49 protein-coding genes (2 of these 49 only partly in view) are annotated in these 56841 nt (G+C 66.5%); 16 read left to right on the top strand and 33 right to left on the bottom strand.

Annotation, left to right across the window (positions count from 1 at the left end; all coding sequences use genetic code 11):
* On the top strand, positions 1 to 552 hold the 3' end of the coding sequence (locus DEQ67_RS19400) for a PAS domain S-box protein (protein ID WP_115861544.1). It extends 1254 nt beyond the left edge of the window; the window shows 552 of its 1806 coding nt (coding positions 1255-1806); its start codon lies beyond the left edge, outside the window; it ends in the stop codon at positions 550 to 552.
* A 104-nt stretch (positions 553 to 656) separates the two neighbouring features.
* Here the strand turns inward: DEQ67_RS19400 and DEQ67_RS19395 are convergent, their stop codons facing one another.
* The 3 genes from DEQ67_RS19395 to DEQ67_RS19385 form a co-directional block, all read right to left on the bottom strand.
* Complete coding sequence (locus tag DEQ67_RS19395) at positions 657 to 1691, bottom strand: HEAT repeat domain-containing protein (RefSeq protein WP_115861542.1); 1035 nt, start codon at positions 1689 to 1691, stop codon at positions 657 to 659.
* Between the two features lie 93 nt (positions 1692 to 1784).
* A complete protein-coding gene (locus DEQ67_RS19390) occupies positions 1785 to 3038 on the bottom strand; it encodes a PQQ-binding-like beta-propeller repeat protein (RefSeq protein WP_115861540.1) in 1254 nt (417 codons plus the stop codon).
* Entirely contained in the window at positions 3028 to 4218 is a 1191-nt protein-coding gene (locus DEQ67_RS19385) for a PQQ-binding-like beta-propeller repeat protein (protein WP_115861538.1), read from the bottom strand. The genes DEQ67_RS19390 and DEQ67_RS19385 overlap by 11 nt, the downstream gene beginning before the upstream one ends.
* Positions 4219 to 4345: 127 nt before the next feature.
* On the opposite strand from DEQ67_RS19385, the gene DEQ67_RS19380 reads away from it, so the two are divergent.
* Both DEQ67_RS19380 and DEQ67_RS19375 read left to right on the top strand, forming a co-directional pair.
* Positions 4346 to 5635: a PQQ-like beta-propeller repeat protein gene (locus tag DEQ67_RS19380; RefSeq protein ID WP_115891564.1), complete on the top strand. Its 1290-nt coding sequence runs from the start codon at positions 4346 to 4348 to the stop codon at positions 5633 to 5635.
* A complete protein-coding gene (locus DEQ67_RS19375; protein ID WP_115803538.1) occupies positions 5632 to 6855 on the top strand; it encodes a PQQ-binding-like beta-propeller repeat protein in 1224 nt (407 codons plus the stop codon). The genes DEQ67_RS19380 and DEQ67_RS19375 overlap by 4 nt, the downstream gene beginning before the upstream one ends.
* A gap of 62 nt (positions 6856 to 6917) precedes the next feature.
* Here DEQ67_RS19375 and DEQ67_RS19370 read toward each other — a convergent pair whose 3' ends face one another.
* Positions 6918 to 7676, bottom strand: coding sequence for a helix-turn-helix domain-containing protein (locus tag DEQ67_RS19370; protein WP_188149026.1), 759 nt, complete (start codon positions 7674 to 7676; stop codon positions 6918 to 6920).
* 60 nt (positions 7677 to 7736) lie between these two features.
* On the opposite strand from DEQ67_RS19370, the gene DEQ67_RS19365 reads away from it, so the two are divergent.
* The 4 genes from DEQ67_RS19365 to DEQ67_RS19350 all read left to right on the top strand — a co-directional run bounded on the left by DEQ67_RS19365 (position 7737) and on the right by DEQ67_RS19350 (position 12061).
* Entirely contained in the window at positions 7737 to 8555 is an 819-nt protein-coding gene (locus DEQ67_RS19365) for an alpha/beta fold hydrolase (protein WP_115861532.1), read from the top strand.
* Between the two features lie 154 nt (positions 8556 to 8709).
* Positions 8710 to 9576 carry a hypothetical protein gene (locus tag DEQ67_RS19360; RefSeq protein ID WP_170076662.1) on the top strand — a complete coding sequence of 289 codons (867 nt, stop codon included), beginning with the start codon at positions 8710 to 8712 and terminating at the stop codon, positions 9574 to 9576.
* An 86-nt stretch (positions 9577 to 9662) separates the two neighbouring features.
* Positions 9663 to 10439 carry an ABC transporter ATP-binding protein gene (locus DEQ67_RS19355; protein ID WP_004061613.1) on the top strand — a complete coding sequence of 259 codons (777 nt, stop codon included), beginning with the start codon at positions 9663 to 9665 and terminating at the stop codon, positions 10437 to 10439.
* Positions 10436 to 12061 (top strand): hypothetical protein, encoded by a 1626-nt coding sequence (locus DEQ67_RS19350; protein ID WP_115803540.1) that lies wholly within the window; start codon positions 10436 to 10438, stop codon positions 12059 to 12061. Before DEQ67_RS19355 ends, DEQ67_RS19350 begins: the two co-directional genes overlap by 4 nt.
* Positions 12062 to 12116: 55 nt before the next feature.
* On the opposite strand, the gene DEQ67_RS19345 is transcribed toward DEQ67_RS19350, so the two are convergent.
* The 4 genes from DEQ67_RS19345 to DEQ67_RS19330 form a co-directional block, all read right to left on the bottom strand.
* The gene (locus DEQ67_RS19345; RefSeq protein WP_115861528.1) at positions 12117 to 13346 is read right to left on the bottom strand and encodes a PQQ-binding-like beta-propeller repeat protein; all 1230 of its coding nucleotides are present in this window, start codon (positions 13344 to 13346) and stop codon (positions 12117 to 12119) included.
* A gap of 108 nt (positions 13347 to 13454) precedes the next feature.
* Positions 13455 to 14318, bottom strand: a complete 864-nt coding sequence (locus DEQ67_RS19340) for a DUF6293 family protein (RefSeq protein ID WP_115861526.1) — start codon at positions 14316 to 14318, stop codon at positions 13455 to 13457.
* Between the two features lie 600 nt (positions 14319 to 14918).
* Entirely contained in the window at positions 14919 to 15326 is a 408-nt protein-coding gene (locus DEQ67_RS19335) for a PPC domain-containing DNA-binding protein (RefSeq protein WP_115861524.1), read from the bottom strand.
* 572 nt (positions 15327 to 15898) lie between these two features.
* Positions 15899 to 16624 (bottom strand): SDR family NAD(P)-dependent oxidoreductase, encoded by a 726-nt coding sequence (locus DEQ67_RS19330; RefSeq protein WP_115861522.1) that lies wholly within the window; start codon positions 16622 to 16624, stop codon positions 15899 to 15901.
* A 120-nt stretch (positions 16625 to 16744) separates the two neighbouring features.
* Between DEQ67_RS19330 and DEQ67_RS19325 the strand changes: the two genes are divergently transcribed.
* Both DEQ67_RS19325 and DEQ67_RS19320 read left to right on the top strand, forming a co-directional pair.
* Entirely contained in the window at positions 16745 to 17698 is a 954-nt protein-coding gene (locus tag DEQ67_RS19325; RefSeq protein ID WP_115891565.1) for an LLM class flavin-dependent oxidoreductase, read from the top strand.
* Positions 17699 to 17781: 83 nt separating this feature from the next.
* Positions 17782 to 18606 carry a polysaccharide deacetylase family protein gene (locus DEQ67_RS19320; RefSeq protein ID WP_115861518.1) on the top strand — a complete coding sequence of 275 codons (825 nt, stop codon included), beginning with the start codon at positions 17782 to 17784 and terminating at the stop codon, positions 18604 to 18606.
* A gap of 27 nt (positions 18607 to 18633) precedes the next feature.
* On the opposite strand, the gene DEQ67_RS19315 is transcribed toward DEQ67_RS19320, so the two are convergent.
* The 4 genes from DEQ67_RS19315 to DEQ67_RS19300 form a co-directional block, all read right to left on the bottom strand.
* The gene (locus tag DEQ67_RS19315; protein WP_115861516.1) at positions 18634 to 21171 is read right to left on the bottom strand and encodes an ABC transporter ATP-binding protein; all 2538 of its coding nucleotides are present in this window, start codon (positions 21169 to 21171) and stop codon (positions 18634 to 18636) included.
* A 180-nt stretch (positions 21172 to 21351) separates the two neighbouring features.
* On the bottom strand, positions 21352 to 22332 hold the full coding sequence (locus tag DEQ67_RS19310; RefSeq protein ID WP_186372494.1) for an ABC transporter permease: 981 nt from the start codon (positions 22330 to 22332) through the stop codon (positions 21352 to 21354).
* Positions 22325 to 23332, bottom strand: coding sequence for an ABC transporter permease (locus DEQ67_RS19305; RefSeq protein WP_049896000.1), 1008 nt, complete (start codon positions 23330 to 23332; stop codon positions 22325 to 22327). Before DEQ67_RS19305 ends, DEQ67_RS19310 begins: the two co-directional genes overlap by 8 nt.
* A gap of 60 nt (positions 23333 to 23392) precedes the next feature.
* A complete protein-coding gene (locus DEQ67_RS19300) occupies positions 23393 to 24979 on the bottom strand; it encodes an ABC transporter substrate-binding protein (RefSeq protein ID WP_115803547.1) in 1587 nt (528 codons plus the stop codon).
* A 221-nt stretch (positions 24980 to 25200) separates the two neighbouring features.
* Here DEQ67_RS19300 and DEQ67_RS19295 point away from each other — a divergent pair, with 221 nt between their 5' ends.
* Positions 25201 to 25905, top strand: a complete 705-nt coding sequence (locus tag DEQ67_RS19295; protein ID WP_115861629.1) for a creatininase family protein — start codon at positions 25201 to 25203, stop codon at positions 25903 to 25905.
* Positions 25906 to 26005: 100 nt separating this feature from the next.
* Here the strand turns inward: DEQ67_RS19295 and DEQ67_RS19290 are convergent, their stop codons facing one another.
* The gene (locus DEQ67_RS19290; RefSeq protein WP_115861514.1) at positions 26006 to 27418 is read right to left on the bottom strand and encodes an amidohydrolase; all 1413 of its coding nucleotides are present in this window, start codon (positions 27416 to 27418) and stop codon (positions 26006 to 26008) included.
* 364 nt (positions 27419 to 27782) lie between these two features.
* Between DEQ67_RS19290 and DEQ67_RS19285 the strand changes: the two genes are divergently transcribed.
* Positions 27783 to 28547, top strand: coding sequence for an IclR family transcriptional regulator (locus tag DEQ67_RS19285; protein ID WP_004041037.1), 765 nt, complete (start codon positions 27783 to 27785; stop codon positions 28545 to 28547).
* Between the two features lie 133 nt (positions 28548 to 28680).
* Here the strand turns inward: DEQ67_RS19285 and DEQ67_RS19280 are convergent, their stop codons facing one another.
* The 13 genes from DEQ67_RS19280 to rhcC form a co-directional block, all read right to left on the bottom strand.
* Positions 28681 to 30630, bottom strand: a complete 1950-nt coding sequence (locus tag DEQ67_RS19280; protein ID WP_115861512.1) for an archaea-specific SMC-related protein — start codon at positions 30628 to 30630, stop codon at positions 28681 to 28683.
* Positions 30631 to 30709: 79 nt separating this feature from the next.
* Positions 30710 to 31333, bottom strand: coding sequence for a rod-determining factor RdfA (rdfA, locus tag DEQ67_RS19275; protein ID WP_004061642.1), 624 nt, complete (start codon positions 31331 to 31333; stop codon positions 30710 to 30712).
* 780 nt (positions 31334 to 32113) lie between these two features.
* Positions 32114 to 32911, bottom strand: a complete 798-nt coding sequence (gene rhcB / locus DEQ67_RS19270) for an L-rhamnose 1-dehydrogenase (protein ID WP_115861510.1) — start codon at positions 32909 to 32911, stop codon at positions 32114 to 32116.
* 51 nt (positions 32912 to 32962) lie between these two features.
* Positions 32963 to 33814 (bottom strand): 2,4-diketo-3-deoxy-L-rhamnonate hydrolase, encoded by an 852-nt coding sequence (gene rhcF / locus DEQ67_RS19265; RefSeq protein ID WP_115861508.1) that lies wholly within the window; start codon positions 33812 to 33814, stop codon positions 32963 to 32965.
* Positions 33815 to 33913: 99 nt separating this feature from the next.
* Entirely contained in the window at positions 33914 to 34672 is a 759-nt protein-coding gene (locus DEQ67_RS19260; RefSeq protein ID WP_008609140.1) for an IclR family transcriptional regulator, read from the bottom strand.
* A gap of 228 nt (positions 34673 to 34900) precedes the next feature.
* Positions 34901 to 35929, bottom strand: a complete 1029-nt coding sequence (locus tag DEQ67_RS19255; RefSeq protein WP_006599982.1) for a TIGR03560 family F420-dependent LLM class oxidoreductase — start codon at positions 35927 to 35929, stop codon at positions 34901 to 34903.
* A 2-nt stretch (positions 35930 to 35931) separates the two neighbouring features.
* Positions 35932 to 37137: an L-rhamnonate dehydratase gene (rhcD, locus tag DEQ67_RS19250; RefSeq protein WP_115803552.1), complete on the bottom strand. Its 1206-nt coding sequence runs from the start codon at positions 37135 to 37137 to the stop codon at positions 35932 to 35934.
* Between the two features lie 87 nt (positions 37138 to 37224).
* A complete protein-coding gene (rhcE, locus tag DEQ67_RS19245; RefSeq protein WP_004061652.1) occupies positions 37225 to 38259 on the bottom strand; it encodes a 2-keto-3-deoxy-L-rhamnonate dehydrogenase in 1035 nt (344 codons plus the stop codon).
* 169 nt (positions 38260 to 38428) lie between these two features.
* The gene (locus tag DEQ67_RS19240; RefSeq protein WP_006599984.1) at positions 38429 to 39610 is read right to left on the bottom strand and encodes an ABC transporter ATP-binding protein; all 1182 of its coding nucleotides are present in this window, start codon (positions 39608 to 39610) and stop codon (positions 38429 to 38431) included.
* A 96-nt stretch (positions 39611 to 39706) separates the two neighbouring features.
* Positions 39707 to 40678, bottom strand: a complete 972-nt coding sequence (locus tag DEQ67_RS19235) for a carbohydrate ABC transporter permease (RefSeq protein WP_004061658.1) — start codon at positions 40676 to 40678, stop codon at positions 39707 to 39709.
* A complete protein-coding gene (locus DEQ67_RS19230; RefSeq protein WP_006599986.1) occupies positions 40678 to 41604 on the bottom strand; it encodes a carbohydrate ABC transporter permease in 927 nt (308 codons plus the stop codon). Before DEQ67_RS19230 ends, DEQ67_RS19235 begins: the two co-directional genes overlap by 1 nt.
* Positions 41605 to 41662: 58 nt before the next feature.
* On the bottom strand, positions 41663 to 43048 hold the full coding sequence (locus tag DEQ67_RS19225) for an ABC transporter substrate-binding protein (RefSeq protein ID WP_004061661.1): 1386 nt from the start codon (positions 43046 to 43048) through the stop codon (positions 41663 to 41665).
* Between the two features lie 213 nt (positions 43049 to 43261).
* Complete coding sequence (gene rhcC, locus DEQ67_RS19220; RefSeq protein WP_115861504.1) at positions 43262 to 44131, bottom strand: L-rhamnono-1,4-lactonase; 870 nt, start codon at positions 44129 to 44131, stop codon at positions 43262 to 43264.
* 79 nt (positions 44132 to 44210) lie between these two features.
* Between rhcC and DEQ67_RS19215 the strand changes: the two genes are divergently transcribed.
* The gene (locus DEQ67_RS19215) at positions 44211 to 44513 is read left to right on the top strand and encodes an L-rhamnose mutarotase (RefSeq protein WP_004061665.1); all 303 of its coding nucleotides are present in this window, start codon (positions 44211 to 44213) and stop codon (positions 44511 to 44513) included.
* A 543-nt stretch (positions 44514 to 45056) separates the two neighbouring features.
* Here DEQ67_RS19215 and DEQ67_RS19210 read toward each other — a convergent pair.
* A complete protein-coding gene (locus tag DEQ67_RS19210) occupies positions 45057 to 46154 on the bottom strand; it encodes a Gfo/Idh/MocA family protein (protein ID WP_049896011.1) in 1098 nt (365 codons plus the stop codon).
* Between the two features lie 100 nt (positions 46155 to 46254).
* Positions 46255 to 47322, bottom strand: coding sequence for a glycoside hydrolase family 88/105 protein (locus DEQ67_RS19205; protein ID WP_115861502.1), 1068 nt, complete (start codon positions 47320 to 47322; stop codon positions 46255 to 46257).
* A gap of 187 nt (positions 47323 to 47509) precedes the next feature.
* Here DEQ67_RS19205 and DEQ67_RS19200 point away from each other — a divergent pair, with 187 nt between their 5' ends.
* Positions 47510 to 48283, top strand: coding sequence for an IclR family transcriptional regulator (locus DEQ67_RS19200; RefSeq protein WP_006599989.1), 774 nt, complete (start codon positions 47510 to 47512; stop codon positions 48281 to 48283).
* Positions 48284 to 48301: 18 nt separating this feature from the next.
* Here the strand turns inward: DEQ67_RS19200 and DEQ67_RS19195 are convergent, their stop codons facing one another.
* The 4 genes from DEQ67_RS19195 to DEQ67_RS19180 all read right to left on the bottom strand — a co-directional run bounded on the left by DEQ67_RS19195 (position 48302) and on the right by DEQ67_RS19180 (position 53517).
* A complete protein-coding gene (locus DEQ67_RS19195) occupies positions 48302 to 49753 on the bottom strand; it encodes an aldehyde dehydrogenase family protein (protein WP_115891566.1) in 1452 nt (483 codons plus the stop codon).
* A gap of 140 nt (positions 49754 to 49893) precedes the next feature.
* Entirely contained in the window at positions 49894 to 50802 is a 909-nt protein-coding gene (locus DEQ67_RS19190) for an AEC family transporter (RefSeq protein ID WP_115803559.1), read from the bottom strand.
* 98 nt (positions 50803 to 50900) lie between these two features.
* A complete protein-coding gene (locus DEQ67_RS19185) occupies positions 50901 to 51935 on the bottom strand; it encodes an SGNH/GDSL hydrolase family protein (RefSeq protein ID WP_115803560.1) in 1035 nt (344 codons plus the stop codon).
* 643 nt (positions 51936 to 52578) lie between these two features.
* Positions 52579 to 53517: a dihydrodipicolinate synthase family protein gene (locus tag DEQ67_RS19180; RefSeq protein WP_004041058.1), complete on the bottom strand. Its 939-nt coding sequence runs from the start codon at positions 53515 to 53517 to the stop codon at positions 52579 to 52581.
* 209 nt (positions 53518 to 53726) lie between these two features.
* Between DEQ67_RS19180 and DEQ67_RS19175 the strand changes: the two genes are divergently transcribed.
* Positions 53727 to 54566 carry an NAD-dependent epimerase/dehydratase family protein gene (locus tag DEQ67_RS19175; protein ID WP_006599993.1) on the top strand — a complete coding sequence of 280 codons (840 nt, stop codon included), beginning with the start codon at positions 53727 to 53729 and terminating at the stop codon, positions 54564 to 54566.
* Positions 54567 to 54647: 81 nt separating this feature from the next.
* Here the strand turns inward: DEQ67_RS19175 and DEQ67_RS19170 are convergent, their stop codons facing one another.
* Entirely contained in the window at positions 54648 to 55109 is a 462-nt protein-coding gene (locus tag DEQ67_RS19170) for a universal stress protein (protein WP_004061685.1), read from the bottom strand.
* Between the two features lie 108 nt (positions 55110 to 55217).
* On the opposite strand from DEQ67_RS19170, the gene DEQ67_RS19165 reads away from it, so the two are divergent.
* Together DEQ67_RS19165 and DEQ67_RS19160 are read left to right on the top strand one after the other, a co-directional pair.
* Entirely contained in the window at positions 55218 to 55439 is a 222-nt protein-coding gene (locus DEQ67_RS19165) for a hypothetical protein (protein ID WP_004061687.1), read from the top strand.
* Positions 55440 to 55610: 171 nt separating this feature from the next.
* On the top strand, positions 55611 to 56841 hold the 5' portion of the coding sequence (locus DEQ67_RS19160; protein ID WP_115861496.1) for an ABC transporter substrate-binding protein. The gene runs 569 nt beyond the window's last position; only the first 1231 of its 1800 coding nucleotides appear in the window; the start codon lies at positions 55611 to 55613; the stop codon falls past the right edge of the window.

The following is a 56841-nucleotide window of genomic DNA, read 5'->3' as shown; positions in this document are numbered from 1 at the left end:
AACGTGGAACTGGCTCGTGAAGACCACGAGAGCGAGCGTCTCGAAACCGCCGCTCGGGCGCTGGCCCGTATCGACGACCTCATCGACGACCTGCTCACGCTCGCCCGGAAAGGCGACAACGTCGGTGAACGAGAACCGGTGTCGCTGGGGACGCTCGTCACCGACTGCTGGGAGACCATCGAAACGGGTGACGCCGAACTCCAAACCGACCTGACGGCGACGGTCGTCGCCGACCGGAGTCGGCTCCAACAGCTCATCGAGAACCTCGTCAGAAACAGCATCGAACACGGTGGCGACGGCGTGGTGGTCACGGCCGGCGAACTCCCCGACGGGTTCTACGTCGAGGACGACGGGGTCGGAATCGCGGCCGACCGGCGCGACAGCGTCTTCCAAGCCGGACAGACGACGTCACGGACGGGCACCGGGTTCGGGCTCGCTATCGTGAAGCAGGTCGCGGAGGCCCACGGCTGGACGGTTAGCGTCACCGAGTCAGACGGTGGTGGTGCGCGGTTCGAGATTACGGGCGTCACGTTCGCTGCGGGCGACAGGTGAACGGCGGCGGCTGTCGTCCGAGGCGCGGGAGCGAACGCGGGAGCGAGTTTCGGTCGGCACGGCCGTGACGGACGACCGCTCGTCGGTCACGCCGGACGCGGAGTTCAGTACGGCGCGCCGCAGCTCGGACACATCGGCGGCGCGCCCTCGGGGAGGTCGATACCGCAGTGGGGACAGACACCCTCTGCGTCGGGCGACGTTATCTCGGTGACTGCGTCCGCGGTCGTGCGTCGAACGCCGGCGAGCGTGCCGACGTCCTCGACCGTCGACGCCGCAGCCGCGGTATCGCCCTCCATCGACGCCCGAAGAAACCCGACTCGTTCGGCGACGAACGCGGCCGCCTCGTCGGACTCCGCACCGAGCGCCGAGTCCGGAACCGCCACCGATTCACCGTGGTCACGGCGGTCGCCGCGCTCACCGGCCAACAGCCCGAGCGCCTCGGCGGCGCGGCCCCGGACGAAGGCGTTCTCGTCGACGAGCCGAGCAGAGAGCGCCCCGCGAACCGCCGCGAGCGAGTCGGGCGAATCGCAGCCGACGCCCGCAATCGCCGTACAGAGATGGTATCGGACGAGTTCGTCCCCGTCGTCGAGATGTTCGGCGAGCGCCGAGACGCGGTGGCGAAGCCGCCCGGGGTCGCCGAGCGCGACGCATTCGAGCGCCTTCGCCAGCTTCTGTTTCACCTCGGGTTCGTCGAACGAGAGGCCGACGCGGAGGTCCGCGAGCACCGCCGGCGAGGCGACCGCGTCGGGGTGGTCGAGCGCGACGTAGCCCAGCGCCTCGGCCGACCGCGCGCGGACGTAGTAGAACTCGTCTTCGTCGGCGAGGCGCTCGGCGAGCGCCGAAACCGCGGGCGCGACCGCGTCGGGGTCGGCCTCCGCGACCGCGACGAGCGCCTTCGCGGTCAGCAGTCGAACGGCGCGCTCGTCGTCGGTGAGAAACGGCGTGACGGCGGGGAGAAACGACTCGAACGCAGTCGGGCGGTCGTCCGCGAGACGTCGAAGCTCTCGGAGCGCCCGCTTTCGGTCTTCCGGCGACGCCGTCAGGAGTTCCCCGAGAGAGTCGCTCACCTCATCGTCAGTTCGGGTTTCGGCTGCTTCGACGAGGCGCTCCAGCGGAGACGCGCGGCGTGTGTCGTCCATCGGTTCGTGTCCCTCGTTGACGGGGTATCCCCTCGGCACAGCAATAAGTTGGTGGGGAGCGCGTCGTCGAATCGGAGACTCGGGGACGCGGAGTCAGTCCAGCGGGAACCGCGCGGCTTCGCCGTCGTCCACGTACGAGACAAACACCGACGCCGACTCGACGCGGAACGAGAGTCGACTGGCCGATTCCGGTTCGTACGACCACCGCGACGCGCCGGTGTCTCGGGCCAGCACCTCGAAGCCGCGGTCCCAGACGGCGACGACGCGAGAGTCAGTGACGCCGAGTGAGTCGACGGACGGGAGTCCGGTCACGGTCTGCCACCGCCGCATCCCGTCGAGGCCGAAGCAGTCGATTTGGCCGAGAACCCCGCCGTCGGGGTCGTCGACGCGGGTCCCGACGAACACCGCGTCGTCCGTGGCCTCGACCGCCCGAATCTGGTAGCCGGTGGGGTTCGCCCACCGTTTCTCGCCGGTCTCGCGGTCGAACGCGAGCAGTTCCTGCCGCCCGTCCCCCCGGCGGATGAGGTACGCCTGCGACCCGAGCACCATCGTCCATCCCACGTCGCCGATGGGGACGCGCCACCGAGCGCTCCCGTCTGACGGCTCGTAGGCTGCCAGCGTCCCGTCTCTCGCGGCGACGACGAGTCGAGAGTCCGCGACCACGTTGGAATACCACCGTCGGGGCTCAGTTCGCCACCGGACGCTCCCGTCCGCCGGCGAAAGCGAGACGACGCGCGAGTCGCTCCCGCCCACCGGCACGGGAACCACGAGCGAGTCGTCGGTGACGCCGTTGAGGGAGTGCGAGGAAACAGCCCGGTCGAAGCGTCGGTCACCGGTCTGGGGGTCGTAGCCCGTGAGCGTGTTCTCGGGGGGCGCGAAGTCGAGTTCAGCGACGAGCGAGTCGGTGCGGACGAGTCGCGCCCGGCGCGCCGTGCCCTCGTCGCGCCACAGTTCGTCGCCCGCCGCATCGACGGCGTAGAGGTCGCCGTCGGTGCTGTGGACGTGGTACGGACCGCCGGACGAAGGGGTGACAGGTCGCGTCTCTATCGGGCCGCCCGTTTCGAACCGGACGGCGGTCGACCCGTCTTCGCGCCGCAGGCCGTACAGCGCCTTGTCCTGCATCCCGACGAGAACCAGTTCGTCGGTGGTGGCGGGCGGACCGGCCATGTACGCACCGTCGATGTCGCGTCGCCAGACGGGCCGTCTCCCGCCGAGTCCGGGAATCGAACCGCAGCCGGCGACCGCGAGCGAACCGACGGCCGCGAGCCCGCCGAGCACCGCGCGGCGGGAGACGTGTCGGTTCCGATTCCCGGCCGAACCCGACCGTTCCGGCGGCTCACTCGGCATCGAGCACCTCCGGGGCGAGGCGAGCGAGTTGCCATTCCTGTCCGACGTAGACGCCACCGCCCGCGGCGACAGCCCAGTTCACTCTGCCGCCATCGGGAGTTCGCTCGAACAGCTGTTCGTCGACGAGCGTCCCGTCGGTCGCGTGGACGTACAGCGCGGTCGGGTCGAACGGGACGGTCCCGCTGTGCCCCCGGACGAGAATGTCCGACCCCACGACGGTCACCAGTCGGTCGTCGACGCGGGTCGGCCCACGGGTCACGGGGGCGGCGAGCTCGTCCCGCCACAGTCGGGTGCCGGACGCGGCGTCGAAGGCGTACAGGAAGTAGTCCGCGCCGCCGACGTACACGCGGCCGTCGGCGACGAGCGGCCGGGAGAACACGGTGTTTTGGAGCGGCGCGCGCCACCGAACCTCGCCGGTCGCCGCGTCGAGCGCCAGCAGTTCCTCGGTCGCGCTCCCGACGAAGACGGTGTCGCCGGCGACCGTCACCGACGACGGCGACGGACCCGCGTCGACGCGCCACGATTCGGAGCCGTCAGTCGCGAACCGGCGAAGCGTCCCGTCGAGGACGGGCGCGACGACGCCGGCTTGGGAGCCGTCTCCGGGGGGTACGGGAGCGGGCGCGCCGGCGAGCGACGCCGGCAGGTCGGCGCGGAAGCGTCGGTCGCCCTCCTCGCGGGACAGCCCGAGCAGTCGGTCCACAACGTCGTGTTCCACGCCCGAGATGGGGACGACGACGGTGTCGCCGGCGACGGCCGGCGGGTACTGAACGACGCCCGGGTCGGGTCTATCGACGCCCGTCAGTTCGGTGGACCACGCTCGCTCGCCCGCCTCGTAGTCGACCGCCGTGGCCCGCTCCGCCCTCGAAAACAGGTAGGCGTGGCGGTCGTCGAAGCCGAGGGGCGACCGGCGGCCTTTGCCACCGGTCACCGCCCAGCGCTCCTCGCCGGTCGCGGGGTCGAGAGCGGACACCATCGGGTCGTCACGAAACTGGCTCTCAGTCCCGACGAGCAGGGGGCCGGACGGCGGCCGAACGGCGCGGGTCGGAGTCCGCACGTCCACCGTCCACGCGGTCGGCATCGGAAGCGAGTCGTCGCGGCCCGTAAGACTCGTACAGCCGGCGAGACCGGCGGCGAGCGCTGGAATCGTCTTCAGCGCGTCGCGTCTCGAATAGGAGGGCATCGCGGGGACGTGTGTGCCGATTGATAATACTCCTGTTGGTTCCGACGGCGGCGCGACCAGCCGCGGTCGGCGGGTCTCCGAGCGGGGAGCCACGAAGGTTTTTATCCCGCGCCGAGACGGCGGGCGTATGCTCTCCAGACGAGAGGTACTGGCCGCGGGCGGAGCCGCGCTCGTGAGCGGGGTCGCTGGCTGCGGCGGTTCGTCGCCGGCCCCGGACGCGACGTTCGACGCGCCGACGACGGCGTGGCCGACCGCCGGCTACGACCCGCAGGCGACGGGTCGCGCCCCCGACGGCCCGACCGAAGGAACCGTCTCGTGGAGCGTCTCGCGGAGTTCCGCCGACCCACCGCTCTACGGCGCGCTGTCCCCGCCGGTCGTCGCTGACGGCACGGTCTACGTCACTGGGGTCGCCACCCACTATTACAGGCCGGACGACTTCGTGAGCCCGCTGGCCGCAATCGACGCCGCGTCCGGGTCGGTCCGGTGGGTCGAAGGCTTCGCGGACGGGCTCGGCGGCGGCCCCGCGGTCGTCGACGACGACTCAGGAACCGTCGTCATCGGCGGGTACGACGGCGCGCTCCACGCCGTCGGGAGCGACGGGGGGAGCGAATGGACCGCGGACCTCGGCGGCCGACTCGGTACGCCGACGGCGTACGGGGACCGGCTGTACGTCGAAAGCGGGAGCGGTCGCCTGCACGCCGTCGGAAGCGACGGGAGCCGGCTGTGGACCGCCGACCGACCGGGGCCGGCAGAGCGCCTCCTCGGTCCGGACAAACCGGTCGAAACCACGATGCCCGTCGCCGACGACCGCGGCGTCTACGCCGCCTTCACGCCGTTCGACCGGGGGCGCGAGGCGGTCGTCGTTCTCGGCTACGACCACGGCGGCGGGCGGCGCTGGCGGACGGTGCTCGACGGACGATACGGCCGGTCACCCAACGGCCTCGCCGTCACCGACGACGCGCTGTACGCGACCGTCGGCGGAACCGTCTACGCGCTGGACCCCGACACCGGCGAGCAGCGGTGGCAGTTCGTGACCGGCTCGGCGGCGGCAGGCCCGCCGACGGTCGACGACGAACGAGTCTACGTCGGCGCGAAGAACCTCTACGCGCTCTCGCGGAGCGAGGGCGTCGAACGGTGGCGCGTGGTGAACGAAGCGCCGCCGAGCTACGACCGCGACCCGACGGCGCTCCCGTATCTCGCTCGTCCACCCGTCGCCGACGGGCGAGTCTACATCCGAACCGGAGCGGTCTCCGCCGCCGACGGGACGCGGCAGTGGGGCGGCGACGCCGACGAGTGGCTTCAGAGCGGGAACTACTTCGCCGAGCCGTACTACGGCCGACCGGTGGCGTCGCCGGTCGTCACCGGGGACGCGATGTATCTGACCCACGCGCACCGCGGGGTGGTGAAGGTCGCATGACCGACGCGGGCAAGCGACCGACCCGACGACGGCTCTTGGCAAGTCTCGGGGCGACCGCCGCCATCGGCGCAACGGGCTGTCTCGGAACGCGGTCGGAGCACAACCCGACGAACGGAGAGTGCCCCGAGTACGACCCCGTCGAACCGGCGACGACGGACTGGCGCGGCGTGCTGGGTCCGGCGACGAACACCGGAGCCGTCGCGGCCGAGGCCGTCCCCGAGGGCGACCTCGCGATAGACTGGACGGTGCCCGTCGAGACCTACGTCGGCCACCACGTCCCGGTCGTCGCCGACGATACCGTCTACGTCCACGACATGGACGACGAACTCTCCGCGGTCGACGCCGAGACCGGCGAGCGGATGTGGACCAGACCGCTCACCGACCCCGAACCCGCGCCCGCAGTCGGCGGCGGGACGCTCGTCGTCGTGACTAACGCCGCGACCCACGCGTTCGACGCGGCGACGGGCGACCGGCGCTGGAAGCGAGAAGACCTCGACGGCGGCATCTTCGGCGCGAGCCCCATCGTCGCGGGCGACACCGTCTACGTCCAATCGGGCGTGGCGACCCACGCGGTGGCGCGTTCGACCGGCGAGACCCGCTGGCGGGCCGCGACCGGGTTCCCCTCCGACTCGACGCCCGCGGTCGACGGCGACACGGTCTACGCCGCCGGCGACGACACCTACGTCCGGGCGCTGGATACGGCCGACGGGACGGAGCGCTGGCGCGCGAAGACGAGCGCCCGAATCGACTGTAACGTCTCGGTCGTCGAGGGGACCGTCCTCGTCGGGACCGGGGCGGGAACGGTGCTCGGATTCGACGCCGAGACCGGCGAGGAGCGCTGGCGCTACCGGCTCGAACCGCGGCGGGCAGGGGGCGAACGCCGACCGAGGCAGCCCGAGACCATCGCGACCGACGGCAGTCGGGTGTACGTCGCGGCCGACGACCGACTGGTCACGCTCGCGCTGGCTGACGGGACCCGCTGTTGGGACAACCGGAGCTACGCCGGGAGCTACGCGAGCGGTATCGCCGTCGGTGCGGGAACGGTGTTCGTCCCGACGCGGGATGACAGCGGCGGCGCGATGACCGTCCTCGACGCCGCCACCGGGAATACGCGACAGGAATTGGCCGGAGACGAGCGCCAACGCTTCGACATCGGACCGAGCGTCGCCGGGGACGGCGTCTACTTCGCCGGCCGGAGCGCCGTCGTTCGGCTGAGTTAGGGCGTTCGTCGCCGGACGCGACTCGGCCGGTTGGGTGGTCGGGCGGTCCGTTCCGCGGTTCGTCAGTTCGGAAGCGGCGGCCACGTCGTCGCGACCGTCTCGGCGATGAGCCGGGTCTGCGCCCGCCGGAGTCGCTCGGAGGCCGAGGACGCGGTGATGCCGAGTTCGTCGGCGACCTCCCGCAGGGTGGCCCCGCGAGGGATGTCGAAGTAGCCCAGTTCGTACGCCGTCCGGAGCGCCTCGTTCTGTCGGTCGGTGAGTCCCTCGCCCGGCGGTTCGGGGTCGCCGTCGCGGGCGAGTCGTCGGAGTTCGAAACCGGCGTTCCGCCGCCAGAACGACGCGAATCGCCCGAATTCGTCGCGGTCTGCGAACCAACCGGTCTGCCGCCAGCCCGCCGGCCGGACCTCGATGCGCTCGATGATGGCGTCGGCGGTGGCGAGGGCCTCCAGTCCGGCGAGGTCGTCGAGGCTGTCTCCGAGCTGTTCTTCGAAGCTCCGCGCCGGAGCAGCCTGATACCGGCGCGTCTCGCCCGACTCACCGATTCGCGTCCAGTCGGCCACGTCGAAGGCGTCGTCCATGGCGCTTTCGAGCGCCCGCGCCTCTCCACCGGTGGCCGTCACGATGAACATCGGCCGCTCGCCGTGGTTGTACTGGAGTTCCAGCGCGAGCGTCGCCTCCGGAACCGCCGCCGCGACCCCGGTCAGCGGGAGCGCGTCGCAGTCGATGTCGAACTCGGCGATGAGCCCCATACGTCCGCTCTCTCGGCGGTCGGTCATGGGCGTGTCGAAGCGGCCGAGGCGGTCTCCGTCTTCGGCCCCCATGTAAACGGCCGCACGGCTGAGAGTGCGACTTAGCCGACGCCGGCGACAAGCGAGGGTGCGATGCAACCGATTCGATTCGAACCCGGAGCCGAACTGTCCGACGAACGATTCGGAGACGACACGCCGCTTCTGTGCTGTCACGGCGGGATGGCACCGCCGGCGTTCTGGGACCCGGTCGTCCCGCACCTCGGGGACTACGAGGTCGTCGTCCCGGAGCGCCCCGGGTTCGGCACCTGTCTGGACGACGCCGAGACGACGCCCGCCGAGGCGGTGCTGGAGCGCGAGGTCGAGTGCGTCCGCGAACTCGTCGACGAGATTCGCGCGGCGACCGGGCGCGACCCGGTGCTGTTCGGTCACTCCTACGGCGCGCTCACCGCCCTCGAAGCGGCGACCGACGCGCGGGTGGCCGCCGTCGCCGCCTACGAACCGGCGGTACTCCCGGAAGCGAACCGAACCGAGGCGAACCTCTCGGAGCGCATGGCCGCGCTCGTGGAGGCGGGACAGCGGCGCGAGGCGGTCAAACGCTACGTCGAGCAGGTGCTCAACCCCGACGGCATCGACGACCTCGACGCGTGGCTCGACGAATGGCCCGTCTGGCCCGACTGCGTCGCCCTCGCCGAGGAGGTCGTCCGGATGAACCGCGCGGTCGAGCAGTACCGGCTTCCGGCCCGCTTGGACGTGGACGCGCCCGCCGCGGTCTTGGCCGGCACCGACGGTCCCGACTTCCTCCGCGAGAGCGCCCGAAACGTCCACGACGCCCTTCCGACCAGTCGGTTCGTCGAGTTCGACGCGCTCGGCCACGGCGGCCCCGGCGACGACCCCGAGCGGGTCGCGGCCGCGGTCGACGCGTTCCTTCGTGACCGAGCCGGTCTCCCGTGAAAGCGCCGATTACACGGGTACACGCGTAATCGCGGTCTCGGCAACACGGGCCGCCTCCCGTTCGTCAACGACCGAGTTGTGGGTCGGAGACCGGGGACGGGAGGGACGACCTGTCAACCCAACATTCTTTGTGCGGTACCGCGACGTGGGCGGTATGGCAGCCCTCCAATCCATCGGCACAGCCGCCGGCTCTCTCAGACGGAACCCGATACTGTTCGTCGTCGCCATGGCGTTCAGCCTCGTCCAACTCCCGTCGCTGTTCGCACAGGCGGTCGGCCCGCTCGTCGGCGGCATCGTCTCGCTGGTCTTCAGCGGGGTCACGGTATTCGTCATCCCGTTTTTCCTCGGCGGGGTCCTCGGCATGGCCAACGAAGCTATCGACGGTCGCACCTCGCTCGGCACGCTCGTCAGCGAGGGGAAGTCGCACTACGTCTCGCTGCTCGTCGTCTACTTCAGCCTGCTCGTCGTCAACCTCGTGTTGTCGTTCGTCGGCGGCTTCGCCGCGGTGTTCGTCGGCCTCGCCGTCCTCGGGAGCGGAATCGAGTTGGGCACGGTCGGGCTCGCGATTCTGGCCATCGTCGTCCTCGCCGTCGTGCTCACCTACCTCGCCGTGGCGTTCGTCGTGCAGTTCTTCGGCCACGCCATCGTCATCGACGACCTCGGCGCGGTCGACGGCGTCAAGCGGAGCGTCGCCTGCGTCAGAAACAACCTCGTATCGGTCTTCGGCTACTCGGTCATCGTCGGCCTCGGCGGCCTCGTCGCCGGCGTGTTCGGCGGCGTGGCCTCGCTCCTCCTCACCCCGTCGCTCCGGCATCAGGGGACCGCGGTGGCCGGCGCGGGAAGCGGTGCGCCCGCCGCGTCGGCGTTTTCGAGCCTCCCGGCAATCGGCGTCGTCGGCATGGTCGCCGTCGCGGTCGGACTCGTGCTCGTCAGCGGCCTCATCGGCGGCTTCTTCGCCGCGTACTCGACCGCGTTCTACCGGTCGATTCGCCCGACGGACCCCGAGACGACGACTCCCTGAGACGGCGGGCGAATCGACGCGCTTCTGTTGCCCGTGTATCAATTCGCAACCATTACGCGTCCGGAGAGTGAATCGAGGGTCGTCCCATGCCCTCCACGAACGCGGACGCCGCGGTCGAAGCGACCGACCTCAGGAAGGCCTACGGCTCCGAGGTCGCGCTCGACGGCGTCTCGCTGTCGATTCCGAGCGGAACGGTGTACGGCTTTCTCGGGCCGAACGGCGCGGGGAAGACGACGACGATGCGCATCCTGACGGGGCTGTCACAGCCCACCTCGGGGTCGGTCCGTATCTGCGGCCTCGACGTGAGCGACCGCGGGAAACTCGCGCCGCACGTCGGCTACCTCCCGGAGACGCCGCCGCTGTACGACGAGTTCAGCGCCCGCGAGCAGCTCGACTACGTCGCTGACCTCCGCGACATCCCGTCGGAGACCGCCGAGGCGCGCATCGACGACCTGCTCGACCAGTTCGACCTCGTCGGCGACGCGAACAAGCGCATCGGCACGTACTCCAAGGGGATGAAACAGAAGACCGCGTTCATCCAGAGCGTGCTCCACGACCCGGACGTGCTGTTTCTCGACGAGCCGACCTCGGGACTCGACCCCCGCGCGGCGCGGCAGATTCGGACCTCCATCGGCGACGTGGCCGACTCGGGGGCGACCGTCTTCCTCTCGACGCACATCCTGCCCGTGGTCGAAGCCGTCGCCGACGAGGTCGGCGTCCTGTTCGACGGCCGCGTCGTCGCCGAGGGGACGCCCGACGAGGTGAAATCGCGCGCCCAGACGGGCGGCGAAGGCTCGCTCGAAGACGCGTTCCTCGCGGTCACGAGCGACGAACCGCAGCTGTCGGGTGCCACCGACGAATGAGCCTCCGACGAGACGTTCGCCGCGGCCTCCGAATCGGGCGCGCCGAGTTCGTTCGGAGTATCCGGGGGTACACCTCCGAGACGCGCCGAGTCGTCGGCCTCTTGTTGCTCCTGTTGTTCTTCGGGGGCAGCCTCCTGTTTTCGCTCCCGGCCGTCTACGTCGCCGGTCGGAGCGCGCAGTCCGTGACCGAGATTCCCCTCTTCGGCCTCGTCGCCACCGCGGTGCCCGTGGTGCTCACGCTCCTCGCGACGTTCCGAACGCTCGAACGAATCGGCCGCGTCGAACACGAGTCGCTCGTGCTGACCACGGTCCACCCGCGGGCCGTCGTCATCGGACTCATCACGGCCGAAATCGCCCGAATCGCCCTCTGGTTCGGACTCCCGATTGCGGTCGTCGCCGCGACGTTCACGGCCGGGCTCGGCGCGCCGTCGCTGCTGCTCACGACGACTGTCGTCGTCGTCCCGCTCGCGTGCTGTACGACCGTCTGGGGCTACGCCGCCGGCGTTGCCGTGCTCCGCGGCTTCAAGCGTCTGCCCGGCGTCCGGCGCGTTCTCAAAGTCGTCGGCTTCGTCGCGATGGCCGCGTTCGTCCTCGTCTCGCAGGCGTTCGGCCGGTTGCTGGGCGATGGGTCGCTTCCGGTTGACACGCTGGCGGCGACGCTGACGTTCGGTCCGCTCACCGACTACCTCGCGCTCGCATTCGTCGGCACCCCGCTCGCCCGACCGTTCTCGGCGGCCGCCGTCGCCACCTTCGCAGCCATCGCCGCGCTCACGCCTCTCGGCCTCGTCGTCGCCACCCGGCAGGCGAGCGCGCTCTGGTTCACCGACCGCGCGCCCGGGGGCGACCGAGGCTCGGCGGCGAGCGCGAAGGCTGACGGGTCTGCCGGCGGCTTCTCGACGCCGAAGCCGCTCGCTGGGACGAACGGCGGCAACGTCGCGTGGGGCCTGCTCGTCCGCGGCGTCCGCCACCCCCAGCAGTTCACGCACCTCGTCATGCTGGTGTTCTTCCTCGGCCCGCTCGGGACGACCATCGTCCAGTCCTCGGCCGACGGCCTCGGACCGATACTCGCCGCGAGCGGGGCCGGCCTCGGAACCTATCTCGCGGGCGCGACGTTCGGCCTCAACCCCGTCGGCGACGACCGCCCGCAGTTCCCGATGTTGCTGTTGACCGCCACCGCGCCGCGAACGCTGGTCCGCGGGCGCGTCCTCGCCGGTGTGCTTCTCGGCGCTCCGGTCGCGGCGGCGCTCCCGCTGGTGACCGTCGCCCTCGGTACGTCGCCGCTGTCCGCGGTCGGCTTCGCGCTCGTCGGCGTGTGCATGTGCCTCGCCGCCGCGACCTTCTCGGTCGGCATCGGCGCGGCCTACCCGATATACGAGGAACGCGAGTTCTGGGGCGCGACCACGGTCGTCCCCTCGACGCTCGTGCTGATGGCGTTCATGTTCGTCGTCGGCCCCGGAACCGTCATCGGCCTCGTCGCGACGTGGTTCGGCGTCACCGGGCACCTCGCTCCGACGCCGCTTCTCGCCGCCGGAGTCGGGCTGTACCTCCTGGTGACCGTCGGCGTCTCCTACGGCTCGTACCGCTACGCGATTCGACGATACCGGACGTACACGTTCGACTGACGGGAGGTGGCATCGTCGGTCGGCGCGAAACGCAATCGGCGGCGACGAGTGGGCGTCAGTCCGTCACGCGGAACACGCCGGGGTTCCGACCCATCCCGGCGAAGTAGAGTTCAGACCCGCGGACCGACAGGCCGCCCGACGGTCGGGCGTCGAGCGCCGTCGACCACAGGTTCTCACCGGACGCCGCCGAAACCGCGTAGAGACGGTCGTCGCTCCCCACGAAGCGGGTGTCGCCGGCGACGACCGGCGGTCGGGCGAACGTATCCGCATCGAGCGACAGCGTCCACTTCGTCGCGCCGTCGGCGGCGTCGAACGCGGCGAGGCTCCCCCGCGAGGTCTGGGCGTGGACCGTATCGCCCGCGACGGCGGTCCGCGGACTGCCGTTCTCCGGGAGCGGAATCGACGCCTGCCACTGCGTCGACCCGTCTTCGAGGGCGAGAGCGAACACGTTCCCGCGGTGGGCGTTGTAGTATAGGTGAGAGCCGCCCACCGCGAGCGGGACGCCGCTCTGCGGGAGGTCCTCGCGCCGCCATCGCTCCTCGCCGGTGGCGGCATCGAGCGCGGCGACGCCGGTCTGTTCGTGGTCAGCGCCGATTGGCGTGTAGACGACGCCGTCGCGGGCGACGAGTCCGGGATACGCCTCGCCGGCGTCGTAGCACCATTGCTCCGCCCCAGTCTCGGGGTCTCGCCCGAAGACGGGCGCGCTCCCGCCGTCGACGAGCGTCTCCGCGGCGAGCACCGGCGCGTTTTCGGGGGTCCCGTAGCCGCCCTCGGTCGTCCGCCAGCACCGCTCGCCGGTCCGGGCGTCGTAAGCCGCGACGAACTCGGCGGTCGAGACGAACATCGCGTCGCCGGCGAGCGTGGGCGTGGACTTGCCGTGCGCGTAGTCGATAGTCCACGCGTCGTCGGACTCGGCGGGGGCGGTTTCGGAATCGAGGTCGAGCGCGCGATAGACGCCGTCCTCGCCGTCGCCGTCGCTGTGGCCGAGCACGCCGCGCCCGTCGGCGAGGGCGACTGACGTGGCGAGCGCGGCGTCGCCCGACGCGATTCGTTCGACGCTCGCGTCAGCCGAGGGGCCGGAGTCGGTCGTGTAACCGGTGTTGGCGAAGTCGTGCTGGGCGGTCGGCCACGCGCCCGTCACGTCGCCGACGGGCGCGTCGCGCCGGTAGTCTCGCTCAAGGTCGAGGGCACCGAGCGCGCGGCCGACACAGCCAGAGAGCGACGCCAGAGCGGTCGCCCCGCCGGCCGCGAGAACGGCTCTGCGCGTGTGCATGTTGGAGGGCATACATATCTGGCTCGTGTCGCGACCGTACTAACAGTTCCCCTCGAAGCGGCGGGGGCGGCCGGGGCGGCCGGGGAGCGGCGGAGGCAGTAACCGCGAGGGCAACTCGCCCTACCGATTCGCCACGAGCGCGTCGACCGGGTTGTCGAGGGCGAAATCGACGCTCTCGGACGGGTCGTCGGTCCGCGCTTCGAGGTCCGAGACGACCGATTCGGCCCGGTGGCGGAACGCGCGGAGCGTCTGTCGCCCCTCCTCCGTGAGTTCGAGATAGCGGCGAGTACCGCGCTGGGTGACCGTGACGTAGCCCTGATGTTCGAGCGTCGCGGTGACGCGGTTGTCGAGGACGTTGTAGTCGCCGGTGACGGGGTCGTAGTCGTCGGCCTCGCCGTCGACGCGGCCGCGCATGAACTCGAGGCCGTAGCGAGCCGCCTCGGTGATGAGCGTCTTCTTTTTCGCGTGCTTGGCGTCGGTGTCGTGGGCCTCGATGATGGCGAGCGCGGCGACCTGGTCGGGAGACGGCGAGTCGATTTGGTAGGTCGTCAGGAGCGACGCCTGCGCGAAGCCCTCCGTGACCGGCGCGTCGAGGCCGTGCGGCCGGACCTCTGGGTCGACGACGTACGGTTCGGCGTCGGTGTGTTCGTCCATGCAGGCCATCGTCGCGCCGACGGCCGCGCGCTTGGTGCCGGCGGTGACGTTGACGCGGACGAAGTCGTCGGGGTGCCAGTCGGCGATGGTCGTAATCGCGCCCATCACCTCGTACATATCGAAGAGGTCCAAGTATTCGACGTCGGGCGGAGAACCGACTACGTCGGCGATGCGGTCGACGACCGCCTCGTGGTAGGTCGGGCGCTCGACCGCGGAGTCCTCGTGTTCGAGGAGGTAGACCTTGTCCGGTCGGTCGTCCTCGATGGGGCCGACGATGCGGTCGTGTTCGCGCCACAGGGGGACGATGTGAACGCGGAGGTGTCGTTTCATCTGTCACTCTCGGCCACGACCCCCCGGGTCGAAAGTCATTCGATTGGGTAATTCGCCCGGAGGCGAACGAGAGAACGCCCGTAACCCCGAACTTCCGGAGAATACACGCTATTCACGCTACTCACGTAAGTAACGGTAGTAACCGAGGAACCGCCAATATGGGATGTCGACTACGAATAGTTGCCGCCGGCCGCGCCCTCCAACGCACCGGCGGTTGCGACCCGCCGACGGCGGCGCGACCAGCGGTCCCCGGTCGCGTCTCCGCGGCGGAACCCGCGTCGGCGGACAACCCCCGGAACCCTCGTTCGGTGCGCTCGGGGCGTCGGCCAGTCCGCCGACACACGCCCTCGCCCTCCAGCCCCCCTCGCTTCGGCCCTCCACCACCGGCCGACGCCCCGACAGCGCCGTCTTTTCTTTCTCCGAACTGCCTCACGCCAGCCGACGGACGCGACGCTCTCGACTCACGGCAGGCGTGGGAAAAAGCGACCGAGCGTCCGCATCGCGACGCGCTCGGTCCGATTCAGTTCGATTCAGTTCGATTCAGTTCGATTCAGTTCGATTCAGTTCGATTCAGTCCGACTCGGCTCGGTCCGGGCCGGCTCAGACGTCGAACACGTCGAGGCCGGTCCGCTCGTCGAGGTGGTGGGTCAGCGGCGTCTCGCCGAGGTGGATGACCACCTCGAACGTCCCGGAGACGCGCGCGCCGGAACAGTGGCCGCCGAGCGTCTCGAAGTCGCGAGTGCCGACCTGAATGTGCGTGTGAATCTTGTCGGGGCCGATGTTGCCGAGGAAGCTCGTCACCTCGAACTGGCCCGTGAACTCCTCTTCGAGGTACTCCTGGTCGTCCACGTCGTAGTGGCCGAGCGTGACGGCGTCGACCGCGCCGATACCCGTGAGAAAGCCGTGTTCGATGTCGAGTTCGTCGCGCACCGCGGCCAGCGAGTCGAGGACCTGTTCGCCGGGGTCCAGCCTGACGACGACCGTGTCGCCTTCGTTGACATAGTCCATGGTTGTGCCCGAGCGTCCGGTACACCGGCGGTGACGTAATATGTTTTGAAAGACCCGACGGTGCGGGACGAACGCGGATGTTAAAAATATTGTTTTGTCGATAGTTTCTCAGTTCCCTAAAATATCGGATAAAAATACGAAATCGAGAACGACGACTCGACCGGTAGTGACACCGACCACGCGGCCGCGAACGGAGGCGGTTCAGGAGACAACGGCCGAACTTCAAGCGGTCAGTCGCACCGGCACGTACCGGAACGCACCGGCACGCACAGAGACACGCCGACGCGCGCCGACGCGAGCCGATTCGGTGACGCAGCTCGGTTCCGAGTTCGCCATCGAGTTGTGACGGCGCTACAAGTCGGGTGAAGGCGCTGTACTAGCCGTTTTCGTCATAGACGCGCTGGCTGGTCCGGAGACGGCCGAGTGAGCAGCGCCGAGACAGTGCTGGTCGGAGAATACGAGAGATTGGGCGCCGAACTATCAAATTAGAATATTATCTTTGGATTTAGTATGTCTCGGTCGGTTCGCGGGTACTGGCTGTTCGCTCGGCGTCCGGCGACCGGCGACCTCGGTCACCGGAGCATCGACCCGCCGTCGACCGTCAGCACCGTCCCCGTCACGTAGCTCGCGCCGTCGCAGAGGAACGCGACCACGTCAGCGACTTCCTCGGGCGTTCCGATGCGTTCGAGCGGGAGGTCGGCGGCGTACTCGGCGAGCGCCTCTTCGGTCCAGAGATTCGACTCGGTGAGAAGCGGCGTCTCGACGATCCCCGGCGCGACGCAGTTGACGCGCACCTCGGGGCCGAGCTGTTTCGCCAGCCCCTTGGTCAGCCCGAAGACGCCCGCCTTCGACGAGGAGTAGTGGACGCCGCCGGTGGCGCTCCCGCGGAGGCCGGCGACGCTCGACACGTTGACGATGGCACCCTCGCCGCGCTCGACCATGCCCGGGGCGACGGCGCGGGCGACGACGTACTGCCCTTTGAGGTTCACGTCGAGGACGCGGTCCCACTCGTCTGGGTCGAGGTCCGCGAGGGAGACGGCCCGCGAGATGCCCGCGTTGTTCACGAGCGCCGCCACGTCGGCGACCGATTCGACCGCCGCCACCGCGTCCGCGACCGCGTCGGGGTCGCGTACGTCGACCGCGAACTCGTGGACGCCTTCGTCGTCCCAGTCGGTCTCGCCGGTCTCGATGTCGAAGCAGGCGACGTAGTCGTAGTCCGCTCGGAGTCGCTCGACGACCGCCCGTCCGATACCGCTGGACGCGCCGGTCACGATTGCCGCGCGCTGGTGGTCCGTCATGTGATACCGAACGGCTCGAATTGTAGTACGTGTTGGGGTGGCGGCGAGTGAGGACGCGAGTGGGAGTGAGAAAGCGAGTGGAGTGGGAACTGTTTTCGTGGTCGCGCGTGAGCCGTTCGTATGCAGTTCGCAGTCAACGTTCCGACCAGCGCCGGCGACTCCGTTCACTCCCAGTTGGCGTTCTGCGACGAGATTTCGTGGGACGCGCAGGTGGAGTTCGCCGTGGCGATGGAGGGCCTCGGCTTCGACGGCGTCGCCGTCCCCGACCACGTCATGACCGGCAGCGGCCCCACGACGGAGTGTTTCGTCACGCTGGCCGCCATCGCCCGCGAGACCGAAGACGTGTACCTCTACCCGAAGACGGTGAACAACCACTTCCGGAACCCCGCGCTCCTCGCCAAGCAGGCCGCGACGCTCGACGCCGTGAGCGACGGCCGACTGAAACTCGGCATGGGCGCCGGCTGGAAGGAAAGCGAGGCGCGGGCCTACGGCTACGACTGGCCGGACGCGCCGACTCGCCTTCGGATGCTGGAGGAGTCGATTCGGATGCTCAAGCGCCTGTGGACCGAGGAGACGGTCAGCTTCGACGGCGACTACTACACCCTCGACGAGGCGATGTGCCGGCCGCACCCCGTCCGAGACCCGCACCCGCCCATCATGGTCGGCGGCGGCGGCGAGTCGTTCACGCTCCGAATCACCGCCCAGTACGCCGACTCGTGGAACTTCTGGGGACCGCCGGAGGTGATGCAACACAAACTGGACGTGCTGGAACGCCACTGCGAGGGCTACGGCCGGCCGTTCGAGGAGATAGAGCGCTCGTGGTTCGCGCGGTGTCTGCTACGCGAGGACGAGGCGGAACTCGACGCCCTCCTCGACGAGCACTTCCCGCGGTTCAAGCCCGAGAACGTCGCCGAGGGCGAGTTCCCGCTCGTCGGCACGCCCGAACAGGTGCGCGAGCGACTGGCGACGTTCGTCGAGATGGGCTTCGGCGAGGTTGTCGTGGAGTTCGTCGACTTCCCCGAGACGACGAGCGCCGAGTTGTTCGCCGAGCGCGTCGCGCCGGCGTTTCGGTAGCTCGCGGAACGAGAGACGAGAGGCCGCCAGCGTTCGGGTGCGGCAGGGAAACAGCTATCACATCGATTTTCGTACGTCGAAGCGTGACTCACCACAGCGTCTGCCTCACGTTCGACTTCGACGGCGTCTCCTCGTGGATACACTCCTTCGAGTCGCCGGACAGCCCGACGAAACTGTCGAGAGGACTGTTCGGCGTCGACGTGGGCGCGCCCCGCGTCCTCGACCGCTTGGACGAGTTCGGCGTCGAGACCACGTGGTTCACGCCGGGCCACACCATCGACAGCTTCCCGGAGGCCGCCGAGGAGGTGTGGAGCCGCGGCCACGACATCCAGCACCACGGCTGGTCGCACACCCGCCCGGGACAGTACGAGTCGAGAGAGGCGGAGTACGACGACGTGAAACGCGGCGTCGAGAGCATCGTGGACCTCACGGGGCGGCGGCCGACTGGCTACCGCTCGCCGTCGTGGGACTTCTCGACCCACACGCTCGGCATCCTCGACGAACTCGGCTTCGAGTGGGACTCCAGCCAGATGGCGACCGACTTCGAGCCGTACCGCGTTCGGGAGGGGTGGGCCGCGCCCGTCGACGCCCCCTTCGAGCGCGGCACCGAGACCGACATCGTCGAGGTACCCGTCTCGTGGCAACGCGACGACTTCCCGGCGTTCGCCTTCAACCGCAAGCGGGGGTACGCGAACGAGAAAGCGGTGTTCCGCCAGTGGCGCGAGCAGTTCGACTGGATGGTCGACAACGTCGATGACGGCGTCTTCGTCCTCACGATGCACCCGCAGGTCATCGGGCAGTCACACCGGCTCGTCCGGCTCGAATCGTTCGTCGAACACGTCGCCGACACGCCGGGCGTCGCCTTCGAAACCGTGGCCGAAGTCGCAGACCGGTTCGGGTCGGCCTAAGGGCGAAATAAAGCCGGCGGCGCTTTTTCAGGAGTAGTGGTGACAGCTGACGATACGGTCGAGTTCGTCGGGCGACTCCAGCGCCGGCACCTCGGAGGTGCAGACGCTCGGCTCGACGAACGTCTTGGTCAGGAGCGACGCGGCGTCGCGCCACGCACCTTCGGCTGCGAGCGAGAGCGCGCGCTCGACGGCTTCTCCGGCGTCGCCGGCGGGGAGGCCGTCGGGGAAGTAGGTCGCTCTCGCGTCGTCGTCGGCCGCGTCCGGGGACTCGCGCTGGACGGCTCTGACGAACCGGCGCACGCGGTCCCACTCGTCGTCACTGAGGTCGAGTTCCGCCGGGGCGACGAGGCTCGGACATCGGGTGTGGAACCGGCAGCCGCTCGGCGGGTGAATCGGCGACGGCACGTCGCCGGACAGCGGAACGGTCTCGCGGGACACCCGCGGGTCGGGCACCGGAATCGACGAGAGGAGCGCCCGGGTGTAGGGGTGCTTCGGGGACTCGAACAGGTCGTCCTTGTCGGCGAGTTCGACCAGTTCGCCGAGGTACATCACGGCCACGCGGTCGCAGACGTGGCGGATGACGCTCAGGTCGTGGCTGATAAACAGGTACGTCAGCCCGAACTCGTCTTGAAGCTCCTTCATCGTGTTGAGCACCTGCGCCTGCACCGACGCGTCGAGCGCCGAGGTCGGCTCGTCGCAGACGATGAAGTCGGGGTCGACCGACAGCGCCCGCGCGAGGTTGACCCGCTGGCGCTGGCCGCCGGAGAACTGGTGCGGGTAGCGGTTGTAGTGGTCGGCGTCGAGACCGACCGTCTCCAGCAGTTCGCGCGCCCGCCCCTCGCGGTCGCCCTCGTAGAGCCCGTGGGCCCGCATCGGCTCCTCGACGATTTCGCCGACGGTCATCCGCGGGTCGAGCGACGCCTGCGGGTCCTGGAAGACGAACTGCATGCGCTTGCGGCGCTTCCGTAGCTCCTCTTTCGACAGTTCGGCGAGGTTCTCCCCGTCGAAGACGATGTCGCCGGAGGTCGGGTCGACCAGCCGGAGGAGCGTCCGCGCGAGCGTGGACTTCCCGCAGCCCGACTCGCCGACGAGGCCGAGCGTCTCGCCGGGCAGGATGTCGAACGAGACGCCGTCGACCGCGCGGACGTGCTCGCGGTCGGCCGAGAAGGGGAGGAGTCCCGCGTCGCGGTCGAACCGGAGACGGTCGAGGAAGCCGTCGCTCGCGTCGAAGTACTTCCGCAGGTCGCGCACGCTGAGCAGCGGGTCGGCGTCGGGGTCGAAGGTGGACCCGGTGGCGGCGGCGTTTGCGGTGACGGCGGCGTCGGCGGCGTCACCTGCGGAGGCGGACGCCGACGCCGACTCCGGCTCTGACTCTGATTCCGATTCGGCGGCGGCCGAAGCCGACTCCGACTCGGCGTCGTCGAGCGGGGCGCTCTCCCAGTAGCCGGCCTCCGCGAACGCGTCGTTCCGCAGACACGCCGCTCGGTGGGACGAGGCGGCGGCGACTTCCGCGTCCGCGAGGGTCGTCCCGTCGGCAGTCTGCATCTGCATCGCCACGTCACCGTCTTCGTCACCGCCGCCGTCGACGCGCCGAGCGTCGGGGTGGGAGTGCAGACACGCCTCTCGGGCGTGCGGACACCGCGTGTGGAAGCGACAGCCCTGCGGCGGATTGATGGCCTCCGGCATGATGCCCTCGATGGGCGACAGGCCGTCCACGTCGCGGTCGGGCCGCGGAATCGACCCGAGAAGCGCCTCGGTGTAGGGGTGTTTCGTGTCGTGGAAGAGGTCGTCGACGGTCGCCTGCTCGACGATTTCGCCGAGGTACATCACGGCCACGCGGTCGCATATCTCGGCGACGACGCCCATGTCGTGGGTGACCCAGACGAACGACGTGTCGTAGCGCGCCGCGAGGTCCTTCACGAGGTCGAGAATCTGCGCCTCGACGGTCACGTCGAGCGCGGTGGTCGGCTCGTCGGCGATGACGAGGCTCGGTTCGCACGCGAACGCCATGGCGATGAGGACGCGCTGGCGCATCCCCCCGGAGAACTCGTGGGGGTAGTCGTCCATCCGGCGTTCAGCCTCGGGGATGCCGACCTCGCGGAGGCGCTCGACGGCGATGGCCTCGGCTTCGGCCGCCGACACGTCGCGGTTGAGCCCGATAATCTCGCTCAACTGCTCGCCGACGGTGAACACCGGGTTGAGGCTCTCCGTGGGGTCCTGAAATATCATCGCGATTTCGCGGCCCCGGATGCGCTCGCGTATCTCGCGGCTCGACAGCATCTCGGGGTCCTGCCGCGGTTCGTCGTCGGGGGCGTCGCCGCGCTCGACGCCGACGAGCAGGTCGTCTTCGAAGCGGACCTCGCCGTTGACGATGACGCCCGGCGAGTCGATGAGGCGCATGATGCTCCGCGCCGCGACGCTCTTTCCCGCGCCGCTTTCGCCGACGATGCCGAGCACCTCGCCGCGCTGTACCTCGAACGAGATACCGTCGACGGCCCGAACGGTCCCCGCGTCGGTGCGGAAGTGGGTGTGCAGGTCGCGGACGGTGAGTAGCGTATCAGACATTGGTCGTGGAATCGTGGGGGGCGTCGGTGCGTGAGATGGGTGCCTCTGCAAAACCGCAAGAGCGAGTGCCGACGCCGCCCCGTGGAGGGAGCGATAGTTCGGCGGGCGAGCGACTGACGGCGGCCGGGCGACTCCCGGCCCCGGGGCGAACGGTCGGTGAGAGGTGTCGTCCGTTCATCGTCAGTCGTTCGACCGCGGGTCGATTGCGTCGCGCAGGCCGTCGCCCAGCAGATTGAAGCCGACGACCGTCGCGAGAATCGCGAGGCCGGGCCAGAGACTGAACCACGGGTTGACGATCATGTACTGCCGCGAGTGGGCGAGCATCTGCCCCCACGACGGCGTCGGGGGCTGGACCCCGAAGCCGAGGAACGACAGCGACGCGACGATGAGGATGTTCACGCCGACCTGAAGCGTCGACTGGACGAGCACCGGCGCGAAGCTGTTGGGGATGATGTGGCGGAAGATGATGTGCCGGTCGCGCACGCCGGCGGCCTTCGCGGCCTCGACGTACTCCATCTCCCGGACGCTCAGCACCTGCGAGCGAATCAGGCGCGTGAACACCGGAATCGTCGTGATGGAGACGCCGATGATGGCGATACCGAGCTCGCGGCCGAACGCGGACATGATTGCGATGACGAGGATGAGGAACGGAATCGCGTACAGCGATTCGACGAACCGCTGGAGCACGTCGTCGACCCAGCCGCCGTAGTAGCCGGAGACCGCGCCGACGACCGTCCCGATGGTCATCCCGATGCCCGTCGCGATGAGACCCACCTGAACGGCGATGCGGGTGCCGTACACCAGCCTGACGAGTACGTCGCGGCCGCGGTGGTCCGTCCCGAGCGGATGCGCCCACGTCCCCGTCCCGAAGCTGTTTTCGATGCCGACCGGCGGGAGCAAGATGGTGCTCCCCGACGGGTCGTTCTCCGGGTGGTACCAGAACGTCGCCGCGAACTGGTAGTCGAACAGGTCGGCGTCGATAGTCGTCACCAGCGCGACGAGCGTCACGAGCCCGATGACGTAGAGACCGACGCGCGACGCCGAGTTGCGCTTGAGCTGTCGAAGCACCTGCGAGGTGCGCGAGACGGCGGAGCGCTCGTCGGCGTCCGCGACGCCGCCCGTGCGGGCCGAGTCGCCGGCGGCGGCCGTCGAATCACTCACCGGCACCACCCCCGTAGGAGATGCGCGGGTCGATGACTGCGTACAGCACGTCCACGACGAGCACGCCGAGGACGAACACGATGGCGAAGAATATCGTCGTACCCATGATGAGCTGGTAGTCCTGCGCCCGGACCGCGGTGATGATGAGGTTCCCCATCCCGTTGATGTTGAAGACCGTCTCGGTCAGCACCGCGCCGCCGAGAGCGGTCGTCATCTGGATGCCGATGACCGTGAGCACCGGCAGTTGCGCGTTCCTGAACGCCTGTTTGCGGAGAATCGTCCGCTCGGAGACGCCGTACGCGCGAGCGAGTTGGACGTAGTCCTTGTTGAGCACTTCGAGCATCGACGACCGCTCGATGCGCGTGATGGCCGCCATCTGAAGCGTCCCCAGCGTGATAGAGGGGAGAATCAGATGCGACGCGGCGGTCGCGAGCACGTCCAGTCTCGACGCCGCCCCCTCGACCGACGCGGGGTCGGCCCACGGCATGACGAGTCCGCTCGGCGGCAGGAGGTCGCCGTAGTACGCGAACACGATGATGAGAAGCAGGCCGACCCAGAAGCTCGGCGTGCTGACGCCGATGAGCGACGTGATACGGGCGAGGTGGTCGTAGCCGTTGTTACGGTTCTTGGCGGCGAAGATACCCAGCGGAATCGCCGAGCCGATGGCGAGGGTGAAACTCGACGCGAGGAGCAGCAGCGTCACCGGAAGCCGCTCGAAGATTTTCTCCGTCACCGCGACTCCACCGTAGTGGATGCTCGTCCCGAAGTCGCCCGTGGCGACGGCCGCGACGTACCTGACGTACCTAATGTACAGCGGTTGGTCGAGGCCGTATCTCGCGCGGGCGGCCTCGATGGCCGCCGCGTCGGCGCTCGGCCCGACCAAGATGCGAACCGGGTCGCCGGGTATCGAGTTGATGAGGACGAACGTGACCGTAACGACGAACAGCAAGACCGGAACGATTTGGAGTAATCGTCGTCCGATGTAACCGGTTGTCGTCATGAGTGGAGTGGATGGGGAGTGAGCATATAACGTTTGGTAACTGTTACCGACAGGGTACCGTCATCTGTCGACGGAGACGTTGTTGTAGCCGGTGAGGAGCCGCGGGTTCTGCGGCGAGACCGGGTGGACCTGAAAGTCGCTGACGGTGGACTTCACGCCGTAGGAGTTCTTGTAGTTGAACGCCGGGAGGTGGACCTTCTCCGCCAGGAGCGTCGAGATGGCCGACTGGTAGAGCTGTTGGCGCTCGTCGCGGTCGGTCGATTCGCGCGCGCCCTGAATCTGCTCCATCACCTCGTCGTTCTTGTAGTAGACGCCCTGGTTCACGCCCTCCGAGTCCTCGTGGAACAGGTTGTAGATGAAGTCGTCGGGGTCGGGGTAGCGGACCCACCCGAGGACGTAGATGTTGTAGTCCGAGGCGTTGCCGGTGTAGGCGCGGCTGAGCATCGCGCCCCAGTCGAGCCGTTCGACGTGGGCCTCGTAGCCGGCCTCCTTGATGCCGTTGGCGATAGAGAGGCCGATGTTCTCGCGGTTGTCGTCCGGCGGGACGATAATCTTCGCGTCCCAGTCGGCGGGGACGCCGGCCTCCTCGAACAGCGCCGTCGCCTGCTCGACGTCCTTGTCGTTCGGGATCTCCATCCACTCTTCGAGCGGCATGTCCCACTCTTCGACCATCGGCCCCGGAAGCGGGCCGTACTGGCGGAGTCCGGCCGGGTCGATGTAGCGGTCGACCGCGTCGTCCATCGAGAAGCTGTAATCGATGGCCTCGCGGACGCGCTTGTCGGCTGTCGGCCCCTCGTTACAGTTGAACGCGACGTAGAAGTAGCCGACGCTCTCCACCTCGGAGATGCTCGTGTCTTCGGTGCCCTCGACGGTCTCCCAAAGTCGGGGCGGAATCGTCTCGATAACGTCCACGTCGCCCGTCCGGAGGTTGGTGACGCGCGTCGTCGACTCCGTGATGGGGGTGAACTCGACGCCCGCGACGTCGGGTAGTTCGTCGCCCCAGTAGTCGTCCCAGCGTTCGAGCGTGACGTAGTTGCTCTCTTCCCACTCGACGAACTTGAACGGCCCCGAGCCGATGGGCCGTTGGGTACTGAACGCCTCTTTGTCCTCCTCGCGGACGGCCTCCGGCACGACCTGATGGGTGAGGACGTGCTGGAACATCGCGTAGGGGTTCGAGAGGTCGAACTGGACCGTCGTCTCGTCGATTGCCTCGACCGAGTCGATGACGCTGAAGATGCCCAGGAGGGGCGTCTCCTCCTCGATGGGCGCGCGGAACGAGTAGGCCACGTCCTCGGCGGTGACCGGGTCGCCGTTGTGGAACATCGCGTTGTCGACGATTTCGACGATGTATCGGGTGTTGTCCCGCTCGATGGTCGGCATGCTCGTCGCGAGGTTCGGGACCACGTCGGTCCCCTCGCCGTAGGTGTACAGCTGACTGAACACCCGGTTCGCGACGAGCGCGTCGGGGTTCGAAAGCTGCGTTATCGGGTCGAATCGGACGGGGTTCAGCGCCTGGCCGATGTTTATCGTCGCGTCGGAACCGCCGGCGGCCGTCTCGGTCGCGCCGCCCGCGGTCGTTTCGCCGCCACCGCCGTCTCCCTCGCTCGTCGTTTCGGACCCGGAGTCGGACGTACAGCCGGCGAGCAAGACGGGTATCGACGCACCCGTCGTTTTCAGTATATCCCTACGTGAGACACTCTCTCTCATCATTGACGCCGAATCATTTCGGCATCACCAACATAAGCGTTTGCATACCGTGTGTTCGTTTCCCGTTGTCTGCTAAAAATTCCGATTCAAAAAGTATTATATATGGAAGCTGTGCGTATCTCCCTATGGACTCAACGGAGTCACAGTCGCTCCTAGCGGAGATGACGTGGCAGGAAGCCGAAACCGCGTTCGACGAGGCGGACTTCGTCGTGCTCCCCTGTGGGGCAACCGAACAGCACTCGACGCACCTCCCGACCTCGGTCGACTCCATCCGAGCGGAGAACCTGACCGCGGAGCTCGCCGCGGCGGCCCCGGAACACGACTTGAATCTCCTCGTTCTGCCGGTGCTCCCGTACGGCTACTCGGAGCACCACATCAACTACGCGGGGACGATTTCGCTCGGAGCCGACACGTACCAGGAGATAATCATCGACGTGGGCCGGTCGGTCCAGCGCCACGGCGGGACCCGGTTTCTCGTCGCCAACTTCCACGGAGGCAACATCGAACCGCACAAACTCGCCCTCGACCGACTCCAGCGCGACCACGGACTCGACTCGTACTACGCACATTGGACCGACTTCGCCCGCGACCAGTTGGAAGCGCGGTTCGGCACCGAGTGGGGCCACGCCGGCGAGTACGAGACGAGCGTCATCGAGCACTACCGTCCCGACCTCGTCCGCGGCGACCGCAAGACGCCGCAGACGAAGAAGAACCGATACGAGGTCCGCCAGTACGCCCACTTCGACGACCTGACCGTCGAGGGCGGCCTCGGCGACCCGACGCAGTCCGACCCGGAGTTCCTCGAAGAAGTCATCGATTCGACGACCGACCGCATCCTGACGCATCTCCGGTCGGAACTGGAGTAACGCGGGCCTCGGCGACGGAGAGGCGGAGAGACGGATAGACGGACGAAATCGAGCGAAACCGCAAACCGAAACGAGAGCTGATTTTCCCGACGCTCGCCGCCTACAACGTGAGGTGGAACGGCGGCTCCGTCCCCTCGGGCAGCGCACACTCGTAGTCGCCGGGGACGGACGCTTCGAACTCCTCGCGGGCCGCCGCCACCAGCGCCTCGTCCGAAAACAGGTCGAGCGTCGTCGCCGCAAGGACCTTCGCGGCGTACACCGCGGCCTTCGACCCGAAGCTCCCGTTTGCGGCGACGGCCTGCCACGTGTGCGAGGGCGTCCCCACCGGCCACGACGCCGCCCAGAACTGCGCGGTCGGCGTAATCCAACTCACGTCGCCGACGTCCGTCGAGCCGTTGAGGACGGTCCCCACGTCGTAGGAGGGCTGGGCGTCCGGATACAGCACCGACGAGCGCGCCGCCTCGCGCCGCTCCTCGGGGAGTTGCGCCGTCCGCGCCTCGATTGTCTCCGCCGAGAGCGTCTCCTGAAGCTCCGCGGCGAACTCGCGGTCCTCGTCGGTGTACGGGATGGGGCCGGCGAGTCGCATGTTCTCCAGCAGTGCATCGGACAGCGCGTGGTTCGCCACGTAGTCGTAACAGCCCGTGTGGAACCGCCGGGACATCGTCGTCTGGGTCATGAGCGCCGCGCCCTCGGCCACGTCGTCGAGCCAGTCGGTGATGCGGTCGACCTCGTCGCGGGTCGGCGCGCGGACGTAGAACCACGCCGTCGCCTCCGCGGGGACGACGTTCGGCGCGCCGCCGCCGTCGGGGATGGTGTAGTGGATGCGGGCGTCGTCGGAGACGTGCTCGCGCATGAACTCCGACCCGGTGTTCAGCAGTTCGACGGCGTCGAGCGCGCTCCGACCCGACTGCGGGCTGTCGGCGGCGTGCGCCGACTCGCCGTGGAACGTGTACTCGACGGAGTTCATCGCGAGCGTCTGCGCCATGAACGGCGCGCTGAGATGGCTCGGGTGCCACGTGAGCGCGGCGTCGAGGTCGTCGAACGCCCCGTCGCGGGCCATGAACACTTTGCCGACGAGTATCTCCTCGGCGGGACAGCCGAAGAACGTGACCGTTCCCTCGGCCCGCCCGTCGTCGATGGCGCGCTTCGCGGCGAGGGCGGCCCCGACGCCGGCGACGCCGAACAGGTTGTGTCCGCAGCCGTGGCCCGGTGCGCCGGCCTCGACGGGGTCCCTGTTCGACGACACCGTCTGCGACAGCCCGGGCAGGGCGTCGTACTCCCCGAGGATGCCGACGTGCGGTTCGCCCTCGCCGTAGGTCGCGCTGAACGCCGTCGGCATCCCGCCGATGCCCTCGGTGATGTCGAATCCCGCGTCGCGGAGGACCGACGAGAGCAACTCGGCGGATTCGGTCTCGTGAAGGCCGAGCTCCGGCTGCTCCCAGAGCGACTCGGTGAGTGAGACGAGTTCCGCCTCCAGCGACTCGACCGTCTCGAACGTCTCGTTGTGGTTCATTGCGTCTCGTGCGATTGGACTGGAGAAACGATAATAACACTTCCGGAGCGGTGAACGTTCGGGCTTCGAATCACCCACTGAACGCACGATTCACGAGGAACGAATCCAAACACCGGGAAACGCCGAAATCTGACGAGCGTCGTTGCTCCCGCGTTTCGGACGTTTCCGGACCGCTCTCTGCCGTTTTTCGGTCGTTGACCTCGCCGTCTTCGAGGCGGGGCGTCGCACCCCAATCCAGCCGCAAAGCATGCACATAGTTCACAAACAACTCGTTTCGGCGTCAGCGTGGCCCGCATTCGTTATCGAACAACTGGTATTCGGGAGCAGCGAAAATACTATGTGCAATGGTGACGACCCGCAGATAATGACCGAAACCGCGAACGACCGCTCGCTCAAAACGACGGTCACAACCCTCAGAATCGTCGAACTACTCAGGGAGCGCGACGGGGCGGGCGTGACCGAAATCGCCCGCGAACTCGACATCGCGCCGAGCACCGCACACACTCACGTGACGACTCTCGAAGCGCAGGAATACGTGGTTAAAGAGGGCGATACCTACCATCTCGGGCTTCGATTCCTCGGTCTCGGGAACTTCGTCCGAACGCGGAAACGCAAATTCGGGAAGGCCGAACACTACACCAACGTCCTTTCCGAGGAGTCGGAACGGCGCTCGATTTTCACCGTCGAGGAACACGGGCGGGGCGTGTACGTCCACACCGCACCCGGAAAACACGGCGTCTGGACGCAGTCGACGGTGGGAAAGCGCGTCTATCTCCACTCGACGGCGAGCGGGAAAGCCATCCTCGCCAACATGCCGCGAGAACGGGTCCGAGAAATCGTCGACCGAATCGGCCTCCCGAAGGAGACCGAACAGACGATTCACGACGAGGAGGCGCTGTTCGACGAACTCGCCGAAATCAGAGAGCGCGGCTACGCGTTGAACGTCGAAGAGCAGATCAGCGGGGTTCGCGCGGTCGGTGCGCCCGTCATGGGGCCGGACGGCGACGTGTTCGGCGCGCTGAGCGTCGCCGGCCCCTCCAACCGGATGAAAGGCGAGCAGTTCGACCGTCTCACCGAAGTCCTCCTCGGCATCGCAGAGGAGTTGGAACTGAGCATCGCGCTCTCCTGAGCGCGTCGCCCTGTCGCCGTCAATGTCCAGTTCGTGACACACCTAATAGTGTAACTCGAAACGAGATGCGCCGTTCGCGACGCGACTCGACGCGGGGATGAAAAACGAGAAAAACGAAGCGCTGTCGGCGTCGTTACGCCGGCGAGTAGCGCGGATAGGAACTGTCGACCGCCTGCGCGTCCTCTTCGAGGAGAGCGACGGTGAGGTAGTCGGCGTAGTCCGCGAAGTAGTCCACGAGCCGCGAGATGCGGTTCGAGTCGATGGCTTCGAGCGAGTCGAGGACCATGAACGGCACCGTCTCGTAGACGTCGTGGATGAGGTAGCCCGCGAGCGCGAACACGAGGCCGGTCACCTCGCGCTCGGACTCCGAGAGGTGGGCGACGGAGTCCTCGTAGCTCACGCCGTCTTCGTTCGTCCGGATGACGTGGAGGTCGAACACCGATTTCGTGACCTTCCTTCGGCCCTCCCGAACCCGCTTTTCGGTGCGCTCGATCCAGATGCGTTCGAGGTTGTCGTATTCGAGCACGTCGAGCACGTCGTCCATGTGGGTGTTGAACTCCTCGACGGCCTCGGATTCGAGGCGCTTGATGCGCGTCCGAAGCTCTTCGAGTTCGTCTTCGATGTCCTCGCGGGCCGCTTCGAGTTCGTCGCGCTCGTCGAGTTGGCGCTCGATGTCGGCGATTTCGTCTTCGACGTCTTCGAGGTCGCTGCGGAGGCGGCCGAGGTCGTATTCGAGCTGGTTCGCCTCGCGGTGGAGGTCGAGCAGGTCGCCGTGTTCCTCGCTTTCGAGTTCGTCGACGGTCTGTTCGAGCGAGTCGATTTCGGCTTCGAGGTCCGAGCGGTCGGATTTGAGCTCCTCGATGCGCTCTTGGCGGGTCTCGCGCTCGCTTTCGATTTCGGAGAGGCGGCGCTCGATGCGGTCGCGCTCGCGCTGGCGGCGCTCGTAGGTGGACTTCTCGTCTTCGAGTTCGGAGAGCTGTTCGCGGTGGTCGCGGTTGTCTTCGAGCTTCTCCTCGCGGAGCGTCCGGAGGCGTTCGAGCGTCCCCTCGATTTCGGACTTGTCGACCTCGGAACCGCACGTCCAGCAGACGACCTGGTCGTCGCCGAGCAGTTGGTCGGTGACGCTCCCGCCGGCGTCGTCGGCGTCGCGGAGCGCGTCCACGACGTCCGAGGACGTGCCCGAGAGCATCTCCTCGTTGAACTGAATCACGGACTGAAGCTCGTTGACGGTCGACTGAATCTCCTGCCGGCGCGTTCGGAGGCGGCTGATTTCGGACTCGATTTCGTCGATTTTGCCGCCGGCGACCTCCGGGAGGTCCTCGGCGTCGTCCTCAAGCTCCGCTTCCTCGGATTCGAGCGCGTCGAGGCTCTGTTTTTCCGTCTCGATGCGGCGGTCCACGTCGTTGATGTCGCGGCGCTTGCTCCGGAGGTCGCCAAGCTTGGATTCGAGTTCGCTCTCGACTTCCTGACGCTCGCTCACGCTGGCGTCGTACTCCTCGACCTCCTGTTCTTTCTCCGCGAGTTCGTCTTCCTTCTCCTCGATTTGGTCTTCGAGCTTCGTCCGCCGGCGTTCGAGCTGCGGCAGGCGGTCGGAGAGGTTGCTGAGCGTCGAGAGCTCGTCGGCGATGTCGCGTTTCTCCTGCTGGAGCGACTCGATCTGCTCGTTTATCGACTCGACGTCCACCGGACGCATGATGAGGTCCCGGAGGTCGTCGCCGCGGGCGACCGCCTGTCGGGCGTCGTTCGTTTCGAGCAGGAACGCAAAGAGGTCCGCGAGGTCCGGGTCGTCGAGGACGGGGTTCCCGCCGGAGATGACCGTGTCGCCCTGCCGCTCGAACGTTCGAGTGTACGTCTCGTCGCCGATAGTGAGTTCGACGGAGCCCTCGTCGGCGTCGCCTTTGAGCGCCACGTCGTCGCTCCCGTGGGCGGCCATGATGGACCGCAAGAGCGACGTTCGGTTCGTGGCGTTTCGACCCGCCAAGACGGTCACGCCCGGCTCGAACGACGTTGACAGGTCGTCGATGCCACCGATATTCTCGACCGAAAGGTGGACTTTGGATTTTGACACTTGTTCTGAGCTCATACCTTGACCCAACAGGTACACCAATATAAAATCACCCGTTGAGTCGAGGATAATGTGACAGCGCTAAGTATGTAATCAGTTAGTTCGATTCGCTCTCGTCGCAGTCGCACCCGCCGCGCTGGAGCAGTTCGACGACCTCGTACTGCGTCCCGCAGTCGCGGCAGTACACTTGCGTGTCCACGAGGACATCGAAGTCACCGAGTCGGAGTTTGCTCGTGTTGCGGAGCGAACTCAGACTCTGCTCGATGACCGCGACCAGTCGGCCGCGGAGTCGCTGGATGGACTCGATGACGTTGTCGATTCTGTTTCCGGACGAGGAGTCCTTCGAGACGCCGCGAATATCCGTCAGGTAGGTGTAGACCGCCTGGTGAGAGACGAAATCCGAGAGCAGTTGGTCGACGTCGACGCCGCGGGACTGGAGCGTGTTCTTCGCCTGAACGCGCATCCCCTCCGTGGTCTCGTCGCCGGTGAGAAGCGTGTACAGGTTCTCGACCTCGCCTTCGAGGACGTCCTCGCCCGCCTTGCGGAGCGCGGCGTCGAGCACCTTCTCGTTCATCAGATCCGCGAGGTCCCGGAGGCTGTCGCTGTCCTCGGGAGCCGTCCAGCGGTCCGCGAGCTGCTCGCCGAATCCGTCCAAGTCGTACGTCTCGATGACCCGCTCTACCTTGCTTAGGCGACGGTTCGTGCTTTGGTCGGTACCCATTACTCGCTTTTCACACGGTGGCGTGAAATATCTTCAGGTTTGGAGAGCGATTCGCCACACTCGGTGAGGCGCGTTCGTCGGAATCGAACCAGTAATATCCGGCAATGTCGGATGGAATAGATGGGATTCGACGACTCGCGCGGAGACTGGGCAGTAACGCGGGGCCGGAGTCGGGAAGGCAGACGCTACGTAGCCGACGGGAGACGACCGAAAAATAGAGCATCAATGGGACGTTGTGCTCGGTAGGTAGCCGCGCCACGTGTTCACGAGTATCAGTTGGGCAGGCGTACTCGGTGGGGGCTACCGTGCGTACAGTATGACTGACGTACTGATGGCTATCGTGCTGGATGCACGGGATGCTGATTACACATGGGTCGGATTGCTCCACCCACGTGCTGTTACACGACACACCGATATGTGAGTTATGTTTATAATAATTATTGCCACGGAGGCGAAATCCGGTGCTCAAAGCCACGAGCTCGTCGCTGAGTGCCAGAGGTGAATTGGACGAGTCACGGACGGCGACGACAGGCCACCAACTGCGGCGGCGCGAGTCGGTGCGGACATCTCCGAGTCGCTTGATTTCGCATCCTCGCGGCGGTCGCGCGCGCCGCGACGGGCACGCCGCGGTTCAGTTCGCCCGGCCGGCAGATTCTACACAATCAATATCCGATAATGCCGGACTGCGTGTGAGTACTGTGGCCGAACGCTCCGGCTCGGGGAGTCGAAAGCATCGGTTTCGGACGCTTCGGGCGGCTCTCGAAGTCGTCGCGGCGAACACTAGTGTTTGAGGTAGCCGCCGTCGACGGCGATGGACTCGCCGGTTATCCAGTCGCCCTCCTCGGAGAGGAGCAGGACCGCGACGTGGCCCACTTCTTCGGGTTGGCCGATTCGGTCGAGGATGTGTACGTCGAGCGTCTCCGCGAGGATTTCGTCCGGCGACTTGCCCGACTGCTCGGCGTGCTCGTCGAGCCATTCCTCGACCATCGGCGTCTCGACGGTGCCCGGTTTGAGCGCGTTGACGGTGATGGCGTGGTCGCTCAGTTCCTTCGCCAGCACGGTCGTGAAGGCGAGGACGGCCGCCTTGGACGCGCCGTACGCGCCCTGTCCGGCGAACGGCCGCTCCGCGCCGACCGACGAGATGTTGACGATGCTGCCCTCGATGTCGCCGTCGACCATCCGGCTGGCGACGGCCTTGGAGACGAGGAACGTCCCCTTGGCGTTCACCTCGAAGTGGAGGTCCCAGTCGTCTTCGGTCGTTTCGAGGAGCGGGACGGCCTGCTGGACGCCCGCGTTGTTCACGAGGCCGTGGATGTCACCGAGCGCCTCGATTGCGGCGTCGACGGCGGTCTCGACGCCTTCGGCGTCCGTCACGTCGACCTCGTACACCTCGGCCTCGCCGCCCTCCTCGCGGACGAGGTCGGCCGTCTCGGCGGCCACCCCGGGCTTCGTGTCGAAAATCGATACGTCGGCCCCGGCGCGGGCGCAGCGGACCGCGATGCCGCGGCCGATGCCGCGCGCGCCGCCGGTCACGACGATATGCCTGTCTCTCAGTCGGGTGTCTGTGTGCGTGCTCATAGTCGGTAGTACCGGGATATCCTATAAATAATTGTGCTGTACGGCGGGCGGTTACTCGTCGCGCTCGGAGACGACCGAGTTAGTGAGCGTGCCGATGCCCTCGATTTCCACGTCGACGCTGTCGCCCGGTTCGAGCAGTTCCGGCGGGTCGCGGAAGATGCCGACGCCGCCGGGCGTGCCGGTGGAGATGACGTCGCCCGGGCGGAGCGTCGTGATGCCGCTGATGTACTCGACGACCTCGTCGACGCCGAAGATGAACTCCGAGGTGTTGGACTCCTGTTTCGTCTCGCCGTTGACGCGGCAGGCGACGTCGAGGTCGTGCGGGTCGACGTCGCCCTCGGGGACGAACGTCGGCCCCATCGGGGCGAACGTGTCGTAGCTCTTGCCGCGGAAGAACTGGCCGTCGTCGAACTGCGCGTCGCGGCCGCTCACGTCGTTGATGGCGGTGTAGCCCGCGACGTAGTCGAAAGCGTCCTCGGCGTCGACGTTCTTGGCCGTCTGCCCGACGACGACGCCGAGTTCGACCTCGTAGTCTACCTCGTCGATGGCCGCCGGGTGGACGATGGGGTCGCCGGGGTTCGTGACGGACGTACCGGCCTTCCCGAACAGGAGCGGGCGTTCGGGGACTTCCTCGTCCTGTTCTTCGGCGTGGTCGTGGTAGTTGAGGCCGACGCAGACGATTTTACCGGGGCGCGGCACGGGCGCGAGGAGTTTCACCTCCTCGACGGGGACCGACTGGTCCTCGGCGGCGTCCGCGGCGTCCTCGACGACGGTGAGGAAGCCGGGGCTGTTGAGGTTCTGGACGGTCACGTCTTCGCGGAGGCCGGAAAGCGGGACGACATCGTCGTCACGGCGGACGCCCCACTCGGGAGCACCGCCCGCGGTGTATCGAACGAGTTGCATCGTTACACTCTGCCACACCGTGGTACGTAACTGTTGCGCTCTACGCAGCATTGCGACGACGGGAGCGAGGCGGGCGGCCCGAGGCCGCCGACCCGCCGACTACGAGTACGTGAGGTTCACCTCGATGACGTTCGCGCTCTTGAGAATCTGGTTCGGCAGCTCCTCGGTAAAGCGCTCCTCGCGCATCCGGCTTTTCGGCCCCGAGACGCTCACGGCGGCGATGGCGTAGTCGTCCTCGTTGAGTATCGGCGCGGCCACACAGCGCATGCCCTTGACCCGTTCTTCGTCGTCGTAGGAGTAACCGCGCTCGCGGACCTGCTCCAACACGTCGAACAGTTCCTCGCGATCGGTGATAGAGCGGTCGGTCACCGCCTCCAGTCCGTGGCGGTCCAAGATGCCCTCGACTTCCTCCCGCGGCCGGTTCGCCATGATAGACTTCCCGAGCGCCGTCGTCTGCAACGGGACGCGCATCCCGGCGTGGGTGTCCAGACGAACGGCGTCGGGACCCCGCGAGCGGTACAGAAAGACGCCGATACCGTGTTCCTCGATCATCAGATTCGCGTGCTCGCCGGTCACCTGCGCGAGTTCGTTTATCTCGGGGCGGGCGATGTTGAACACCTTCTGTCGAGAGCGCGCGTGCGCGCCCAATTGGAGGAATCGCGTGCTGACGTAGTAGGTGTCGCCCTCCTTGACGAGGTACTCCTGTTGCTCCAGCGTCCGCAGGTGGTCGTGAATCGTGCTGGTCGGCTTGTCCAGTCGCTTGGCTACCTCCGAGACGCCCGCCCCGTCGAGTTCCCGCAGGAGGTCGACGAGTTCGAGCGAGATTTTGACCGCGTTGACCGGGACGTCCTTCGTCATAGTTGGTTATGAACCCTCATCCCTCAAATGTCTTTCCGCTATTGCCGGAAACGGTGGAACGGTCACGAGCGCCGAACTCGGGGATGGAGAATTTTTTGTATAATTTAAATAATTCAAATTCTGTACCTGTCGGGGAGACGACTGACGAGAGGATGCGAAAAAAGAAAGCGAGTGCGCAAGGGCGACGCGAGCGCGACCCGAGCGCGCCGCGCTCGACTCGCGGGTGCCTCAGTTGAACTGCGGGATGACTTCGTCCGCGAACAGTTCCATGCCGCCGGTGTCGGGGAAGTCGATGAACCAACCCTGGAACTTCGTCACGCCGGCGTCGATGCGGCGCTCGATGGCCTCCGCGCACTCCTCGGGCGTCCCCATGATGAAGTACTCGCGGGCGTCTTCCTCCGTCACGATGGGCGCTTGGTCTTGGTACTCTTCTTCGAACTGGATGGGCGTCATCAGGTCGAGCAGGCGGTCGAACTTCTCCTCGTCGCGGGTGCAGATAACGTGGCCGTCCCACGAGTACTCGATGTCGTCGGGGTCGCGGCCGACGGTCTCGCAGTGGTCTTCGATGACGCCGATTTTGTGTTCGAGCGTCTCCACGTCGCCGTTGAACACGTCGGTGTTCCACACGTCGGCGTGCTTGGCGACGAGTTTGAGCGTGACCTCCTCGCCCTGCCCGCCGACGAGGATGGGCGGATGGGGGTCCTGCACGGGACCGGGGACGCAGTAGGCGTCCTCGATTTGGTAGTGCTTCCCGTCGAAGCTCGCGCCGTCGGTGCCGGCGGCCCACATGCGCTTCATGAGACGGATGGACTCGTCGAGTCGCATCAGGCGCTCGAAGCCGTCGCGGTACTCCCAACCGTAGGCGTCGTACTCCGGTTCGTGCCAGCCCGCGCCGAGGCCGAGTTCCAGCCGCCCGTCGGAAATCACGTCGAGCGTGGCCGCCATCTTGGCGACGAGCGCCGGGTTGCGGTAGTCGTTACAGAGGACGAGCGAGCCGAGGTTGATGTCCTCGGTGAAGCCGGCGATGGCCGACAGCAGCGTCCAACATTCGTACTCGGCGTGGTCGCGACCCAACAGCAGGTGGTCTGGTGCCCACACCGCGTCGAAGCCGAGTTCCTCCGCCTTCTGGACGCCCATCTTGGTCGTCTCCCAGTCGAGCGCCTCGTACTGCGGCGTGTCGCGGTGCGTCGGCTCGGTCCCCTCGTCGGGCGCGCCGGCGAAGACGGGGACGTTGTACTCGAAGCTGATGTCCGACATCGTTACTCGATGGCGAAGTGTTCGAGCGCCTCGCGGTTCAGTTGCGTGCTGACGCCGGGCTCGTCGGGCAGCGGAATCGACCCGTTCTCCGGCGACGGCGGGTTCTGGAAGATGGCGTCGGCGTAGGTCGACTCGCGTTTCTCCTGGCGCTCCTCGAACCACTCGGGAGTCGGGAAGTACTCCGCCATCGGCATGTTCGTGTGACCGGCGATGGCGTGGAGCGTCGGGTTCGTGCCGGCGTGCGGGATGACGGGCACGTCGTGGACCTCGGCCATGTCGGCGACCTTCTGGAGTTCCGTGATACCGCCGACGCGACCCACGTCGGGCTGGAGGATGTCGACCGCACCTTCTTCGAGGAGGTCCTCGTGGCCCCAGCGGGTGAACTCGTGTTCGCCGCCCGAAATCGGCATCGGCGCGGCCTCGCGGACCTCGGCGTAGCCGGAGATGTCGTCGGCGATGACGGGCTCTTCGACCCACGCCATGTCGTACTTGCCGAGGCGCTGGGTCATCTCCTTTGCGTACTTGACCGACCAGCCCATGTAGGCGTCGCCCGCGATTTCGATTTCGTCGCCGACGGCGTCGCGGACCGTCGCGACGATTTCCTCGTTCTTCTTCATGCCCGCGCGGCCGTCCTCGGGGCCGTGGAGGAAGCGGAGTTTCATCGCGTCGAAGCCCTCCTCGACGTACTGGACCGCCTCGCGTTCGAGCTTCTCCATGTCGACGGGGTGGAGGTTCGACGCGTAGGCGGGGATCTCGTCTTTGGTGGGGCCGCCGAGCAGTTCGTACACCGGCTTGCCGGCGTCCTTCCCGGCGATGTCCCACAGCGCCTGGTCGACCGCGCTGATGGCCATGACCGCGACGCCCTTCCGGCCGAACGGGAGCGTAGCGCGGTACATCTGCTCCCAGAGGAGTTCGCGCTGCATCGGGTCTTCCCCGACCACGATTTTCGACAGCGTCTCCTCGACGACGGTGGCGATGGCTCCGGTACCCCAGTTACCGACGCCGACGCCGGTGATGCCCGCGTCCGTCTCGACCTCGACCACCACGTCGCCCACGGGGCCCATCCACTTGCGGCGGGCCTGCGGGTTCTCACCGTCGACGTTGCGGTACTCGTCGTACTTCGACATGATGGTGACGAGCGGGAACTCGATGAACTCGCCCCACGACTCGTTGCTGATTTTCGTCGCTGAGATGTCTGTAATCTCCATGATTTGTTTGGTACGACCTCACATCCAATCGGCACGGGTAAAATAGTTTCTGTCGTCGAGCGGTTCGCGGCCGGAATGCGGGGCCGTTCAGCCGTCGAACTGGAAGACCGGCTTGCAGGTCTCCGAACCGAGGAACGCTTCGAACGCCGCGGCGGGGTCGTCGACGCTGTAAGAGGTGTCGAGAATCTTCTCGACCGCGATTTCGCCGCGCTCCATCAGGCGAAGCGCCTGCTCGAAGTTCGTCCACGTCGAGCCGTAGGAGGTGTTGATGTCGACCTCGCCGCGGACGGTCGAGGTGAGGCTGAGTTCGCTAGCCGAGTTCGGGATGCCGACGACGACGATTTGGCCGCCCTTGCGGACCACGTCGTTCCCGGAGACCACGCCGCTGTGGTGACCCGTCGCGTCAAAGACCACGTCGAAGCCGATGCCGTCGGTCTGCGACTCGACCCGCCCGTCGAGGCCGCCTTCTTCTTCGAGGTTCACCGTGTCGATGCCGAGGTCTTCGAGCAGCGGGAGGCGATACGCCGCGTCCTGACCGAGTCCGGAGACGACGACGTTCGCGCCGAGGGAGTCGGCGACGGCGGCGACGAGGACGCCGATTGGGCCCGGCCCCTCGACGAGGACGTTGTCGCCGGGCGTCGTCACCGACTGGTCGAGGACCGCGCGGGTGGCGATGCTCGTCGGCTCCGTGATGGCGGCGTGCCGGAGGGGAACGCCCTCGGGAACCGCGTGGACGTGCTCGGGGGTGACGGTGACGTACTCCGTGTACGCGCCGTCGCGGTGCATCCCCGTAATGGAGAAGTTCTGACAGACGTTCGGCTGACCGTTCCGACACTGGAAGCAGTGACCGCAGTCGTGAATCGGCTCCTCGACGACCTTGTCGCCGACCTCGAACGTCTCGACGTTCGCGCCGACCTCCGTGACCGTCCCGGAGTACTCGTGGCCCATGATTCGCGGGATGGGAATCCACTCGTAGCCGCCGTCGTACTTGTAGGCGTGAGCGTCGCTCCCGCAGAGTCCCGCGGTGTGGACCTTGATGAGCAGTTCGTCTGCGTCGGGAGTGGGTACCTCCCGCTCTTGTGTCTCTACCGAGCGCGGCCCGGTCTGAATGATGGCTTTCATAGTTGCGAATAACCGTGTGGGTTCGTCTCGTTTTACACCATGTGAACACACCGATTAATATGTTTGGGTGCGGGTGGGAGATTTCGGCCGTAGCGCGGCTGAAGCCGCGGCTGAGTGGGCTTCGAAAGCCCGTCCGATAGGCGAAGGTGATGTCTCCCGGACGTTCGGCTCAGATTTCGACGCCGTCGGACTCGGACGACTGGGACTGTGACTGGACGGCGGCTCGGTTCTCGATACGCCGCCCCTTGCGCAGCGCCTCCGTCTGGGCGTCGAACAAGTAGACGTGTTCGGGCGCGATAGAAAGCGACAGCGTGTCGCCGGACGACAGTCCGTGGAACTCGCCGATTTCGGCGGTGACGTCGCCCATCGGTCCGTTTCCGTGAACGATTGCTTTCGTGCCGACCGGCTCGACGACGCGGACCTCCACGTCGAACGTCAGCCCGTCGGCGCGGCGCTTGCTCGTCTGGTAGAAGTCCTGCGGGCGGAACCCGACGTTGACGCGCCCGGGCGGCACCTCCGTATCGAGGGCGTCACTCGGCAGTTCGAAGCTCACGCCGTCGAGTTCGACGCGAGCGCCGCCGTCGGCGTCGGCGACGACGCCGTCGTAGATGTTCATGTCCGGGCTGCCGACGAACTGCGCGACAAAGAGGTTCGCCGGCTCGTTGAACACTTCCTCCGGGCGTCCCAGTTGCTGGAGCGCGCCGTCGTTGAGAACGGCGATTTTGTCGGCGATGGTCATCGCCTCCTCCTGGTTGTGGGTGACGTACGCGGAGGTGATTCCGACCTCGGACTGCAGTTCGTCGATTTCGGTCCGCATCGTCTTGCGGAGCTTCGCGTCGAGGTTCGCCAGCGGCTCGTCGAACAGGAACAGCCGCGGCTCGCGGATGATAGCCCGGCCGAGCGCGACGCGCTGTTTCTGGCCGCCGGAGAGCTGTGCGGGCTTGTTGTTCAGGAGCTGTTCGATTTCGAGCATCGTGGCGACCTCCTCGACGCGCTCGTCGATGTCCGCCTTCGACATCCCGTTGTCCTCCCGCTTGAGGCCGAACCCGAGGTTCTCCCGGACGGTCATGTGCGGATAGAGCGCGAAGTCCTGGAACACCATCGCCACGTCGCGGTTGCGGGCTTTGATGTCGTTGACGACGACGTCGTCGAAGCGAATCTCCCCGGAGGTTGGCGTCTCCAGCCCGCCGATCATCCGGAGCGTCGTCGTCTTCCCGCACCCGCTCGGTCCGAGCAGAACGAGGAACTCCCCGTCTTCGACGTCGATGTCGAGGCTGTCGACCGCGACGACTCCGTCCTTGTCGGGGTCGCCGAAAATCTTCGTGACACCGTCTACTGTGAGGTGTGTCATTGTAAAACATTACCGTAGTACACCTCTTAAAGCTAGCGACTGAATGCGAAAATTGGCCGCGGTGTGCGGCACCGAAAGACGGCGGCTGAGAGGGTGTTATCCCTTGATAGCGCCGCCGGTGAGTCCTTGCACGAAGTAGCGCTGGATGTAGGCCAGTCCGAGCAGGACGGGAAGCGAGATGATGATGGAGGCCGCGGCGACGACGTTCCACTGGGTGTTGAACCCCTGCACGAACGTCAAGAGCCCCGGCGGAACCGTGTACCGGGAGTTGTCGAGGAGCGTCAGCGCGAACACCAACTCGTTCCACGCGAGGAGGAACGCGAAGATGAACGACGCGATGAGCGAGTTCCGCGCCATCGGCACGATGACGTACCAGAACGTCTCTATCGAGCTACACTGGTCGATGCGGGAGGCCTCGATAATCGAGTCCGGGAAGTCGTCGAAGAAGCCCTTCATCAGCCAGACGACGAACGGCGCGGTCATCGCGCCGTAGATGAGAATCAACACGAGGTGCGTGTTGAACAGGCCGAGCGCCGAGACGAGTTCCCACTCGGGGACCATGATGGCGGTCCCCGGGAACATCAGCGACGCGAGGAAGATGCTCATCAGCGCGTTCTTCCCGACGAAGTCGCGGCGCGACAGCACGTACGACGCGGCCGTCCCGAGGACGAGCGCGATTGCGCCCGCGCCGACGGCGACTTTCAGGCTGTTCAACACGAGCGACAGGATGTCGATGTCGATGGCCGACGACGCCTGCCAGCCGAACAGGTTGGCGAACAGCGAGGTGTAGCCGCCCGCCTGAATCGACGACTCGACGACGAGCCGGAAGCCCTCAAGCGAGAAGTCGTTCGGGAACACCGTCGGCGGAATCTGCTGAATCTCCGCGGTGGTCTTGAACGCCGTCACGACCATCCAGTACAGCGGGAAGAGGACGAACGCGAAGACGACGAGCGTCAGGAGCGCGACCGCCGTCTTGCGGACGTACGCACCCGCCGTGGTGTCGAACAGCCACGACTCGTTCCGCCGGAACTCGGCGGCCGGGTCGGCGTCGGAGTCTTGTGCCGCCATCAGACGTCACCCCGCACTTGGTCGTACACCTGGATGTAGTAGTACGAGAACACGAGCAGGACGACGAACAGGATGAGCGACAGCGCCGACGCCAGCCCCACGTCGAAGTCGACGAACGCCGTCCGGTAAATCATGACCGGGAGCGTGCTGCTGGAGACGCCGGGGCCGCCCTTCGTCATCACCCAAATCATCGAGAAGTTCCTGATGTTGTAGATGAGCATCAGGAGGAACCCGATGGCGAGGTTGTACCGCATCATCGGGATGGTGATGAACCGGAACTGCTCCCACGGCGTCGCACCGTCCATCCGCGCGGCCTCGTAGAGATGCTCGTCGATTCCCTGCAAGGACGTGAGCGTCAACAGCGCGAACAGGGGTGCGAGCCGCCAAATCATCCCGATGATGGGCGGCCACAACGAGAGTTCCGTCGAGCCGAGCATGACGATGTACTCGTCGACGACGCCGAGTTGGACGAGCAGTTCGTTGATGATACCCTGCGACCCGCCGAACATGAACTGCCAGATGGACGCGCCGACGACCCGCGGGAGGACCCACGGGATGAGCACGATGGCGCTCGCGACGCTCGTGTACGGCAGTTTCTCGTGAAGGAGCCAGCCCATCAAGAAGCCGAGGACGATAGCGGCGGAGCTACCGACGACGACCCAGACGAGCGTGTTCCACAGGACCTGATGGATGGTCGGACTCGACCAGATTTCGGCGTAGTTCGCCAGTCCGACGAACTCGGCCTCGCTGGGCGCGAGCAGGTCCTTGTTGAAGAAGCTCGAGTAGATGGCCTGCGCGATGGGGTAGAGGATGAACAGTCCGACGAGCGCCGTCACCGGTAGGACCGGGAGGTACACCTTGACCCCTTCGGGAATCCGTTCGGAGACGCTCTCGAACGACCCTCTCGCCTGCTTCGAGTAGCTCATGGCTTCGTCTCACCACCGCGGGCCCGCGGTCGTTCGAGCGACGGTCCGAATCGCATGGTCAGGCCAGCTCCTCGTCGATGACTTCCTGAACCGATTCGTTGGCGGCGCTGCAAGCCTCTTCGGCCGTCGCGTTGCCGAGGACGACCGGCTGGATGACCTCGGTGTTGATGATGCTCTGGACCGACGCGATGCCCGAGAACGACGGGAACCGCGAGGTGCGCGTGAACAGGTCGTCGTTCTCGTACAGCGTCACGAGGTCCCCGAACTGGCTCCGGAAGAGGTCGCTCGGGTCCTCGAAGGCGCTTTCGAGCGTCGGGACGCGCCCGCGGATGCCCACGTCGTTCTCGGCGTCGTAGGTCCACGGCGCGAGCTGTTCTTCGGAGTTCCACCACTCGGTGAAGTCGAAGGCGGCCCGGAGCTCGGCCTCCGAATCGGTGCCGTTGCCGAGCATGAACCCCTGCGCGTTCTGTAAGAGCAGGTCGCGGGGTTCGAAGCTCCCCGACGGGCTGTCCGGCAGCGGCGCGCGGGTGACGGTGTGACCCTCGCCGTCGAGCCACTCCTGCGGCGCGCCGGTCGTCTGGTAGACCGCGTTGGCGTGGGAGTACGTGATGAAGATGCCGGACTCGCCCTCGCGGAGGAGCCGTCCCGCACCGATGTGGTCGTTCTCGGCTATCGAGTTGGGGAACAGCCCGGCGTCCGCGATGTCCTGATAGAGCCTGACGGCGTCGACGAAGCCGGGTTGGTCGACCGTCGCCTCCAGCGTCTCGGGGTCGAAGTACCGGCCGCCGTTGGCGTAGACGAAGCCGATGAAGTAGCCGGTCGTCAGGCCGAAGTCGGTCCCCGGCGCGGTAATCGCCGCCGACACCTCGTCTAGCTCCTGCATCTCCTCGCCGAGTTGGATGAGTTCCTCCCAGTTGCGCGGCGGGCTGTCGAAGCTCGTCTGTTCGAGATAGTCGGTTCGGATGTCCACGAACGGGCCGAGGTCGGCGTAGCCGCCGGGGAGCCCCCACTGCCGCTCCCCTTCGGTGTCACCGAGGCTGTCGTAGATTTGCGTATCGACGTTCGCCTGGATGAACCGGCTGTTTATCTCCTCTAGCTCGTCGGCGAACTGCTCTTGGTCGAGCGGTTGGATGGCGCTCGCGCCGACGTAGTCGGGAATCTGTTGGGTCTGGCCGGCCATCACGTCCGGGAGGTTGTTGTTCGCCGCCGCGGAGGCGATAATCTGGTACTTCTGTCCCCACTCTTGGTGCTGGTAGGTGACGTCGTGCTCGCCGTAACTGCCGTAGTGGTTACTGATGTACTCCCGTTCGGCGGGGATGCCGCCGAACAGCCAGAAGTCGAGAGACTGGGAGCCCGAACCACCGCCGCCGGAGCCCCCGGAGCCCCCGGAGCCGTCGCCTCCGCCGGAACCCCCACCGTTGCCACCGTCGTTTCCGCCACCCATACAACCAGCCAACGCCGCGGTGAGACCCGCTCCGAGCCCAGTCACGTATCGCCGCCTGCTGAGCCGGTTCGATGAACTACTGTTTGCCATGGTGTACCATTACAAACCACTATAATTCATTATAATAAATATACCGGTGCAATCTGGAGCGGGAATAGCAGCCACCGAATCGACGATGGGGCGGGCGAGGCACGTTGTGACGACCGATTACACTCACCCGAGGTCGACGTGCCGCCGGAACGACTTCTCGGTCAGCCACGACCGGTCGGCTTTCGACAACGAGTCGACCTGTTTGAGCCAGTTACACGCCTCGGCGTAGCTGGCAACGTCGCTGACGTTGGGGTAGTCGGAGCCCCAGACGACCCGCTCGCGCCCGAAGGTGTCGAGGAGCCACCGGACGTGGTCGTGCATGTCGGCGTAGGGGAACGCCGAGTCGGACATGTGAACGATTTCCGAGACCTTCACCGCGACCGAGTCGTGTTCCGCGAGGTCGGCGAACCGGCTGAACGTCCCCTCGTCGGTGGGGGTGTCCGGGCCCGCGTGAGCGAAGTGGTCGAACAGGTAGGTGAGGTCGGGGTACGCCTCGACGAGTTCGAGCGCCTGGTCGAGTTGGCCGTGGTCGCAGAGAATCTGAACCGTGGCGTCGTGCTCGACCGCGGCCTCCCAGAACGCGGTCTCCTCGACGCTCTCTCCGAGCCACGTCACGCTCGGGTCGAACGTCTCCCACATGCGGTCGTACGGACAGGCCGCGCCGAGACGAAAGCCGAGGACGCCGTCGGTCTCCATGCAGCGGTCGAGTCGCTCGACGGCGTCGGCGGCGAAGGGGTCGAGCATCACGATGCCGTGGAGTCGGTCGTACTCGGCGGCGAGCCGGCGGGTGTACCAGTTGTCCGTCCAGTCGCAGATGGGGTAGCCCACGACGACGGCCTCGTCCACGCCGTTTCGGTCCATGTCGGCGAGCAGGCGGTCGGCGGTGTAGACGGTGTGCACGTCGAAGCTGTCGACGAGGTCCAAGATGGGGCCGTTGGTCCACGGGTGGTCCGGGCTCGCGGCACCCCACGCGTGGGTGTGGGTATCTATCATTACAATCGACGACGGGCGTTCCCGTACTAAATCTTACCCGCCGAAAAGCTAAGACGGGGGCCGCCGAATCGGAGGCCGTATGGCGCGAATCGCGTTCCACCTGGAGATTAAAGACGGCAAGCGAGAAGAGTACCGAACGAAACACGAGAACGTCCCCGAGGCGCTCGAATCCGCCTACTTGGACTCCGACGCCGGCCTGCAAACGTACAGCGTCTTCGAGAAAGACGGCCACGTTTTCGGCTTCATGGAAGTCGACGACCCGGAGGCCATCCAAGAAGTCATGGACAACAGCGAGGCGCAGGCCGACTGGGCCGAGGTCATGAGCGGCATCACCGTCGAGACCGACGACAGTTGGATGGACGAAGTCTACCGGATGGTCTGACGCCCGGGAGACGAGAATTGTCCGGGCATGGCGGACGAAACGCCGTTCCGACCGAATATATCAAGACCAACAGTATCGAATAAATATCCATAGACACTCGTTTTCGGCCGTCTCAATCCCCACATCGGGACGATTCCAGAGGATTCCTGCGGCTCCGGTTCTACCGGATGATTGTCCGGCGATGACGGAAGTCCGTCCGGGGTGGAATCGACCAGTTGCGGTTGTCCGTCGAGGCGAGGACGCAAGGGCGAATTGAGTGCTCTCGCCGGCAACGCGGGTCGTACGCCGCAAATCATTACGCACATAGAACTGTAATTCAGAGTTGGTTCCATTTAAATTGATTCGGGAATAATATGGTGACCGGACGTGAGTCAGTAACGCTGACGCCCGCCAGGGGAGAACGTGACGAAACGGCGCTACTCTGTACCGACAGCGCGTCTGTCACGAATATTTAGGGCGTTGTCAGTGACCCACGACAGGAATCCGGTATCCGGTGATGTCGGATGGTCACACGTGGTGAGCGACAAACCGACCGCCCGCGGGCTACCAGGACGTAATCGGAACTTCGCGGAGCGGCCCCGGAAGCGGGACATCGACGGTCGAGTCGGTGTAGTGCGAGAGGTAGAACCCGACGATGATTTCGAGCGAGCGAGTCGCCGCGACGCCGGGCGAGTAGTTTTCGGCGTCGCCGTCGAGGAGTTCCTGCACGTGGGCCGCCGCGTTTGCGAAGGAGCCCTTGTAGTCGCCCTCCCACGTCCACGCGCCCTCGATACCGGGGAGCGGTCGCTCGACGTGGTCGCCGTCTTCGAGCGACCAGTAGCGCCACTCGCCGTCGTCGTTGTTCATGTAGAGTTTGCCCTCGGTGCCGATGAAACTCAGCGTCATCGAGGAGACGTCGCGCGGAATCGTGCAGTCCACGGTGACGAACGTGCCGTCGTCCATGACGACGTGCCCGCCGCCGCCGGCGTCGACGACCGACTCCGTGGCGTCCAGCGCGTCGAGCGCCTCGTTCTCGCCGGTGATGTGGCCGCTCACCCGCGAGGCCCGCGCGTCGAGGAGGTAGACGAGGGTGTCGAGGACGTGCGTGGAGTTCCGCATGAGTTCCATGCGGTACTGCGCGCTCACGGACTTCACGTCGCCGAGGATTTCCTCCTCGCGGACGAGGTCGCGGAGCCGACGGAGCTTGTCCGTGAACCGGAACGAGTGGTTGACGACGAGTTCCGTGTCGGTGTCGTCGCAGACGGCGACCATTTCCTCGGCGTCGCTGACGGCCGACGCGATGGGTTTCTCGCACCAGACGACCGAGGGGTCGGCCGCGGAGCGCGCGGCGTCGACGACGTGGTCGCGGTGGAGGAACGACGGCGTGCAGACTGACACCGCGTCGAGGTCCTCGGCGTCGAGCATCGCCTCGTGGCCGACGTACCGGCGGTCGGCGGGGATGTCCCACGCCTCCCCGAAGGTGTCCAGTTTCGACTCGTCCACGTCTGCGACGGCGACGAGTTCGATGTCGTCGGTCGTGGCGTAGCCGCCCGCGTGGCTCGCGTCGATTTTCTCCTTGCCGATGGCCGCCTCGTCGTGCATGCCGAGGATGCCCATTCCTGCGATGCCGCCGGTTCCGATGATGCCTGCGTGGTAAGTCATAGTGTCTCCTGTCGCGGGAGTTCGTTCGTCAATGTGCGCCGGAGCGCATAACTGTGGTGCCGGGCCGAAAGAGTCGAAACGAACGCTGGGGGCGAAGGTCTCAGTCGAGCGCGGCCGCGGCCATCAGGAACCAGCCCTGTCCGTAAGGCGTGTCCGTCAGCGGGGCCTCGGGGCCGCCCGGCGGGCCGGCGACGCGGTTGACCGCGCCCTCCTCGCCGACGACGCGAGAGACGGCTGCGAGCCCGTCTTCGGCGGGTCGGCGGTAGGTCTCCGCATCGAGGATGCCGAGGTCGATGCCGCGGGCGAACGCGTAGGCGAACATGAGCGTCCCCGACGATTCGAGCGGCGTGTGCGGGTCGTCGACGAGGTTGTGCCAGAAACCGCTACCGTCTTGGAGCGGAAGGAGCGCCTCGCAGTGCGACCGGAACAGGTCGAGGAGGTCGTCGCGCTTCGGGTGGTCCTCGGGGAGCCGTTCGAGCACGTCCGCCGAGGCGGCGGCGGCCCACCCGTTGCCGCGCGCCCAGAACGCGCCCTGCGGGTAGTGGTTCGGCTGTTCGACCCAGATGTGGCGGAACAGCCCCGCGTGGCCGTCGCGGAGGTGCGCGGCGTGAATCAGAATCTGCTCGACCGCCTCGTCGAAGGCGTCGTCGTCGCCGGCGGCCGCGCCGTAGCGGGCGAGGAAGGGACACATCATGTAGACGGAGTCTATCCACAGCGACTTGATGCCCGCGAGGTCGGGGTCGTGGTGGGGGATGCCGCCGTCTTCGGTCCGCTCGAAGGACAGAAGCGACTCGTAGGCGCGCTCGGCCGCGTCGAGGTAGCGGTCCTCGCCCGTGCGGTCGTAGAAGTCGAGGACGCCGTGACCGATGGCGGTGCTGTTGTTCGTGTTCATGCACTTCTTGACGGTCAGCTCCCAGCTCGCCTCGTACTCGCGGCCGTGGCTGAACACCTCTATCGGGTAGCTCGGGCCGTAGCTCAACTGCCCGGCGTCGTTCTGTGTCGCCACCGCGGTGTCGACGAGGTGCTTCGCTCGCTCGACCGACTCGGCTCCCCCCTCGGCGAGCAGGCCGTTGATGGCGACGCCGGTAATCCACGACTGACCGTCGATGTCCAGCGACCTGAGGTACGAGGCGGCGCGCTGGACTGGTGTAAGCTCGTCTGTTGGCATGAGTACAGTACCCACACGAAGACGTGCGAGGATGAAAAATGTATCCCATGGCGTCGCGCCACCACCGGACGGCGGCCGCGCGGGCCAGTCGGTCAGCCAGTCCGGAGCCGGGGGTACTCGTTCGTCGCAGCCGATGCGTTCCCCAGGCGGGAACAAATATATACGGCTCTGGTTCGACTACCACACCATGAGCTCCCCACCGAACAAACGCCCCGGTCGAACAATCCGCTCGGTCCAGATAGCGTTCAATATCATCGACCTCCTCCAGGAGGAGGCGGGCATCGGCGTGACGCGAATTGCCGACGAGCTCGGCCACTCGAAGAGCACGGTCCACAGCCACCTCCGAACGCTCGAAGAGCGCCGCATCATCGTGCGCGAGGGCGACGGCTACCGGCTGGGCCTGCGGTTTCTCGACGTGGCTTCGCACGTCCGCGACCAGATAGGCAACTTCGACATCGTTCAAAAAGAGGTCGACTCGCTGGCCGAGGAGACGGGCGAAATCGTCCAGTTCGGCGTCGAGGAGTACGGCAAGGTCTCGTACCTCCACAAGGCGCAGGGGGAACACGCCGTCGAGACGCTGTCGCGGGTGGGGACCCAACAGCCGATGTACTCCACGTCGCTGGGCAAGACGATTCTGGCGTACCTGCCGCCCGAGCGCATCGAGGAAATCGCGGCCGCGATGGAGTACGAGCCCAAGACGGCGAACACCATCACCAGTCCGGAGGAGCTGTTCGAGGAGCTCGAAACCATCCGCGAGCAAGGGTACGGCATCGACGACGAGGAGAACATCAACGGTCTGCGCTGCGTCTCTGCGCCCGTCAAGAACGACGAAACGATTCTCGGCGCGATTAGCATCACCGGCCCGTCGAGTCGGTTCACCGAGGACCGCCTGCACGGCGAACTCGCGGACTACGTCCGGAGCGCCGCGAACGTCATCGAACTGAACACGAAGTTCTCCTGAGGGCGCGGGGCCGGCGGCTCAGTAGTTCTCGTAGATGGTCTTCACCGACGAGAAGAAGTCGAGGCCGGCGTCGCCCTGCTCGCGGTAGGTGTTCGTCGACGAGTCCTTGTAGCCGCCGAAGGGGACGTGGAGTTCGAGGCCGGTCGTCTTCTCGTTGATTTTCGCGACGCCCGCTTCGACCTCGTTGACGAAGCGCTTGCCCTCGCTGAGGTCCTGCGTGACGATGCTGGCCGACAGGCCGTAGTCGACGTCGTTGGCGAGGGCGAGCGCGTCCTCGAACGAGTCGGCCTTGACGACCGCCAGCACGGGGCCGAAAATCTCCTCTTGGGCGATGCGAGCGTCGTTTTCGACGCCGGAGAACACGGTCGGCTCGACGAAGTAGCCGTCGTCGTAGTCGTCGCCGGTGAGCCGACTGCCGCCGGCTTCGAGCGTCGCGCCCTCCGAGGACCCGATGTCGACGTATTCGAGCGTCGTAGACAGTTCGTCCTCGGAGACGTGCGGGCCCATGTCGGGGTCGTCGAGGCCGTCGCCGACGACGAGCGAGTCTGCGTAGTCGGAGACGGCCGCGACGAACTCGTCGTACACGTCCTCGTGGACGATGGCGCGCGAGGTGGCCGTACACGACTGGCCGGTCGTGCCGAACGCGCCGACGCCGACGGTCTCGGCGGCGTCTTCGATGTCCGCGCTGGGCATGACGACGGTCGGGTTCTTGCCGCCCATCTCACACTGGACGCGCTTGAGGTCGACCGCGGCCGTCTCGGCGACCATCGTCCCCACGGCGGTGCTGCCGGTAAAGGAGACGCCGTCGATGCGCTCGCTTTCGATGAGCGGGCCGCCGACCTCGCTCCCGGAGCCGGTGATGGTGTTCGCCACGCCGGCCGGCAGTCCAGCGTCGTCGAGGCATTCGAGGACGATGGAAACGACGCCCGGTGCCTCGGACGCCGGCTTGAGGACCGCGGTGTTGCCGGCGGCGAGCGCCGGGGCGAGCTTCCAGACCGGGATGGCGATGGGGTAGTTCCACGGCGTGATGAGCGCGACCGTGCCGAGGGGTTCGTGCTTCGTGTAGAGGTCCTTTCCGGGGGCGCTCGCGGCCTTGACGGTGCCGCCGAAATCCCGCGCTTTCGCGCCGTAGTAGTGGAAGATGTCGATGGCGCGCTGTACCTCGCCGCCCGCCTCGGAGCGCGTCTTGCCCTCCTCGCGGACGAGCACCTCGGTCGCCTCTTCTTTCCGCGCGTCGAGGTTGTTACCGGCCTCGCGGAGAATCGCGCCGCGGGACGGACCGGGCGTCGACGCCCACTCGTCCTGCGCGGCGACGGCCGCGTCGAGCGCCGCCTCGACGTCTTCTTTGGAGGACGCCGGGTGGACGCTGACGACTTCGCCGGCCGCCGCGGGGTTCGTCACTTCGAACGTCTCTCCCGACTGGGAGTCGATCCATTCGCCGTCGATGAAGTTACCGTAGGTTCTCGACATTCGACCTAGCCATGCACAGCCATCACTAAGTAAGCTTCTCATGGCGAGCGCGGATGGCCGCCGCGCGCTCGTGGCCGTCGCAAGGTGTGAGCGAAGCGAATTCGCGAGGTTCGGACTGGTATCGACGAGTCGCCGCCGCCTCAAAGGAGGAACTGGAGGACGACGAACAGGGTGGCGACCGAGACGGCGGTGGTCGCGAACACGTTCATCGACGCGAGATCGGCGTCGCCGCCGAGTTCGTTCGCGTAGATGAACGACGAGACGGCGGTCGGCGTCGCGAGCATCGTCACGCCGGCTTGGACCGTCGACCAACTCGACGCGAACGTCGAGAAGACGGCGAAGGCGAGAAGCGGCATCAGGACGACTTTGCTGCCGACGACGGCCCCGACGGTGCGAAAGTCGAACGACTCGGTGGAAATCGTGAGCGACGCGCCGATGGAGAGCAGCGCCACGGGGAGCGCGAGCGAGGAGAGCGCGTCGAGCCCCGTCAGAAGGACGCCGGGGACGCCGAGGCCGAGCCCGGAGAAGGCGAGCCCCAACACGAGCGCCGGAATGACCGGCGTCTTGAGCACGCCGACGAACTCCTCTTTGAACGATACGTCAGCGCCGTTGACGAGCACGAGGACCGTGATAGTGAGCGGGACGTGGGTGAGCGCGCCGATGCCGAGGATGACGGCCGCCTTCGCAGACGCCAGCGAACCGAACGTCGAATCGACGAGCGGGAGCCCGAGGAAGCCGAGGTTCGAGTAGTACGACTGGACGATGGCGACACTGCGAACCGAGTCGGGCGACACCCGCCGGTGGACGACCCAACCGACGGCGAGCATCGTAAAGAGGACGAGCCAAAAGCCCAACACGAGCGTCGGCTCGATGACTTCGCGAATCGGCTGGTCGTACGTCGAGGTGAACACGAGCGCGGGGAGCGCGAAGGCGAACGCGAAGAACGTGAGTTTGTCGCGGCGGCCGCTGTCGAGGAGGCCGAGACGCTTCGCTAGCGCCCCGAGGCAGAGCACCCCGAGCATGTAGCCCAGATTTGCGGCGACGGTCATACACGTCCATCGAACAGGGGGGTTCTTCCGTGTTACGCTCGCGGAGATTTCGTTCGGGTAGTTCGACCACGAGAGCGCCTGAGAACCGCGTATTCCAGTTAATCGTCCATGAGAGATTCGAGCTCGCGCGCGAGGCGCTCGCCGATGCGAATCATCGCGTCGTCGCCGGGATGGACGAGGTCGGTCGTCATTCCGCTGGCGGTCGGCAGGAGGTCGGGGCCCTCCACGAGGTGGACGTTGTCGTAGCCGCACTCGTCGACCACGTCACGAAGGTGCTGGCGGAACGTCTCGGAGAGCGTCGCTTCCTCGTGGTCGCGCTTGTACTCGCGCACGTGCGGGAACAGCGTGATGCAGGCGACGGGTTTGGTCGGGTTCGCCGCGGCGACGGTTTCGACCATGTCCGCGGCGCGCTCGCGGAACTCGTCGGGCGAGAATCGGCCGACCATGTTCACCGACAGCGAGAGCGTCGCCACGTCCCAGTCGTCGCGGGCGGCGATGTGCTCGGCCATCGCGGGGTCGCAGTAGGCTGTCCCGCAGGAGCCGAGGTTTATCGGGTCCGCACCGAGTCTCCGGGCCGTCTGGTTAACGTACGTGAGCATCTCCGCCGACGGGTCCTCGCCCTCGGTAATCGACGTGCCGTACGCGAGGTATCGGAGGCTCGGAACCTCGTCGGCGGTCGGCGGCCGCCGCGCGCCCTCGACGCCGTGGTAGTAGATGTGGCCGCCGCGGTGGTCGCCGGGGAAGACGAGTCGGCACACCTCGGGCGCGTAACGCATCTCGCCGGTCGCCGCCGGGTCGAGGTCGGACAGCGACTCCGGGGGAGACAGTTCGACCGTCTTCGGCTCCGGCCCGAGCGTGAACTCCTCGCCCGTCGCCTGAAAGTCCCCCCAGAACGGTCGAACGAGGCTGTCTCGCTCCTCGGAGGAGAGCGTGATTCGAACCGTCTCATCGGGGACGAGTCGAATCTCGGTTCCCGCCGGGTGAGACATCCGCGTCTGCGCGCCGGTGTTCAGGCCGCTCCTGACGGCCTCCGGAACGCGGAGCAGTCGAAGTCCCTCGTGCGGTCTGACCCGCTGGAGCGCCCTGACGTTGTGGAACTGAACGTCGTCGTGCTGGATATCGTCGTGCTGCATACCGTGTGAGTCACGCACACGCCACACCTACTTATCCCTACCTCCGGCGACCGACGCGCGGCGACGGGCGCGCCGGTGCTGGACGGAGACAGACGCCGAAGTGGCATCATCGGTTCCCGAGGCGGGAAAATTACAGTCATATGATTGTAATATATGGGCGAATATAGCGTCGAATTCGCGCGTTCGTCGTGAGTGACGCACAGCCGACCAAAACGTCAACCCCCCTAAACCCAATCTAGAGCCCACAGAGAGGCCTAAATCCGAATATTCGCCACCGGGGAACGCAAAGTCCATCCAGAGTGAATAATTGGGCACGATTCGCCCGATGTTCGTTCCCCACCGGCGAACAAGATGGAGTATGACGCTGCCCTCGTGCGGTCAGTCTGGGAATGTAGCCGCTCAACTGCCGGAGCTGAAGGTGTGTTATGATTGGTGCGGGCCGGGAGTCCGGTGGGGGACGAGCGGGCCGGTGAGACGTGAAAACGGCTCAACAGGGAGCGAGGGAACGTCGAGACGGCGAAAAATGGGGTGGGGTGCTTCCGACGGCTGCCGTCGGGTAGCGTCAGGCAGGTGCGGTGAGCGTGGTCAGTCGATATCGGTGCGGTCGGAGTCGTCGGTGCGCGCCCGGGTCGATGTCGGTGAGTCAGTCGATGACGCGGGCGATGCCGTCGTCGAGTTCCTCGTACAGTTCCTCGGCGCGGCGCTCGTCGTCGGCCGACAGCGACCGAATCGGCTCGCGGACTTCCCCGCCGTGCAGGCCGGCCAGTTCGAGGCCCTTCTTCACTATCGGGACGCTTATCGCGCCGGGAAGGTCGTTGTCGGTTCCCGTCTCGCCGCGGAGAGCTTGGAACGGGAGCGTCAGGTCGCGAATCTCGCGGGCGCGTTCCCAGTTCTCCTCGGTGAGCGCCTCGAACAGCGCGAGGCCGATTTCCGGGCGGAAATTGCTGACGCCCGCCGAGAACCCCTCGATGCCCTCGTTCCAAAACGAGACGGCGTAGGGTTCCGCGAGGCCGTCCACCCAGACCACGTCGTCGTCCGCGACGGCGACGGCGGAACCGAGTTTGACCGGGTCCTCGATGGCGTACTTGACGCCGACGACGCCCTCGATGCGCGAGAGGTCGCGGAGGAAGGAGACCGAGGGGTCGAAGCCGCGGACGTAGGGAACGAGCGGCGTGTCGGTCGCGGCGTCGAGTTTCTCGTAGTAGCGGATGAGTCCCCGCTCGTGGACGTAGGTGTGGTCCGGCGGCATGACCATCATGGCGTCCACGCCGACGCGGTCGTAGGCTTCCATCAGGTCCGTCGCGGCCTTCGTCGACCCGCCGACGCCGGCGAGGACGCAGGCGCTGTCGGGGAGCGCGTCGACCGCCGTCTCCGTCACGTCGACGCGCTCCTGTTGGGACAGGGAGTGGTATTCGCTGATGTTCGCGGCCGCGAGGAACGACGAGATACCGTCGCCGGAAAGCGACTTCGCGTTCGCTTCGAGTTTGTCGTGTTGAATCTCCAGGTCGTCGTCGAACGGCGTGAGCAAGCCGACGGCGACGCCACGGAGACGACTGCGTACACGGTCGTCTGCGAGTGGCATGGTACAGTCAATCTGAGTCAACCGTGATAAACCCATCGTCAACGCCTGAATCCGGCGTTCACGCGCGTGAGAGCGCCCGCGAGTCGTCCATCTGGTGCGCGGCAGTCAGGCTTCGTGACCCGAACGGGCGGGCCGAAGCGGTACCCGAATTGAAGTCGGACGTCGCGGTCACCCATCAATTTATTACGATTTGGTCAGAGTGGATTCGTATGGACGTCTTGATGACCGGCGTCTATGGCCGGTGCGGCACCGCAGTCATAGACCACCTGCACGACGACGACGCCTACGATTTCACGTACTTCAACCGCTCCGACCGCCCCGACGACCACCCTTACGGCGGCTACGACACCGTCGTCGGCGACGTGTCCGACTACGACGCGCTCGACGGCGCCGCGGCGGGGCAGGACGCGATGGTCCACATGGCGGCGTACCCCTACACCGACGGGACGTGGGAGGACATCTTCGAGCCCAACATCATCGGGATGTACAACGCGCTCGAAGTCGCCCGCGAGAACGAAATCGAGTCGTTCGTCTTCCTCTCGACCAACCACGTCATGGGCGGCTACGAGGACGAGTTCTCCCCCGAGATATACGAGCCGGGCCACGGACTCGTCATCGGCCACGAGGACCCCGTCCGCCCCGACTCGTTTTACGGCGCGTCGAAGGCGTACGGCGAGGACATGGGTCGGTACTACGTCGAGAACTACGAATACCCCAAGCAGTTCTACGCCCTCCGGGTGTGCAGCGTCCGGATGCCGGAGTACGACCACCCCTACGGCGACGCCGAGGCCGCCGTCGAGAACGGCGAGTTCGAACGCGGGAGCGCCGAGTACGAGGAAACCGTCGGGCGCATGAAGGCGATGTGGCAGTCCCGCCGCGACTTCGCCCACGAAATCGACTGCTGTCTGCAAGACGACGACGTCGAATTCGGTATCTTCAGCGGCGTGAGCGACAACCAGCGCCGGTGGTACGACCTCGAACACGCCCGCTCGCAAATCGGCTACCACCCGCAGGACGACGGCGAGGAGTGGGACAGCCCGCCGGAGTAGTCTCGAACGACTGAGTACAGACGGCTACGCGGTCGCGGGGGCAGAAAAAACGAGAGTCGGGTCAGTCCGCCGCGACGACGCTCACTCGGTGTGAAGCGTCACGTAGCCGTCGAAGTTGAGAATCACGAACTGCGCGAGGTCGCCGAACAGCGCCTTTCCGGTCGGCGACCGCTTCCGGCCGAGGATGAACACGTGGTCTGCGCCCTCCTCGTCAGCGACTTCGATGACCGTCTCGGCGCGCTCTTTCTCGGCGGCGATTCGCGGGACGATTTCGTAGGACACCTCGTCGTCGGTCGCGAAGACCTTCCGGGCGACCTCCTCGGCGTCGTTCATCGCGCCCTTGAACGCGTCCTGTTCGGTGTACGACGTGTGCTCGACGTCGCCGATGGTGTCGAGGACCTCCTGGGTCTCCTCGAACTCGTCTTCGGTGAGCGTGACGAGGAGGACGAGGTCGGCGTCCGCGCCGAGCGCGTGTTCTCTGGCCTCCCGGAGGAGGTCCGCGTGCGAGTCGGTGTTCTCGATGAGTACTAATCCTCTGTCCATGCACCCTCATTCCGTCTCGCCTTATCTAAGTCTACCGGGGAAAGGGACGGCGAGGGTGAGGCTGGCCGGGGCAGTATACTGAAATACACCGCGGTACTCTACGCAGACATGCCCGAAACGAGTCTCGCCGACGTGCTCCGCGATTACGAGACCCGAATGAAGCTCGTCCTCGTCATCTCGCTGGCCTCTATCGCCCTGCTTCTCCTCTCGCTGCCGTCTATCGAACCGGGGACGACGACCCACGCGCTCGTCTATCTCCAACTGACGACGTTCGGCGGATTAGCGGTCGTGATGCTCGGACTGTTGCTGTGGACGGCGAGGAGCGCGTGAGACGGGGCGAAAACCAGCGCGAACGGGCGGGGAACTGTTATTTTCTCTATCATGGTTGGGATGGGCAAATCCAGTATCTATATTAACGGGGAGTATCATGATAGATGATACCGCATGGCTGGAAAGCGTTCAACCAACTGGAGTAGACGAGACCTTATCAAGTACGGGGCGGTGGCTGGCACGGCTGGACTGGCCGGCTGCTTCGACAGTTCCGGGCAGACGACCGAAGACGGCAGTACCGGGGACGGCACGGACGGCGGCACGACCACCGAGGGCGGCGCGAGCATCGCCGACGACACCCTCGATTACCCCGCGGGCCGACCCGCGACGGACGTGCAGTTCAACCGGTACAGCCTCGGCAACTACGCGCACACCCTTCAGGACCAACTGTTCGAGGAAGTCGCGCGCGGCTACGCCGACGGGACGGTCCGACCCGACCTGCTCGAAGACATGACCGTCGACGGGCGGACGCTCACGCTGACGTTCCCCGAGGGGTTCAAGTGGTGGAACGGCGACGACCTGACGGCCGAAGACTACTACATCGGTCTCGAAATCGACCGCCTGCAATCGCCCGAGCAGTCGCCCATCGAGAGCAACACGCTGGTCGACGACTACACCATCGAGCGGACGTTCAAGACGGCCGTCTCGCCCAACCTGATGAAGGCGAACGTCGCCGAGACGTTCGTCAACACCCCGCGGTCGATTTACCGCGAATACCTCACCCGCTACGAGGAGGCATCGAGTGAGAGCGAGCGCGAGAGCGTGACGAGCGACCTCCTCGACATGAGCATCACGACCCAACAGCTCATCGACGAGGGGCTCGGCAACGCGCTGTACCGCGTCACCGGCTTCAACTCCTCGGAGACCGTCCTCGAGAAGTTCGAAGACCACCCGTACGCGAGCCGGACGGACATCCCGAAGGTGCGCATCATCCCCGAGACGACCGCCGACGTGGAGTCGCTGTCGGTGAACGACCAGCTCGACATGAACCCCGACGTGCTCATGTCGGAGTCCCAGCAGTCCCGGTACCCGGACAACATCGAGAACGTCTACCGACTCAACTGGTTCCGCACGCAGAAGTTCACGTTCAACTTCAAAAACGAGCACATCGCGCGGCTCCCGGTCCGGCGCGCCATCGTCAACGCGGTGGACTTCGAGTCGATGGTCGCCGCGATGCGGCAGGCCGGGACCGTCGGCGCACCCGCCGAGAACCAGACGGCGCTGCGCTCGACGATTCACGAGGAGTACCTCGGCGAGGACTTCGTCGACCAGCTCATCGACTACCCGGTCGGCAAGGACCTCGACGCGGCGACGCAACTGCTCGAAGACGCCGGCTACACCAAGGAAGACGGGACGTGGGTCGACCCGGACGGCGAGTCGTTCACCTTCACGGTCCTGACGC

The sequence above is a fragment of the Haloferax sp. Atlit-48N genome, assembly GCF_003383015.2.
Lineage (GTDB): Archaea > Halobacteriota > Halobacteria > Halobacteriales > Haloferacaceae > Haloferax > Haloferax volcanii.
This window is presented reverse-complemented; position numbering and strand designations above follow the sequence as displayed.

Excerpts from the sequence above, each read along its gene's own strand:
- DEQ67_RS19395 (WP_115861542.1), bottom strand. The coding sequence starts at position 1,691 with ATGGACGACACACGCCGCGCGTCTCCGCTGGAGCGCCTCGTCGAAGCA.
- DEQ67_RS19390 (WP_115861540.1), bottom strand. The coding sequence starts at position 3,038 with ATGCCGAGTGAGCCGCCGGAACGGTCGGGTTCGGCCGGGAATCGGAAC.
- DEQ67_RS19385 (WP_115861538.1), bottom strand. The coding sequence starts at position 4,218 with ATGCCCTCCTATTCGAGACGCGACGCGCTGAAGACGATTCCAGCGCTC.
- DEQ67_RS19380 (WP_115891564.1), top strand. The coding sequence starts at position 4,346 with ATGCTCTCCAGACGAGAGGTACTGGCCGCGGGCGGAGCCGCGCTCGTG.
- DEQ67_RS19375 (WP_115803538.1), top strand. The coding sequence starts at position 5,632 with ATGACCGACGCGGGCAAGCGACCGACCCGACGACGGCTCTTGGCAAGT.
- DEQ67_RS19370 (WP_188149026.1), bottom strand. The coding sequence starts at position 7,676 with ATGGGGGCCGAAGACGGAGACCGCCTCGGCCGCTTCGACACGCCCATG.
- DEQ67_RS19365 (WP_115861532.1), top strand. The coding sequence starts at position 7,737 with ATGCAACCGATTCGATTCGAACCCGGAGCCGAACTGTCCGACGAACGA.
- DEQ67_RS19360 (WP_170076662.1), top strand. The coding sequence starts at position 8,710 with ATGGCAGCCCTCCAATCCATCGGCACAGCCGCCGGCTCTCTCAGACGG.
- DEQ67_RS19355 (WP_004061613.1), top strand. The coding sequence starts at position 9,663 with ATGCCCTCCACGAACGCGGACGCCGCGGTCGAAGCGACCGACCTCAGG.
- DEQ67_RS19350 (WP_115803540.1), top strand. The coding sequence starts at position 10,436 with ATGAGCCTCCGACGAGACGTTCGCCGCGGCCTCCGAATCGGGCGCGCC.
- DEQ67_RS19345 (WP_115861528.1), bottom strand. The coding sequence starts at position 13,346 with ATGCCCTCCAACATGCACACGCGCAGAGCCGTTCTCGCGGCCGGCGGG.
- DEQ67_RS19340 (WP_115861526.1), bottom strand. The coding sequence starts at position 14,318 with ATGAAACGACACCTCCGCGTTCACATCGTCCCCCTGTGGCGCGAACAC.
- DEQ67_RS19335 (WP_115861524.1), bottom strand. The coding sequence starts at position 15,326 with ATGGACTATGTCAACGAAGGCGACACGGTCGTCGTCAGGCTGGACCCC.
- DEQ67_RS19330 (WP_115861522.1), bottom strand. The coding sequence starts at position 16,624 with ATGACGGACCACCAGCGCGCGGCAATCGTGACCGGCGCGTCCAGCGGT.
- DEQ67_RS19325 (WP_115891565.1), top strand. The coding sequence starts at position 16,745 with ATGCAGTTCGCAGTCAACGTTCCGACCAGCGCCGGCGACTCCGTTCAC.
- DEQ67_RS19315 (WP_115861516.1), bottom strand. The coding sequence starts at position 21,171 with ATGTCTGATACGCTACTCACCGTCCGCGACCTGCACACCCACTTCCGC.
- DEQ67_RS19305 (WP_049896000.1), bottom strand. The coding sequence starts at position 23,332 with ATGACGACAACCGGTTACATCGGACGACGATTACTCCAAATCGTTCCG.
- DEQ67_RS19295 (WP_115861629.1), top strand. The coding sequence starts at position 25,201 with ATGACGTGGCAGGAAGCCGAAACCGCGTTCGACGAGGCGGACTTCGTC.
- DEQ67_RS19290 (WP_115861514.1), bottom strand. The coding sequence starts at position 27,418 with ATGAACCACAACGAGACGTTCGAGACGGTCGAGTCGCTGGAGGCGGAA.
- DEQ67_RS19285 (WP_004041037.1), top strand. The coding sequence starts at position 27,783 with ATGACCGAAACCGCGAACGACCGCTCGCTCAAAACGACGGTCACAACC.
- DEQ67_RS19280 (WP_115861512.1), bottom strand. The coding sequence starts at position 30,630 with ATGAGCTCAGAACAAGTGTCAAAATCCAAAGTCCACCTTTCGGTCGAG.
- rdfA (WP_004061642.1), bottom strand. The coding sequence starts at position 31,333 with ATGGGTACCGACCAAAGCACGAACCGTCGCCTAAGCAAGGTAGAGCGG.
- rhcB (WP_115861510.1), bottom strand. The coding sequence starts at position 32,911 with ATGAGCACGCACACAGACACCCGACTGAGAGACAGGCATATCGTCGTG.
- rhcF (WP_115861508.1), bottom strand. The coding sequence starts at position 33,814 with ATGCAACTCGTTCGATACACCGCGGGCGGTGCTCCCGAGTGGGGCGTC.
- DEQ67_RS19260 (WP_008609140.1), bottom strand. The coding sequence starts at position 34,672 with ATGACGAAGGACGTCCCGGTCAACGCGGTCAAAATCTCGCTCGAACTC.
- DEQ67_RS19255 (WP_006599982.1), bottom strand. The coding sequence starts at position 35,929 with ATGTCGGACATCAGCTTCGAGTACAACGTCCCCGTCTTCGCCGGCGCG.
- rhcD (WP_115803552.1), bottom strand. The coding sequence starts at position 37,137 with ATGGAGATTACAGACATCTCAGCGACGAAAATCAGCAACGAGTCGTGG.
- rhcE (WP_004061652.1), bottom strand. The coding sequence starts at position 38,259 with ATGAAAGCCATCATTCAGACCGGGCCGCGCTCGGTAGAGACACAAGAG.
- DEQ67_RS19240 (WP_006599984.1), bottom strand. The coding sequence starts at position 39,610 with ATGACACACCTCACAGTAGACGGTGTCACGAAGATTTTCGGCGACCCC.
- DEQ67_RS19235 (WP_004061658.1), bottom strand. The coding sequence starts at position 40,678 with ATGGCGGCACAAGACTCCGACGCCGACCCGGCCGCCGAGTTCCGGCGG.
- DEQ67_RS19230 (WP_006599986.1), bottom strand. The coding sequence starts at position 41,604 with ATGAGCTACTCGAAGCAGGCGAGAGGGTCGTTCGAGAGCGTCTCCGAA.
- DEQ67_RS19225 (WP_004061661.1), bottom strand. The coding sequence starts at position 43,048 with ATGGGTGGCGGAAACGACGGTGGCAACGGTGGGGGTTCCGGCGGAGGC.
- rhcC (WP_115861504.1), bottom strand. The coding sequence starts at position 44,131 with ATGATAGATACCCACACCCACGCGTGGGGTGCCGCGAGCCCGGACCAC.
- DEQ67_RS19215 (WP_004061665.1), top strand. The coding sequence starts at position 44,211 with ATGGCGCGAATCGCGTTCCACCTGGAGATTAAAGACGGCAAGCGAGAA.
- DEQ67_RS19210 (WP_049896011.1), bottom strand. The coding sequence starts at position 46,154 with ATGACTTACCACGCAGGCATCATCGGAACCGGCGGCATCGCAGGAATG.
- DEQ67_RS19205 (WP_115861502.1), bottom strand. The coding sequence starts at position 47,322 with ATGCCAACAGACGAGCTTACACCAGTCCAGCGCGCCGCCTCGTACCTC.
- DEQ67_RS19200 (WP_006599989.1), top strand. The coding sequence starts at position 47,510 with ATGAGCTCCCCACCGAACAAACGCCCCGGTCGAACAATCCGCTCGGTC.
- DEQ67_RS19195 (WP_115891566.1), bottom strand. The coding sequence starts at position 49,753 with ATGTCGAGAACCTACGGTAACTTCATCGACGGCGAATGGATCGACTCC.
- DEQ67_RS19190 (WP_115803559.1), bottom strand. The coding sequence starts at position 50,802 with ATGACCGTCGCCGCAAATCTGGGCTACATGCTCGGGGTGCTCTGCCTC.
- DEQ67_RS19185 (WP_115803560.1), bottom strand. The coding sequence starts at position 51,935 with ATGCAGCACGACGATATCCAGCACGACGACGTTCAGTTCCACAACGTC.
- DEQ67_RS19180 (WP_004041058.1), bottom strand. The coding sequence starts at position 53,517 with ATGCCACTCGCAGACGACCGTGTACGCAGTCGTCTCCGTGGCGTCGCC.
- DEQ67_RS19175 (WP_006599993.1), top strand. The coding sequence starts at position 53,727 with ATGGACGTCTTGATGACCGGCGTCTATGGCCGGTGCGGCACCGCAGTC.
- DEQ67_RS19170 (WP_004061685.1), bottom strand. The coding sequence starts at position 55,109 with ATGGACAGAGGATTAGTACTCATCGAGAACACCGACTCGCACGCGGAC.
- DEQ67_RS19165 (WP_004061687.1), top strand. The coding sequence starts at position 55,218 with ATGCCCGAAACGAGTCTCGCCGACGTGCTCCGCGATTACGAGACCCGA.